The organism is Trichocoleus sp. DQ-A1, assembly GCF_039961955.1.
Classification (GTDB): domain Bacteria; phylum Cyanobacteriota; class Cyanobacteriia; order Cyanobacteriales; family FACHB-T130; genus FACHB-T130.
This window is the reverse complement of record NZ_JAMPKE010000027.1, coordinates 1-57671: the sequence shown is the minus strand read 5'-3', so window position 1 is coordinate 57671 and position 57671 is coordinate 1. Positions and strand designations below refer to the sequence as shown.

At 46.1% G+C, this 57671-nt stretch carries 57 protein-coding genes and 1 pseudogene (1 of these 58 running past the window's edge); 31 read left to right on the top strand and 27 right to left on the bottom strand.

The annotated features are described in order from the left end of the window. Positions 1-227, bottom strand: the start of a protein-coding gene (locus NDI33_RS20935; protein WP_190410902.1) for a response regulator transcription factor. 439 nt of this gene lie to the left of the window's left edge; 227 of the gene's 666 nt are visible here — the first part of the coding sequence; it begins with the start codon at positions 225-227; its stop codon lies beyond the left edge, outside the window. Positions 228-322: 95 nt separating this feature from the next. On the opposite strand from NDI33_RS20935, the gene NDI33_RS20930 reads away from it, so the two are divergent. Then, complete coding sequence (locus NDI33_RS20930) at positions 323-1084, top strand: aldolase/citrate lyase family protein (RefSeq protein WP_190410566.1); 762 nt, start codon at positions 323-325, stop codon at positions 1082-1084. A gap of 220 nt (positions 1085-1304) precedes the next feature. Next, on the top strand, positions 1305-1976 hold the full coding sequence (locus NDI33_RS20925; protein ID WP_190410567.1) for a 2OG-Fe dioxygenase family protein: 672 nt from the start codon (positions 1305-1307) through the stop codon (positions 1974-1976). Between the two features lie 305 nt (positions 1977-2281). Here NDI33_RS20925 and NDI33_RS20920 read toward each other — a convergent pair whose 3' ends face one another. The 3 genes from NDI33_RS20920 to NDI33_RS20910 all read right to left on the bottom strand — a co-directional run bounded on the left by NDI33_RS20920 (position 2282) and on the right by NDI33_RS20910 (position 4685). After that, a complete protein-coding gene (locus tag NDI33_RS20920; protein WP_190672510.1) occupies positions 2282-3868 on the bottom strand; it encodes a glucose-6-phosphate isomerase in 1587 nt (528 codons plus the stop codon). A 233-nt stretch (positions 3869-4101) separates the two neighbouring features. Next, the gene (locus NDI33_RS20915; RefSeq protein ID WP_190410569.1) at positions 4102-4359 is read right to left on the bottom strand and encodes a cytotoxic translational repressor of toxin-antitoxin stability system; all 258 of its coding nucleotides are present in this window, start codon (positions 4357-4359) and stop codon (positions 4102-4104) included. Between the two features lie 107 nt (positions 4360-4466). After that, complete coding sequence (locus NDI33_RS20910; protein ID WP_190410570.1) at positions 4467-4685, bottom strand: hypothetical protein; 219 nt, start codon at positions 4683-4685, stop codon at positions 4467-4469. Positions 4686-4801: 116 nt separating this feature from the next. Between NDI33_RS20910 and NDI33_RS20905 the strand changes: the two genes are divergently transcribed. From NDI33_RS20905 to NDI33_RS20880, 6 genes are all read left to right on the top strand, one after another. Continuing rightward, positions 4802-5695, top strand: coding sequence for a branched-chain amino acid ABC transporter permease (locus NDI33_RS20905; RefSeq protein WP_190410571.1), 894 nt, complete (start codon positions 4802-4804; stop codon positions 5693-5695). Positions 5696-5807: 112 nt separating this feature from the next. Next, positions 5808-6563: an ABC transporter ATP-binding protein gene (locus NDI33_RS20900; protein WP_347275842.1), complete on the top strand. Its 756-nt coding sequence runs from the start codon at positions 5808-5810 to the stop codon at positions 6561-6563. Between the two features lie 10 nt (positions 6564-6573). Continuing rightward, on the top strand, positions 6574-7767 hold the full coding sequence (locus tag NDI33_RS20895; RefSeq protein WP_347275841.1) for an alpha/beta hydrolase: 1194 nt from the start codon (positions 6574-6576) through the stop codon (positions 7765-7767). Positions 7768-7780: 13 nt separating this feature from the next. Then, complete coding sequence (locus NDI33_RS20890; protein WP_190672507.1) at positions 7781-8653, top strand: alpha/beta hydrolase; 873 nt, start codon at positions 7781-7783, stop codon at positions 8651-8653. A 125-nt stretch (positions 8654-8778) separates the two neighbouring features. Then, the gene (locus NDI33_RS20885) at positions 8779-9324 is read left to right on the top strand and encodes a CAP domain-containing protein (protein WP_190534922.1); all 546 of its coding nucleotides are present in this window, start codon (positions 8779-8781) and stop codon (positions 9322-9324) included. 10 nt (positions 9325-9334) lie between these two features. Next, positions 9335-9958: a ribonuclease D gene (locus NDI33_RS20880; RefSeq protein ID WP_190436724.1), complete on the top strand. Its 624-nt coding sequence runs from the start codon at positions 9335-9337 to the stop codon at positions 9956-9958. 126 nt (positions 9959-10084) lie between these two features. On the opposite strand, the gene NDI33_RS20875 is transcribed toward NDI33_RS20880, so the two are convergent. The 13 genes from NDI33_RS20875 to NDI33_RS20815 form a co-directional block, all read right to left on the bottom strand. After that, positions 10085-10462, bottom strand: a complete 378-nt coding sequence (locus NDI33_RS20875; RefSeq protein WP_190430897.1) for a rhodanese-like domain-containing protein — start codon at positions 10460-10462, stop codon at positions 10085-10087. Between the two features lie 969 nt (positions 10463-11431). Beyond that, positions 11432-11788: a DUF760 domain-containing protein gene (locus tag NDI33_RS20870; RefSeq protein WP_190410577.1), complete on the bottom strand. Its 357-nt coding sequence runs from the start codon at positions 11786-11788 to the stop codon at positions 11432-11434. A 141-nt stretch (positions 11789-11929) separates the two neighbouring features. After that, positions 11930-12418: an SMC-Scp complex subunit ScpB gene (gene scpB, locus NDI33_RS20865; RefSeq protein WP_190672548.1), complete on the bottom strand. Its 489-nt coding sequence runs from the start codon at positions 12416-12418 to the stop codon at positions 11930-11932. 93 nt (positions 12419-12511) lie between these two features. After that, on the bottom strand, positions 12512-13360 hold the full coding sequence (locus NDI33_RS20860; protein ID WP_190672504.1) for an ABC transporter ATP-binding protein: 849 nt from the start codon (positions 13358-13360) through the stop codon (positions 12512-12514). Positions 13361-13368: 8 nt separating this feature from the next. After that, on the bottom strand, positions 13369-13653 hold the full coding sequence (locus NDI33_RS20855; RefSeq protein WP_190672501.1) for a TIGR02450 family Trp-rich protein: 285 nt from the start codon (positions 13651-13653) through the stop codon (positions 13369-13371). Positions 13654-13882: 229 nt separating this feature from the next. Continuing rightward, positions 13883-14077, bottom strand: a complete 195-nt coding sequence (locus NDI33_RS20850) for a hypothetical protein (protein ID WP_190430895.1) — start codon at positions 14075-14077, stop codon at positions 13883-13885. A 29-nt stretch (positions 14078-14106) separates the two neighbouring features. After that, positions 14107-15075, bottom strand: coding sequence for a transposase (locus NDI33_RS20845; protein ID WP_190672498.1), 969 nt, complete (start codon positions 15073-15075; stop codon positions 14107-14109). Beyond that, positions 15072-17069, bottom strand: coding sequence for a S9 family peptidase (locus NDI33_RS20840; protein WP_190672496.1), 1998 nt, complete (start codon positions 17067-17069; stop codon positions 15072-15074). The genes NDI33_RS20845 and NDI33_RS20840 overlap by 4 nt, the downstream gene beginning before the upstream one ends. Before the next feature lie 370 nt (positions 17070-17439). Further along, on the bottom strand, positions 17440-18222 hold the full coding sequence (locus NDI33_RS20835; protein WP_190672494.1) for a hypothetical protein: 783 nt from the start codon (positions 18220-18222) through the stop codon (positions 17440-17442). Positions 18223-18371: 149 nt separating this feature from the next. Further along, the gene (gene truB / locus NDI33_RS20830; protein ID WP_190672491.1) at positions 18372-19283 is read right to left on the bottom strand and encodes a tRNA pseudouridine(55) synthase TruB; all 912 of its coding nucleotides are present in this window, start codon (positions 19281-19283) and stop codon (positions 18372-18374) included. A 20-nt stretch (positions 19284-19303) separates the two neighbouring features. Further along, positions 19304-20032 (bottom strand): DUF1963 domain-containing protein, encoded by a 729-nt coding sequence (locus NDI33_RS20825; RefSeq protein ID WP_348245662.1) that lies wholly within the window; start codon positions 20030-20032, stop codon positions 19304-19306. Positions 20033-20054: 22 nt separating this feature from the next. Beyond that, on the bottom strand, positions 20055-21914 hold the full coding sequence (locus tag NDI33_RS20820) for an alpha/beta hydrolase (RefSeq protein WP_242032994.1): 1860 nt from the start codon (positions 21912-21914) through the stop codon (positions 20055-20057). A 40-nt stretch (positions 21915-21954) separates the two neighbouring features. Further along, the gene (locus tag NDI33_RS20815; protein WP_190672485.1) at positions 21955-25008 is read right to left on the bottom strand and encodes a response regulator; all 3054 of its coding nucleotides are present in this window, start codon (positions 25006-25008) and stop codon (positions 21955-21957) included. Positions 25009-25645: 637 nt separating this feature from the next. Here NDI33_RS20815 and argF point away from each other — a divergent pair. The 5 genes from argF (at position 25646) to NDI33_RS20790 (ending at position 29686) form a co-directional block, all read left to right on the top strand. Continuing rightward, positions 25646-26566, top strand: coding sequence for an ornithine carbamoyltransferase (gene argF / locus NDI33_RS20810; RefSeq protein WP_190672482.1), 921 nt, complete (start codon positions 25646-25648; stop codon positions 26564-26566). 136 nt (positions 26567-26702) lie between these two features. Beyond that, positions 26703-27341, top strand: a complete 639-nt coding sequence (gene lexA / locus NDI33_RS20805; RefSeq protein WP_190672480.1) for a transcriptional repressor LexA — start codon at positions 26703-26705, stop codon at positions 27339-27341. A 262-nt stretch (positions 27342-27603) separates the two neighbouring features. Then, the gene (locus tag NDI33_RS20800) at positions 27604-28863 is read left to right on the top strand and encodes an AmpG family muropeptide MFS transporter (RefSeq protein ID WP_190410905.1); all 1260 of its coding nucleotides are present in this window, start codon (positions 27604-27606) and stop codon (positions 28861-28863) included. 57 nt (positions 28864-28920) lie between these two features. Continuing rightward, positions 28921-29145 (top strand): hypothetical protein, encoded by a 225-nt coding sequence (locus NDI33_RS20795; RefSeq protein WP_190672559.1) that lies wholly within the window; start codon positions 28921-28923, stop codon positions 29143-29145. 1 nt (position 29146) lies between these two features. Then, positions 29147-29686 (top strand): GNAT family N-acetyltransferase, encoded by a 540-nt coding sequence (locus tag NDI33_RS20790; RefSeq protein ID WP_190429519.1) that lies wholly within the window; start codon positions 29147-29149, stop codon positions 29684-29686. A gap of 180 nt (positions 29687-29866) precedes the next feature. On the opposite strand, the pseudogene NDI33_RS20785 reads toward NDI33_RS20790, so the two are convergent. Continuing rightward, a pseudogene (locus tag NDI33_RS20785) lies at positions 29867-29965 on the bottom strand (IS1 family transposase); the annotation flags it as partial. A gap of 1344 nt (positions 29966-31309) precedes the next feature. Between NDI33_RS20785 and NDI33_RS20780 the strand changes: the two are divergent. After that, a complete protein-coding gene (locus NDI33_RS20780) occupies positions 31310-32074 on the top strand; it encodes a HEAT repeat domain-containing protein (RefSeq protein WP_190410906.1) in 765 nt (254 codons plus the stop codon). A gap of 10 nt (positions 32075-32084) precedes the next feature. On the opposite strand, the gene NDI33_RS20775 is transcribed toward NDI33_RS20780, so the two are convergent. Further along, positions 32085-32792, bottom strand: a complete 708-nt coding sequence (locus NDI33_RS20775; protein WP_190534893.1) for a uracil-DNA glycosylase — start codon at positions 32790-32792, stop codon at positions 32085-32087. A gap of 262 nt (positions 32793-33054) precedes the next feature. Between NDI33_RS20775 and NDI33_RS20770 the strand changes: the two genes are divergently transcribed. Both NDI33_RS20770 and NDI33_RS20765 read left to right on the top strand, forming a co-directional pair. Next, positions 33055-33771: a phosphoribosyltransferase family protein gene (locus NDI33_RS20770; RefSeq protein WP_190534890.1), complete on the top strand. Its 717-nt coding sequence runs from the start codon at positions 33055-33057 to the stop codon at positions 33769-33771. A 112-nt stretch (positions 33772-33883) separates the two neighbouring features. Further along, complete coding sequence (locus tag NDI33_RS20765) at positions 33884-34183, top strand: hypothetical protein (RefSeq protein WP_190410594.1); 300 nt, start codon at positions 33884-33886, stop codon at positions 34181-34183. 114 nt (positions 34184-34297) lie between these two features. Here the strand turns inward: NDI33_RS20765 and NDI33_RS20760 are convergent, their stop codons facing one another. Further along, positions 34298-34675, bottom strand: coding sequence for a VOC family protein (locus NDI33_RS20760; protein ID WP_190672475.1), 378 nt, complete (start codon positions 34673-34675; stop codon positions 34298-34300). Between the two features lie 147 nt (positions 34676-34822). On the opposite strand from NDI33_RS20760, the gene NDI33_RS20755 reads away from it, so the two are divergent. The 4 genes from NDI33_RS20755 to NDI33_RS20740 all read left to right on the top strand — a co-directional run bounded on the left by NDI33_RS20755 (position 34823) and on the right by NDI33_RS20740 (position 39333). Then, positions 34823-35941 carry an aldo/keto reductase gene (locus tag NDI33_RS20755; protein WP_190534885.1) on the top strand — a complete coding sequence of 373 codons (1119 nt, stop codon included), beginning with the start codon at positions 34823-34825 and terminating at the stop codon, positions 35939-35941. Between the two features lie 205 nt (positions 35942-36146). Next, positions 36147-37229, top strand: coding sequence for a class I fructose-bisphosphate aldolase (locus NDI33_RS20750; RefSeq protein ID WP_190672472.1), 1083 nt, complete (start codon positions 36147-36149; stop codon positions 37227-37229). A gap of 317 nt (positions 37230-37546) precedes the next feature. Next, positions 37547-38713, top strand: a complete 1167-nt coding sequence (locus tag NDI33_RS20745) for a pyridoxal phosphate-dependent aminotransferase (RefSeq protein ID WP_190672469.1) — start codon at positions 37547-37549, stop codon at positions 38711-38713. Between the two features lie 362 nt (positions 38714-39075). Continuing rightward, positions 39076-39333 (top strand): hypothetical protein, encoded by a 258-nt coding sequence (locus NDI33_RS20740; protein WP_190534874.1) that lies wholly within the window; start codon positions 39076-39078, stop codon positions 39331-39333. A 94-nt stretch (positions 39334-39427) separates the two neighbouring features. On the opposite strand, the gene NDI33_RS20735 is transcribed toward NDI33_RS20740, so the two are convergent. After that, complete coding sequence (locus NDI33_RS20735; RefSeq protein WP_190672466.1) at positions 39428-40474, bottom strand: 3-deoxy-7-phosphoheptulonate synthase; 1047 nt, start codon at positions 40472-40474, stop codon at positions 39428-39430. 600 nt (positions 40475-41074) lie between these two features. Here NDI33_RS20735 and ggt point away from each other — a divergent pair. Further along, positions 41075-42631 (top strand): gamma-glutamyltransferase, encoded by a 1557-nt coding sequence (ggt, locus tag NDI33_RS20730; protein WP_190672462.1) that lies wholly within the window; start codon positions 41075-41077, stop codon positions 42629-42631. 8 nt (positions 42632-42639) lie between these two features. On the opposite strand, the gene NDI33_RS20725 is transcribed toward ggt, so the two are convergent. Both NDI33_RS20725 and NDI33_RS20720 read right to left on the bottom strand, forming a co-directional pair. Further along, positions 42640-42936, bottom strand: coding sequence for an acylphosphatase (locus tag NDI33_RS20725; protein ID WP_190439289.1), 297 nt, complete (start codon positions 42934-42936; stop codon positions 42640-42642). A gap of 141 nt (positions 42937-43077) precedes the next feature. Beyond that, positions 43078-43485 carry a hypothetical protein gene (locus NDI33_RS20720; protein WP_242032993.1) on the bottom strand — a complete coding sequence of 136 codons (408 nt, stop codon included), beginning with the start codon at positions 43483-43485 and terminating at the stop codon, positions 43078-43080. A 406-nt stretch (positions 43486-43891) separates the two neighbouring features. Here NDI33_RS20720 and NDI33_RS20715 point away from each other — a divergent pair, with 406 nt between their 5' ends. Both NDI33_RS20715 and NDI33_RS20710 read left to right on the top strand, forming a co-directional pair. Beyond that, the gene (locus tag NDI33_RS20715) at positions 43892-44497 is read left to right on the top strand and encodes a CPBP family glutamic-type intramembrane protease (RefSeq protein ID WP_190672456.1); all 606 of its coding nucleotides are present in this window, start codon (positions 43892-43894) and stop codon (positions 44495-44497) included. Between the two features lie 513 nt (positions 44498-45010). Further along, the gene (locus NDI33_RS20710; RefSeq protein ID WP_190410605.1) at positions 45011-46516 is read left to right on the top strand and encodes an adenylate/guanylate cyclase domain-containing protein; all 1506 of its coding nucleotides are present in this window, start codon (positions 45011-45013) and stop codon (positions 46514-46516) included. On the opposite strand, the gene NDI33_RS20705 is transcribed toward NDI33_RS20710, so the two are convergent. Next, positions 46509-46802: a DUF3593 domain-containing protein gene (locus NDI33_RS20705; protein ID WP_190410606.1), complete on the bottom strand. Its 294-nt coding sequence runs from the start codon at positions 46800-46802 to the stop codon at positions 46509-46511. The genes NDI33_RS20710 and NDI33_RS20705 overlap by 8 nt on opposite strands. Further along, entirely contained in the window at positions 46802-47143 is a 342-nt protein-coding gene (locus NDI33_RS20700; RefSeq protein ID WP_190672454.1) for a DUF2499 domain-containing protein, read from the bottom strand. The genes NDI33_RS20705 and NDI33_RS20700 overlap by 1 nt, the downstream gene beginning before the upstream one ends. A gap of 144 nt (positions 47144-47287) precedes the next feature. Between NDI33_RS20700 and csaB the strand changes: the two genes are divergently transcribed. After that, positions 47288-48337 (top strand): polysaccharide pyruvyl transferase CsaB, encoded by a 1050-nt coding sequence (csaB, locus tag NDI33_RS20695; RefSeq protein ID WP_190672450.1) that lies wholly within the window; start codon positions 47288-47290, stop codon positions 48335-48337. Positions 48338-48380: 43 nt separating this feature from the next. Here csaB and NDI33_RS20690 read toward each other — a convergent pair whose 3' ends face one another. Then, positions 48381-48935 (bottom strand): GNAT family N-acetyltransferase, encoded by a 555-nt coding sequence (locus NDI33_RS20690; protein WP_190672545.1) that lies wholly within the window; start codon positions 48933-48935, stop codon positions 48381-48383. A gap of 135 nt (positions 48936-49070) precedes the next feature. On the opposite strand from NDI33_RS20690, the gene NDI33_RS20685 reads away from it, so the two are divergent. Beyond that, the gene (locus NDI33_RS20685) at positions 49071-50630 is read left to right on the top strand and encodes a hypothetical protein (protein ID WP_190672447.1); all 1560 of its coding nucleotides are present in this window, start codon (positions 49071-49073) and stop codon (positions 50628-50630) included. Between the two features lie 169 nt (positions 50631-50799). Here the strand turns inward: NDI33_RS20685 and NDI33_RS20680 are convergent, their stop codons facing one another. Continuing rightward, positions 50800-53043: a flavin-dependent dehydrogenase gene (locus tag NDI33_RS20680; RefSeq protein WP_190672542.1), complete on the bottom strand. Its 2244-nt coding sequence runs from the start codon at positions 53041-53043 to the stop codon at positions 50800-50802. A 229-nt stretch (positions 53044-53272) separates the two neighbouring features. Here NDI33_RS20680 and NDI33_RS20675 point away from each other — a divergent pair, with 229 nt between their 5' ends. The 6 genes from NDI33_RS20675 (at position 53273) to NDI33_RS20650 (ending at position 57480) form a co-directional block, all read left to right on the top strand. Next, on the top strand, positions 53273-53503 hold the full coding sequence (locus NDI33_RS20675) for a hypothetical protein (protein ID WP_190429539.1): 231 nt from the start codon (positions 53273-53275) through the stop codon (positions 53501-53503). Positions 53504-53523: 20 nt separating this feature from the next. Next, positions 53524-54279 (top strand): phosphatase PAP2 family protein, encoded by a 756-nt coding sequence (locus NDI33_RS20670; protein WP_190672445.1) that lies wholly within the window; start codon positions 53524-53526, stop codon positions 54277-54279. 41 nt (positions 54280-54320) lie between these two features. Beyond that, positions 54321-54806: a glutathione peroxidase gene (locus tag NDI33_RS20665; RefSeq protein ID WP_190672442.1), complete on the top strand. Its 486-nt coding sequence runs from the start codon at positions 54321-54323 to the stop codon at positions 54804-54806. Positions 54807-54818: 12 nt separating this feature from the next. Then, a complete protein-coding gene (locus tag NDI33_RS20660) occupies positions 54819-55247 on the top strand; it encodes a DUF1824 family protein (RefSeq protein WP_190672440.1) in 429 nt (142 codons plus the stop codon). After that, positions 55244-56065 carry an SDR family oxidoreductase gene (locus NDI33_RS20655; protein WP_190672438.1) on the top strand — a complete coding sequence of 274 codons (822 nt, stop codon included), beginning with the start codon at positions 55244-55246 and terminating at the stop codon, positions 56063-56065. Before NDI33_RS20660 ends, NDI33_RS20655 begins: the two co-directional genes overlap by 4 nt. A gap of 245 nt (positions 56066-56310) precedes the next feature. Beyond that, positions 56311-57480 carry a pyridoxal phosphate-dependent aminotransferase gene (locus NDI33_RS20650; RefSeq protein ID WP_190672435.1) on the top strand — a complete coding sequence of 390 codons (1170 nt, stop codon included), beginning with the start codon at positions 56311-56313 and terminating at the stop codon, positions 57478-57480. Positions 57481-57671 lie beyond the last annotated feature (191 nt).

Below are 57671 nucleotides of genomic sequence, written 5' to 3'. Positions count from 1 at the left end.
AGACGAAACGCTGGGCGTTGACGGAGACGCCGCACCAGTTCATAGCCATCCATCCGGGGCATCATAATGTCTGTTACCAGCAAATGAGGATGATATGACTCAACTAAACTGAGAGCTGCTTGACCATCCTCAGCTGTAATAACTGAGTAGCCAGACATTTCCAGATAATCGCATATAGAAAGCCGAATTCCTGGATCGTCATCGGCAACCACGATGAGCAAAGGCATGGGCACAGAGGAAGAGCGTACATAACCCCTAGAATAGGTCAAGTCCATCCTAAAAGTGGGAACACTGTTCTGCCTCTTAAGGTGAAAACTGACCAATGCGTGAAAATCAACTGAAACGGAAACTCAAGCGAGGTGAGGTTGTCCTCGGCCCGTTCATCAACTGCGCCTATCCGGCTTTTATAGAAATCTGCGGACACGCAGGATTTGACTTTGCCGTGATTGACATGGAACACGGTGCCCTCAACACACTGGTTGCCGAAGACCTGTGCCGTGCAGCCGACTGCGTGGGATTGGCACCGATTGTACGCATCCGCAAGAACGACGCACCGCAAATTCAACGGGCACTGGACATCGGCAGTGCCGGTGTTCAAGTGCCTCAGATAGAAACTCAGTCCGACGCAGCGGATGTTGTGCGTGGTGCCAAATATAGCCCTCTTGGTTCGCGCGGACTTTCATTTTACACCCGTGCTGGCGTGTACGCAGCAGCAGGGACGCAAATTACAAATCAGCTCAACGAAGAATCTCTGATTGTCGTTCACGTCGAAGGGATTCGCGGCGTCGAAAATATTGAAGAAATTGTCAGCGTGCCCCACATTGATGTCATTTTCCTCGGCCCTTATGACTTGTCGCAGTCTTTGGGCATTCCGGGGCAAGTGCAAGACTCGCGGGTAATTGAGCTGATGCAAAAATGCGTTACCACGATTCGCAAGGCTGGGAAATCTGCGGGCACATTTGCCGATAATCCTGAAACAGCGAAGCAGTGGATTGATGCCGGAGTTCAGTACATAACTCTCGGTGTGGATGTCGGTATTTTCCTGCGAGCGTGCGAGGCTTTGGTAAAAGCAGTGCGAACTTAAGGCTGCCAGTTCAGTAAAATCCCAGAGAAGAAAGAAATATGTAAAACTATATCTAAATTTTTACATTTCACTGAGTCATTGGGAGGGAATCTTTATCAAAAATTTGTATTAATTTTGTATCATAAACAACCAAATTAAAAATTCTAAGTTTATGCTTAAAGAATAGCCTTCCTAAAGTAGGAAGGAAAACTGGGGATCGAAGCGTACTGGAGAAAAAGCGATGCAAACGCTACCGGGATCGACGGATTTGGCTTATGCCATGATGTTTACCTTACACAAAGTCCATTCCGTAAAGATAGAAGGTTTTAAGCCATTCTTTAGCGATCTTCCTGTTGACCCTTACATCAAGAATAATTATCGTTTCAGAAGATTATCTCGGTTCAAAGTATTTGGAAATGACTTAGTCAAACTACCGCATGGTTACTTGTTTCAAAGCAAGCAATACAATCCATTAGTCGGCGATATCAAGCGAGAGTATGCCGAACTAGATGATGCCATTACGAAGCTTGAAGATTTCAAAAAACTTGTTTTGGCATTTATTGATTACTGCCAACTCGACCCAGAAGCTGTTGAAATAGGAGTTCATCAAATTAGAACGACCTGTTCGCCAGATAATTATGGAAACCCTGCCCCTGAAGGGATTCATCGGGATGGGACTGATTTTGTCGGCATATTTTCTGTAGGGCGGGAAAATATTCAAGGTGGAGAAACCCATCTCTACAAATCCAAAAAGCATGACCCGGTTTTTTCTAAAGTTCTTCATCCAGGTGAACTGCTATTAGTCAACGATCGGGAATTTTTTCACTATACAACTCCCATTCAGCCACTATTTCACGGTGAAGGAACAAGGGACGTATTTGTTCTGACTTGCCCCAGCTTATTGACAAATTAAGAAGGAGAAGGATTGAATTTCTCAGTTTTAGCTGTGCTTTTTTAGTTAGTGTTTTGAGCAGCTTGAACGAGCGTCTCGGCATTGAGAGGTAGAGTCTCTAAACTTTCGTATTAGCCATAGGGGCACGGCAACGCTGTGCCCCTACTTAAACTTAAACTGAGGGGATGTAAAACTTAGCCACTCCCCTGTTTGCGGAAGCTAGCGGACAGATCTCAATTTCCTCGATTAGAGCCGTATTCAGCATCCTTTGAGTTGAAGCTTTGTCTTCGCTCTAAAATGCCAAATTTATGATAAATCAGAGCCATTTAAATGGCGGAAACCCTCAAACTGCTGGGTTTGCCCAAATTGCCTTGTAAAACAACACTCCGCTGATTAGCATCAAGATGGCGCAGAATTTTGTAAATTGCCTCAATTTGATCGGAGGCACCCGCTTTCTGAGCCAACTCAGTTAAAGAAAGGGGCGCGCCTTCCTCTTGTACTGCCTGTAAAACTCGTCTTTGCAAGTCGAGAATGGCGGCGGCAGCCTTTTTACCCGCTTCTACCCCTGGCTGGTGATAAGCATTGATATTGACCAGGAACCCATAAAGTCCGACAGCCCGGTCATACAAAGCAATTAACGCACCTACCATCCGGGGATTTACCTGAGGAATCGTCACGGTGACAGAATCCCGCTGGTTTTCATACAGAGCTTGTCGGGTTCCCTGGAGTAAACCAGAGAGATAGTCGCCGGATGTAACTTCCGGCTCGACGAAGGGGGAGTTACCCTGTCGGTCTTTTAAGACTTCAATGAAGGTCAGAAAGAAATTCGGGACACCCTCTCGCAACTGCTGCACGTAAGCGTGTTGGTCGGTTGAGCCTTTGTTGCCATAAACAGCAATCCCTTGGTAGACGATATTTCCGTCAAGGTCTTTTTCTTTGCCCAAAGATTCCATGACTAGCTGTTGCAAATAGCGGCTGAATAGCAGCAGGCTGTCTTTGTAGGGCAACACCACCATATCTTTTTCACCTTTGCCATTTCCGGCGAAGTACCAGCTCATCGCCAGTAGTGCGGCTGGATTTTTCTTGACTTGGGGCAGGCGAGTGGCAGTGTCCATTTCTTTGGCACCGGCAAGCATGGCGCGGATATCGATGCCCTGCAAGGCGGCTGGGAGCAATCCTACGGCTGACAGTTCCGAGGTACGTCCTCCCACCCAATCTTCCATTGGGAAGGTTGCCAACCAGCCTTCTGAGTTTGCCTGTCGATCTAATTTGCTGCCTTCCCCAGTGATGGCAACAGCTTGAGGGGGAAAGTTCAGATTCTGCTCAGCAAAGGCTTTTTGCACTTCTAGCATGCCATTGCGGGGTTCTGGCGTTCCCCCTGATTTGGAGATGACTAAGACGAGGGTGCTGTTCAGCCGATCTTTGAGCTGGGAGAGGATACGGTCAATGCCCGCCGGATCGGTGTTGTCAATGAAATGGATGGCGAGGGGCGGGAAGTCTGGGGCGATCGCTTGGGCGACAAATTGGGGACCGAGTGCCGATCCGCCGATACCGATGGAAACAATATCGGTAAACTTTGGAGCGTTGGGTGGATGAATTTCGCCACTGTGGATTTTTTGGGCAAACGCTTCAATCTGCTCTAAAGTTTGGACAATCTGTTGTTTGATTTCCGGAGTGGGCGCTAAATCCGGGTCGCGCAGCCAGTAGTGACCTACCATGCGGTTTTCATCAGGGTTTGCGATCGCGCCTCCCTCCAGTGCCTCCATCTCCTGAAACGCCTTCTCAAACCTCGGCTGCATCGCCTCGACAAACTCACTATCAAACCGCATCCGGCTGACATCGAGGTAAAAGTCTAACCCCTCATGGTAGTAGAGCCATTCTTGGTAACGTTGCCAAAGTGCAGCAGCATCCATAAGTAAATCTCAATAAGCGTGTTTCCAGTCAACACAAGTTTAAGGTAAGCTTCAGCATCACTTTTGACGAATTAGCCTGTCAATTCGTCAATTGGGCAATTTTCCCACCCCAAATTGAAATTGAGAATTGCTTTAGAGTGCTGTACGGCTAGATTTATCTGAAGATAGCCAGGAAAATTCCCTCGACCGTTCCATTCGGCCTTACAACGACCGAATTTCAACTCGAAAGCCTCTTAAAGACGCGGTTTGGGCAGAACCCGCAGAAATTTAACAAGATGCCCGGTCACTTCAATCGCAATCAGATAGTCATCTATCGTAAAGCGGTAGAAGATACTATCAGACCCGATTCCCCGGAGTTCCGGCAAATCGGTAATTCGCTCGATCCGCATGAACTCCTCAAAGACGAATTCATATATCCGCTCTCTAGCCGCGTATTCTAAGTTCTTCAGGTCTCGCAGAAAAGACCGGGCATAGCGCACTTCTAGTTTCACAGGGCAACTGGCTCTTACTCCAAATGGCAGATACTTTTTCTTTTTACTGCGAAATTTGGCTAAAAGAGCTTTTTACCCCTTGATTCAGCCGACGAACAGGGGAAAACTTAGGGGAAATGCAACATCCGGAGAGCTTCTTCGCGGGTTAGGGTTTCCCCCGGCTGTACGGTATGCTTCGACTCTTGGATGGCTTTGAGCATATACAGGTCATAATAAATCTGTTGTAGAACTTTCCAGGCGTCATCCAAGTTGTCATCAGCGAGTTGATCGATTAAATCGGGTAGCTGAGCAGTTAAGCGTTGTAATCGACCTCTGAGAAAATTCATAATTAAACACTAGCGAACAACGTAACATTCCCTAGAGCCTTCTTGTTAGAGGGATCTTGGACAATCTAAAGCTTAGAGCTTAGAGTTTATAGTTTATTGAGTCTCATAAGCGTGGCATGGTTGGCTATCTCATCTTTTTGACAATTTCTACGACAATTTTTGCCCTGTTTAGCTTGGGTTTAAATTTACAGTGGGGCTTCACCGGACTGATTAATTTTGGGCATATTGCCTTTATGACAGTCGGTGCATACACCACAGTGTTGTTGAGCTTGCAGGGGGTTCCCCTAATTTTCGGGGTGGCTATCGGTGCTGTTTTAGCAGCGCTGCTAGGGCTGTTAATCGGTTTATCAACTCTACGGTTGCGCGAGGATTACTTAGCAATCGTGACCATCGGCGTTTCCGAGTTGCTCCGTTTGGTTGTTAATAATCAGCCATTGCCAATGGGCAAAGAATTCCGGCAAGGATCGTTTGGGGTATATGGATATGCCTTGCCGCCGGGAGATAAGCTTGGTTTGATGGTGTTGTCGCTGCTGGTATTGGGGCTGACATTTTGGCTGCTGGAGACGTTGGTGCGATCGCCTTGGGGTCGAGTACTAAAAGCGATTCGAGAAGATGAGCAAATTCCTAAAGCATTAGGAAAAAATGTCTTTTGGTACAAATTACAATCTTTCATGCTGGGAGGCGCGATCGCCGGAGTCGCTGGGGCTTTTTTGGCATGGCAGACGACAACGGTTTACCCGAATAACTTTGAGCCACTGACGACTTTCTATGCTTGGACGATTGTTGTCTTGGGCGGTGCGGGTAACAACGTGGGCACAATCCTGGGAGCGGTGATTTTCTGGGGTTACGATAGTTTGACTCGCTTTTACTTACCTCAGTTGGTGCAACTGGATGCCTCGCGGGAAGGGGCATTTAGAATCATGGTGATTGGTTTAATCCTGATGGTGCTGATGGTTTGGCGTCCACAAGGTATCTTAGGGAAAAAAGAGGAACTGACCCTTGGCAAATAACTCGCACATTCCGCCCAATCGGTTGTCTGAGGGGTCTTTAAACGGGGGCGGCAAGCATCTCGAAGAAAGCCCCGATTTAGTCGAAGCAGACCCAAAACCCCCACTCTCAGAAATCGCTTTACTCGCTGCCAGCGGACTCTGTAAAAGCTTCGGCGGAGTTCGGGCTGTCGATAATGTCGAGATTACGGTACCGCAAGGCAGTATCACGGGACTGATTGGCCCGAATGGTGCTGGCAAAACGACGCTATTTAATCTCCTATCAAACTTCATTCATCCAGACAAAGGGCGGGTGATTTTTGACGGCGAACCGATTCATTCGTTGCAGCCCTATCAAATCGCTCAGATGGGAATGGTCCGCACATTTCAGGTCGCGCGGGTGCTATCGCGGCTTTCGGTGATGGAAAATATGCTGCTGGCAGCTCAAAAACAGACTGGGGAAAACTTTTGGAAAGTTTGCTTTCAACCCCATCTGGTGGCTAAGGAAGAACGGCAGCAGCGAGAAAGAGCCACGATTCTGCTGGAATCAGTAGGGTTGGCCGCGAAGGCGCAGGATTACGCCGGGGCGCTCTCTGGAGGGCAACGCAAGCTGCTGGAAATGGCACGGGCGCTGATGACGCAGCCAAAGCTAATTTTATTGGATGAACCGGCGGCTGGGGTGAATCCGACGCTGATTAGACAAATTTGCGACTACATCACCCAATGGAATCAGGAGGGCATGACCTTTTTGATTATTGAACACAATATGGATGTAATCATGTCCTTGTGCGACAAGGTCTGGGTTGTCGCTGAAGGTCGCAATCTTGCTGTGGGTACGCCCATTGAAATTCAGCGCAATCCACAAGTCTTAGAAGCTTACCTGGGGCAATAGAGCAGCGATCGTGTCCCATTGGTTAGCAGTAATTACCCAGACGTTAGTTTTGCTCTTGAGTGGCGCGGCACTTTTCTTGAGTTCCTGGATTGTGGTTCCAGCGCCCACGATGTCCCTACTGCCCTTAGGAGTAGGGGCACCGGAAGTCAGTCCTTGGTTGGTGGTGCTAAACGCGATCGCAAGTCTGTTGGTGCTGGTAACGATCCGTCGCACTCCGTGGCAATTTCTGGCTTTGGCTGCTAGTTTGCTAGCACTGCTTTTGAGTGTTTTGCCACTGTTACAGATGCCAGCGACACAACAGCATCTAGCTGTGGCAATGCAAGACGGTCTCGGCAACTACAGGGGAAATTTGCCTAATCGTCAGCAAACAGGGATGCGCGAACAACCGTTCGTGCTAGCTGATGTGTTTCGAGGCATCAATCCGGGTGAAAGTCGCTATACCTCTGGCATCGTCTTTTCAAACCCAGATGGTGTCCCGTTGAGTATGGATCTCTACCGACCGCCGCAAGTCGGCAATTATCCAGCGCTAATTATCATCTACGCTGGGGCATGGCGGAGCGGCGACCCAACCCAAAACGCTGATTTCAGCCGTTATATGGCAGCGAGGGGCTATAGTGTCTTTGCCATCGATTACCGACACACGCCGCGCTACCGTTTTCCCGCGCAGCTAGATGACGTGCGTGCCGCCTTAGCCTTCATCCACCAACACGCAGCCGAGTACGAGGCTGACCCAGAACGGATTGCATTCGTTGGACGTTCCGCAGGCGGACATTTAGCAATGCTGGCGGCTTATGAGCCGCCAGCATTGCCTGTAAAAGCAGTGGTTAGCTATTATGGCCCAGTGGATCTGTCTGGAGGCTATGCCAACCCGCCACGCCCCGATCCCATCGATACGCGAGCGGTTTTAAAAACATTTATGGGTGGAACGCCTGCGACCATGCCCGATCGGTATCGTCTGGCTTCACCGATTAGCTATGTTAGGCGATCGCTACCGCCAACTTTATTGGTGCATGGAAGCCGCGATAATTTAGTGCAATTAAAATTTATCCAGCAAATGCATCAACGTCTGCGTGCAGATGGAAATATATCTGTTTTGCTGGAAATTCCTTGGGCTGAACACGCTTTTGACGCTGTCTTTCAGGGGCTTAGCAACCAGTTAGCGCTCTATCATACTGAGCGATTTTTAGATTGGGCACTACGTTAATTAAAAAATGACGATGTTCGATAATTTTGATGTGGCTGAAATTGATACCACTGAAGCAAGAATCCATTTGGTTAAGGCGGGATCTGGTCCTGCACTGCTCTTGCTACACGGCTATCCTCAAACCCACGTCATGTGGCACAAAATAGCACCTCGTCTTGCTGAGAATTTTACAGTAGTGGCACCGGATTTGAGAGGTTACGGCGACAGTTCCAAGCCGGAAGGCGAACCGGGTCATCGGAATTATTCAAAACGAGCGATCGCGCAAGATCAGGTCGAGGTGATGTCAAAATTAGGTTATGAAGAATTTTATGTAGCCGGTCATGACAGGGGCGCACGAGTCGCTCATCGCATGGCACTCGATCATCCTAACCGAGTTAAGAAACTAGCATTATTAGATATCGCGCCTACTCATAAAATGTACGCGACGACCGATCGAGATTTTGCCACGGCTTACTACCACTGGTTTTTTCTCATTCAACCCGATGGCTTACCCGAAACCTTGATTGGCGCTAATCCTGAATATTACCTCCGCACCTGTTTAGAAAGATGGAGTCAAGATTTTTCTGCCTTTGTTCCGGAAGCCTTGGCTGAGTATATTCGGTGCTTTAGCGATCGCGCTACGATTCATGCCACCTGCGAAGATTATCGCGCCGCTGCTACCATCGATTTAGAACACGATACCCTAGATATGGAGAAAAAAATTCTCTGTCCGGTGCTAGCTCTTTGGGGCGGAAAAGGAATTATTGGGCGCAAATATGATGTTTTAGAAACCTGGCGCGATCGCGCAATTGATGTACGCGGTAAGGCTATCAATTGCGGTCACTTTCTACCCGAAGAAGCGCCAGAAGAAACTTATCTTGCCCTCTATGAATTCTTGGCAACGTGAAGGCGGGGAGCCGAAGAAATAACTTATAAAAAATATAGAATTGCTATAGTGAAAATCTATATTGTCAGCCTAAAAGAATTGCCACATTATTCCCAAACATTGATTGCCAAATATATACAAAATTCATGCAAAAATTAGCTGCGGGGCTTATTTTCGGAATGCTTGTCCTTGCTGTTGGCGCTGGAGGCTGCGATTTTATCCCTAATCCGGATGGCGAAATTTCGCCATATGAAACATCACCAGGCACCCCAAGCCCCAAATCGTCCAGTTCCTCCAGTAATTTCCTAACCTTGGAAGAGTACACTCACGAACTCATCAATCAATATCGAAAGTCCCAAAATTTGCCACCTCTGACGCTAGATTCTCGAATTAGCAAAGAGGCAAGGGCACATAGTCAGGCAATGGCAAATGGTGCGGTTCCTTTCAGCCATAATGGATTTGAGCAGCGAGCGAAGGCAATTGGTAAATCAATTTCTTATGGCGGTGCATCTGAAAATGTGGCATACAATCAAGGCTTTAGCGATCCAGCCAAGCAAGCAGTAGAAGGTTGGCTAAAAAGCCCCGGTCATCTGAAAAATATTCAAGGTCAGTATGATTTAACTGGGGTAGGTGTTGCCAAGAACGCAAAGGGCGAGTATTACTTAACCCAAATATTCATTAAACGCCGATAAGGAGAGAAAATTGGAAGATTTTCAGGTATGCGATCGCGACCTTTCCGAGGAGATATTGTCTCAGTATCTGCAAGAGTCAGCGATCGCAGTGGATACGGAAACAATGGGATTGATACCCCAACGCGATCGCTTATGCTTGGTGCAACTGTGTGACGCCCAAAACCGCGTTACAGTCGTGCGAATTGCCAAAGGACAGATAGACGCTCCCAATTTAAAACAACTGATGGAAGCCCCCAATATCCTAAAACTATTTCACTTTGCCCGTTTCGATGTTGCCCAACTACGACAAAATTTAGGCATCTATGTAACTCCAATTTTTTGTACTAAAATTGCCAGCAAGCTTGCCCGTACCTATACTTCCCGCCACGGTTTAAAGGAGTTGGTGCAAGAGCTAGAGAAGGTAGAACTCGACAAAACGGCTCAAAGTTCAGACTGGGGAAATGCTGCAAACTTATCCGAAGAACAACTCCGCTATGCAGCGAATGATGTTCGTTATCTACTCAGCGTGCGACAAAAACTAATTGCAATGCTGCAACGTGAAGGGCGGTGGGAAGTTGCTCAGCAATGTTTTGAATGTTTGCCCACGATTGTGACTTTGGATTTGCTGCAATATAAGGATATTTTTGAACACTAAAAACGTGGATACAATAACTTATAAAATTCACGTCCTCTAGGGGCATGGTAATGCCATACCCCTACACAAGAAATAGCGGTTAAATCTACGTTTCTCATCTATTAGCAATTACGGGTTCACAATTTATTAACAGTTAGCAGTCAGAATCGTCTCAACTGGAAAGCCTACTGCTTTCCACGCCGCTACGCCCCCTCTGATTTCAGACACTTGTTGATAGCCAGCCGCACGCAGTTTTGTAGCACCAACTGCGGTTTCTTCATCGGTTTCACCGTAAATGTAAATATCACGGGTGAGTTCCAATTTGGTGAGGGCGCGATCTACTAATTCGTTCATTGGCATGGGGATGGCTCCCATGATGTGGCTAATATTAAATTGGCTGCGATCGCTTACATCAATAATCGTCAAAGCCGGTTCACCCCAGTCTAGCCGCGCTTTCAGGTCATAAACACGAGATTGGGCTTGCAGCGTTGGCGGTGACGGAATAATCCAAAAGAACTTATTCATCGCTGGGTATCATCTTCTATGGCGTTCCCTGAAATTTAACAATAATTTTTAACATTTGCAAATTTTTATAGATAAAGTATTTACACTTGAGGGAATTTATGCCTATTTGTATAGGTGAAATTACTTAGAAAGTATAATCATTAGCTTTGACGATAAATGCTAGAAAAAATCTAAGATTTTCTTTTCCTGTATTGGCTGATTAGTAAGTATTTTTTAAAATTTATTTTATGAGAACTTTCAATTGCATTAAACGCAAAATAACCTTTAACAAAGGCATTTTGACAAAACTATAGGAAATTTTTTTCAATAAACTGAAAATTTTAACTGCAAATCAGGCAAAAATGCTTGATAGAAAATGGCTGTAATAAGATTTAAAATATAAGGTGTTTCAGGACTGGCATTAAGTAAAAATGTTCCCTGTCAAATCCGTCTCATCATAAAGTAATCCAACCGGGCTTGGGGAGCCGGGTTAGGTTTCGGGAATTGCAGGAAGAGAATGTAATGAATTAGCTAGATTAAATTCAAATATTTAATCTAGCTAATTCATTACATTTTGAAATCATAATTCATTCTGCTTATTGCTTCTGAAGAAACGATTGCCGTGTTAGGATCGCTATCGATTAGATGAGCTTTAGTAGTGGTGCAAGAAAATGGAATTCAATGAACTGTTAACCTTAGCGCTGATGCTTAGTCCGGGTCTTTTACTGTCAATTTTGATATTGGCTGCTTTTGCGGCTGGCGGCTAAGACTATTTTTAGGTTCAGATGGGAAATTCCCTGAAATAGGAAGCCAATTGGCTAGTTGCCAACTATGCGATCGCAAGTTGGTAATAAAACGAGCAACTTTAACCGAAGCGATCGCCTAAAATGCCAAAAATAGGCGATAACTTCTCATCGAAACAATATCCTCTCTTGAGCTAGAGACAGAATTGCGATCGCAGATGACATATCGCTGAGAATTTGACTAAATTTAATCAGCGAATTTTTCGCTGTTAGAAGGTTTGTGAGACAGGGAAGAACCAGTCAACGATTCATCCAGCTGCATCCGTTGTTCAAGCTGGCGTAAGAAATAGCCAGTCATCATGGCTGATGCCAATAGACCTGCTAAATTTTCTCTGTCGGTCGTAATTTGAACGTTAAAATTCTCTGAGGGAAGCATTCCCACCAGTCCCTGAACGTTCTGCGAGACGATTTGCTTAATGTCCGGCGTGACAGATTTGGCAACTCGCGCTAAAACTTCTGGAGATTGGTGCTGAATATATTGGAGGAGCTGATTGACTTGTGCATCTTCAGGCTCGCGGTCGAACAATTCAGGGTTAAACACCATTGGAATAAAAAGATTTGAGTAGCTTTCCTTCTACTGTAAACGATTGTGTTGTTTGGCTACTCCATACTCTTGGTTATCAAATGTAAGCCGATAGAGAGATTTTTTGAAAAAGATGCTCTGTGAAACACCAAATGGCTGATTTTACGGTGCATCCTGCTGAGTCAGTTGGGGGAGTTGTTCGACTTCAAAATATTGATGAAATTTTTCCGTAACCTGTAACCAGTAGGAACGACCATCGGCTTGTCGGCGCTTGCGGATAAAACCCAGTTCGACAAGTTCCTGGACGTGCTGATAAGCTCCCGAACCGCGCAAATCGACCAACTCAGATTGGGTAATGGGGCCTTTGAGGGCGATCGCTGCCAGCGTCCTCAAGGCTCCTACCCCTAAGTCTAGCGGCACTAACGCCTCTACCAAACCTTGAAAGGGCGAGCGCAATTGTAAGGTAAAGCCTTCAGGCGTTTCCACCACTTCTAGGGCGCTATCCCGGTGGGCATAGTCAGTCATGAGTTCAATCAGGGCATCTTCGGCGTTATCGCGATCGCATTCAGCATATTCGGCAATTTCGCTAACCGAGATCGGCTTACCCTTGAGATAAAGAATGGCTTCAATTTTCGAGGCGAGGCGAGGCATCATTACTCATTCGTCATTAGTCAGTCATTGGTCATTCGTCATTAGTCAGTCATTGGTAAGAGACTCTGAACAAAAGACGAATGACTAAATGGGTTAGTCTAGCTGGCGTCCGGTGAGTTCAACGAAAATATCTTCTAGATTGGACGGGCGAACCATCATACCAGTTTTATCTGGTGCAGCGTCAAGATAAGCGTTGGCTTTTTCCAGATTGGGGAAGAATTTGTATTCCCAGCGATCTCCTTGTTGTTTCATCACCAACCCTTCGCCGTGTTTAGAGCGCAACTGTTGCAAGGTGCCAAGCTCAATCAACTGACCGGCATCCATGATACCAATGCGATCGCACAAATATTCCACCTCATCCATGTAATGCGTCGTCAGCAGCATTGTCATCCCTTGGTTATTCAAATCCCGGATAATTTCCCAAAGACGGCGGCGTGTTTGCGGATCTAATCCCACCGTTGGCTCATCCAAAAAAAGAATAGAAGGTTGATGCAATAAGGCTCTGGCAATTTGCAATCGGCGCTTCATGCCACCTGAAAGGGTTTTTACCAAGCTATCTCGCCTGTCTACCAGTTCCACGTATTCCAGCCATCGATCGATGTCCTGCTGTCGCTGGCGCTGGGGAATATGGTGCATCCGCCCATGCAGTTCCATATTTTCCCAAACCGTCAAATCGGCATCCACGCTGATTTGTTGCAATACCACCCCAATATTTTGTTTTACCTGCAAAGGTTGTCGTACCACATCATAACCAGCGACCTCAATTTGACCCTCGCTGGGTTTTGTTAACGTGGTCAACATCCGAATTGTGGTGGATTTTCCCGCACCATTCGGACCAAGGAGTCCAAACATCTCTCCAGATTTAATCGTAAAGGAGAGGTCGTTGACGACAGGGATTTTGTTGTAGAGTTTGCGGACGTTCTCAAGGGAAACAGCAGTCATAGGAATTATTAAAAATTAGAAATGATTGAACTTTCAATATTTAATTCGCTATTTTCCTTTCCCTCCATTTCTTGCAAAGATTGCCAGCCAGCTTGCCACTGGGAGGGATTTTTTAGCAGCTTGGCGTTAATCCAGAAACGCACATTTGGGTCGCAGGAAGCAACCATTTCTGCAAAAACAAACTTGCCTTGGTTTTTGCGATTAACTACCTGAAAATGTCGCCATCCCCACGTTTTTTGCTGGGCTGTCCATTTGGAACCAACTAAGTAGGGAAATTTTTGTTTTTTCTGCATTTTCTATTTAATAAAATATTTTTCAACAAAAAATACTAAATCATGTTGCTAGATTTTTGGCACTTCTGAATTAGATTTATTGCACGGCATCATCAGGACAATTTGCTCTTGATTTTACGCACGCAACAGACGAGACGAATGAAGAAGTGAAGGATGCGATAGCGAAGCGCCGACCTGTCGGTTCGCTCTTCCCATCCCTCACAAGCGCGATCGCATCCTACTACTGGCTTTACTCAAGAGGGTGTTTTGAATCACTCTCAGCCAAGTAAACATTTTCTAGAGATTCTCTAGCCGTGTCGAGATTCTCTTGTTCTTGTGTGGTTTCCGCTGGTGATTCGACTTCGCCTGCTTCAATTTGCTGCTGAAATTCTAACAGCGTCTCATACATTTCTTCGTTAATGTTGAATATGGGTTCTTCAGTCATGAATTAATCTCCGTTTAAAAATTGTGACTTTAAGCTGTTTCCGATTCTTCCTGAGAGGTAATCTGGGCGATCGCTTGTTGGAATTCTTCCAAAGAGCTAACGGTAATTGCCCGCTTCAGAAGCTGTTTCAGCACAGCCAAATCTTCGATATTATTGATACTCTCAGCAATCGAGCTGGGCACCGTTTCAAACCGTGTCTCCAAAACTTCGATGACATTCTCTCTAGAATTCTGTACGATTCCCTTGCGGATGCCTCTCCGCTCAATTGGCGTGATAAAGGGCATTCTTCTTTCCTCCTCGTAACGACTTAGTGTTTCTTCAAACCCAAACTGTAATTCCTCTGGTAACACCATCATCCATTCAATTAACCGGAACAACTCTAGGATGTTTTCTCGGCTGTAGCCTCGTTCATATAGCCCTCGAACTAGGCTCAATTTCCACTCTAACCGTCCTTCGGGATTGCGGCGCGTTGCCTGTGCTTTCAGATGAGCCATGATGATGACAGCAAAAGGATTAGTGCTTTGCTCTAAACTTTGCCACTGCGCTTCATAGTCCAATAGTTTGACAGTGGGAAACCGCAAACTAACTCTTGCGCCCCAAATTTCATAGCCATAACTCTGCGGACGCCAAGACACTTGCTCGTCTGCTAAAACTGCTAAGCTGGCAACTTGCCGCCGGTATCGGTCAAAAAGGCGGTAATTATAGACATACATCCGCTCAGCAAAATTAGCATCGACTTTGCTTTGAACTTCGATGTGAATCAGTACCCAAGTTTCTTCGCCGTTTTGTCGCCAGACTTTTACCAGTTTATCGACTCGACGCCTCCCCAGTTCTGCATCGCGGACGACTTGTTGAAGTTCGGTGTCGAGAAATTCGTAGCCCTGCGACCAGTTGATGTCAGCATAAGCTTGCGGGAAGAAGAAAGCCATGAAGTCAGTAAAATAAATCTCCAAAGCTTCCTTCCAAGGGCTATCGTAATCAGCCTGAGGGTTGGTCATGATTCAGGAAGATTCGCGATCGCAACTGGCTCCAATGGATCGGCAAGCTCAAACTGGAAGACGCGAGAATAAAAGTAAAATTCCCCATCAATGGCGCGTTTAATATTCTCTGAACGGCGAAAACCGTGCTGTTCGCCTTCAAAAGGAACATAAGCAACTGGCAACCCTTTGGCACGTAGTGCCTCTACCATCATCTCCGCTTGGTTGGGTGGGACAACTCTGTCTTCTAGCCCTTGAAAGAAAATGACCGGACAAGAGAGATTCTCCGTAAAGTAAATAGGCGATCGCTCTTGATAAATATCTTGCCGCTGTGGGTAAGGGCCAATCAGCCGATCCAGATAGCGCGATTCAAATTTGTGGGTATCTCTGACCAGCGCCTCTAAGTCGCTGACGCCGTAGTAACTCGCACCTGCCTTGAAGACATCGCGGAAAGTCAGGGCGCACAGCGTCGTGTAGCCACCCGCACTACCACCGGCGATCGCCATCCGGTTTCCATCCACCAAGCCTTGTTGGGCCAGATACCGCGCCCCATTCACGCAATCATCCACATCCACAATCCCCCACTGCCCATCCAGCCGCTGATGGTAGGCGCGTCCATAGCCGGTGCTGCCGCCATAATTGACATCTAGATAAGCAAATCCGCGACTTGTCCAGTATTGAATCCGCAAGTTCAGCTGGCTAGAGGTGGCTGCTGTCGGTCCTCCGTGGCTTTTGACGACCAAGGGCGGCAACTCACCATCGGGTGCCCTATAGTCGCGGTTTTGGGGCGGGTAGAAGAAGGCGTGAGCGGTTAATCCGTTCTCGGTAGGAAATTCAATCGGTTGCGGGGCGGACAAGTACCCGGCGTCAATTTCTAACTTACTGGAGCGCTGTAACACTTCTATCTGCTGCGTAGCCATATCCATTTGGATAATCGAGCTAAATTTGGTCGGCGAACCAGCAATAAATCCCACACGACCCGCAGATGCTTTGAGGGACGAAATTTCAGTGTAGTCCGTCTCAATTTTCTCCAGCTTTCCTGTCTCCGTGTCGAGACTCGCCAGATGCCAAATGCCTTGCTGAGTGTAGGTGCAGATAATCCGTTCTTCAGATTCAAAAGCATAGGTGGACATCCCAAAAATCCACTGTGGAAGCCCAAATTCAGCCTCCATTTCGCATCGCAGTTCAATTCCCCCGTCCTTTCCTGTCAAGGGGGGTTCAACGTCTTTCCCCCCCCTTTTTAGGGATGCCTGGGATTGCCATCTGTAGAGATTCCACCAGCCACTGCGATCGCTAACAAAGTGTAAAATACCATCCGGCGACCATTCTGGCTGAAAAATAGACTCATCAACCCCACCAGCAACCCGTTGGCTTTCACCCAAGGAACCATTCGCTTCAATCTGTGCAACCCATAATTCGGTTCCATCCCACGGCAGATTCGGATGATTCCAAGTTAACCAAGCCAGCTGAGAACCGTCAGGACTGAGGCGTGGAGATGAGTAAAAGTCGTTTCCAGACACTAACACCCGAATATCATCACCATCTTCCAAGTTGATGCTAACCAAGGTATTGATTGGTTCGCGCTCGCCTGTGGTGTGGTCTTCGCGCACAACATACAACCGCCGCTGTTTCCGGTCAATTATTCCATCCGCATAGCAGAAGCTTCCTTCTGGTGTCAGCGGTTGCGATTCTGCACCTGGAGTCTGCCGATAAAGGCGCTGATCCGCGAAATTGGAAAAATAAACGGTGCCATCAGCGACGCAGAAGGCACCACCGCCGTATTCATTGACACGGGTTCGGACGTTAAAGGGAGGTGGAGTAACATCAATCGTTTTCCCCTCTGGGGTACGTCGCACAATCACATTCCGTCCGGCTTCTGCGGGTCGCCCCTCAATCCAGTAAACATCCTCGCCATCAAAGGCAATCTGCCCCACTCCAATCGTTTCAGAAACAATTAAGTCAGAGGTGATGGGCGATTTCCAGGAACCATAAGGTGCTACTTGTGCTTGGGTCATGTTTTTACTTCTACAACCAAATATTGATGAATGTATATACTTTAGGACTAAACTACTATCTTCCGAGTATTAGATTACTGGAGTTTTGTCAGTTAGTTTTCGTTCTTTAACCCAGCAGAAGAGTTGGGTTTCAGTATCTTTGAATCCATGCTAAGGATTCAGTAATTTTGGGGCAGACAGAAACTTTTTGAAAATGCGAAATGTTGCATATTTATCGCAATTATATTTAAGTTTTGAGATTCCAGGGTTTCAGATCCCCGACTTCTTAGAGAAGTCGGGGATCTCGCCTTCACGAATTATTTAGGTCTGCTATACAAACTCTATAGCCCTAAAAAACTCTAGTAAGATTTTAGATCCAACGGCTTAACTTCTATTGAGGAGGAAACTGCTGCTCGTTGACGATGGTAAATCCTGAAGAAACTGAGCCGTAAGAACGAACTTTGTCAAAAATTTTTACTAATTCCCTTGAAGGTTTCCGGGTAGAAATCTTCTGTCGCGACCTTTTTTGGAAATTAAAGACCTCTATAGGGCCTGGTTCGCTAGGATTCTCGCAGGCAAAAACTATCTCAGAAGATGAAATAAATCCTAAATAGGAATTGCTTTCAAATCCTTCACAATTAGAAAAAGCCAATATTTTATAGCGATTAAGAGTGTCTAAAACTAAATGATTAACCCAAGAATTATTTAAGCCATCAAAAACATCTAATCTTAACACTAAATATCTATCATCCGGGGAAAAAGAGACTGGATTAGCAATAACGTAGTTATGAATATTGTTACTTAAGCCCAGAATATCTCCCAGCCTTTTTGTACTTGATAGTCCATCCTTTTCAATCACTAATTCTCCAAGAATTTTATCAGCAGTATTGGGATTACATTTTATCAACAAGTTATTGTTTGCCCGACTGTTGGCTTGACCAACTCTCCGAATATTCATATTCAGATAAATTGAATTGATCCCATTCGGTGAGGTTAGTTTCTGGGATTGATAGCGAACTTGCGTAGAACCCTGACAATTTCCATTCAGTCTGCTAATAATTTCTCGACTTAAAGTGGCGAAATCGGAATCTTGAGCCGATGATTTGTTCGCGTAGCTCGAAATAAATCCAAGAATAATTGCAATATAAATTAACGTTGATTTTAGCGATCGCATCCAAAATTCTCTCCAAAAGCAGCCAAGTCGTTCGCACACGGCTATCATGCTGCCAGTTCTAACTCTAAAACGATTATCCTGGCGACCGGCTCGCAGAGGCATCGCAGCGATCGCGCACGCGAGAAAGCGGGTGTTCCTCTAAATATGGCTCAAAGTGGCTCAAATACCATCAGAGGAACCAGTAGATAGCCAGTTTCTAAGGCAAGCAGGCAGCCTATGCCCAAAAAACGACCCTCTTCATCGTTCAGCCGCAACTTTCCCTCTTCAGCGTCCGTCAAGGCAGGAAAGGAAAGGGGGCGAAAAGGAATGCGCTGACCTTGGCACCAGGCTTTAGCGTCTGTTGCTTGTAAGGTGACAGCTGGGAGATGCCCCAAAGCTGCCGACGCTAGAATTGGATGAAACGTTCCTTGTTTGAGCTGTTCTTCCAATTCTTCAAAAGTCAGGCTATCTGATAGCTGGAAGCCGCTACTCTCAGTGCGAGTCAGGGCGGCAAGGGTGCCGCCAGTTGCACACGCCAAACCTAAATCGCGAGCGATCGCTCTAATATAAGTTCCAGGGCCACAAGCGAGCGCTACATCTAATTCTGGAAAATCTCCTTCTCTCCACTCCAATATTTCTAGCTTATAAACTTCCACCTCTCGCGCTGGAACTTCAATCATTTCACCCGCCCGTGCCCTATCGTACAGGCGTTTTCCCTCAACTTGAATGGCGCTGTAACTAGGTGGCACCTGCTGAATTTTTCCTTCAAATTGCCTTAGCGCTGCTTGCACCTTTTCTACAGTTAATTCTGGTACTGGCTGGGCACTGATAATTTCCCCTTCCAAGTCATCAGTGGTCGTCCTTACCCCCAGTCGAATCGTCCCCCGATAAGCCTTATCCTGCCGCAGATATTGCAACAGCCGCGTCGCCTTGCCCAGCGCAATTGGTAACACGCCAGTCGCAGCCGGATCTAAAGTTCCCGCGTGTCCCACGCGCTTGAGGCGCAAGAGTTTTCGCACCTTGGCGACACAATCGTGAGAAGTGAATCCAACTGGTTTGTTTAAGTTAAGAAATCCTTGCATTTAATCCTATAAGTTTTTAATTAGTGGCACTGCCACACCAAAGCAACTTGTTCCTTATGTTCTGGGCATTGTAGGAGATATGCTGCTCCCATATCACCCCAGTTATAAGGAATATTAATAGTGTCATCTCCTGAATCAATTTGAAAAATGAATTGATTCATTTCGTGGTTACAAGTTGGACAATTTGGATATTCAGGATCTTGTACCCAACTAGGCCAACCAGCCAACTTGTCTTCTCTTCGAGGGCGCTTGTAGACAATATCAAAAGCTTTATTATCTAGTGTATTGTTATCTAGCTCTATCTCTTGCCTGTCAGGGTACTCGTCCCTTTGTTCCCATCCCGTAATTAACTTAGCAGCAAATAAATCTTCTATTTCTGGTATGTCCATCTCTGATGGTGTGGTGTTTGGTTGAATAATTCTCGCAAGTTTAGTTTTTGCAAATGGTTCCCAAGCCTCACAATCAACCTCGCAAAGAGGCTCGTCGTAGCTAGTACAATAAAAAAATTGTAATAAACCGCTGCCAAACTTTCCATTCAAGCTTTCAGGCAACTTGTCAAGATTCAGTTGCAAAAATAGCTGCATTGGCTTTTGACAATTAGGACAAGTAGGCCAAGTCTCATTGGCACTCAGCCAAGGTTTTCCAGCAAACTTTGATGCAGTTAAATCTCCATCACCTTCTTGAACGATAGGTTTCCAAGCTGAACGCCTAACACTGCTTAGTTTTTGTCTTATTTGAGCTAATTTCAAATCATCCGATTGCATATTCTAGTTAAGGTGTAGGAGCAATATTTTTCGGGTAAGGCACACCTAACGCCTCTACCCTATCCCCTGGGAGAGATGGGGAAGAATTCCTCTCGTCCCCTTGCAGGGGAAGGGCTGGGGGAGAGCTTAACTGAAAAGTATTGGGTGTAGGAGATGGGATTGGCTGAGCAGTAGAAGTATTGCTGATTCCCTGCAATTGTTCCTCTGTTAAAGACTGAATCAAAACTAAAGGAATCTCATCTCGACTGATATATTGAGCGTAAGAAGCATTCAGGTAGCCTTGATATTCTGGCTCGTTAGAAACATAGGTTTTAAAAAAAGCTAGGCTTAAGGCTTTCACATATCCAAAAGCAGTCACGGGATTTGGTCCCGCAACTTGCGGCGGAATCTTGACTACGCCAGTGCCTTCAAACGCTTCTCCCAAAGTGGAAAAATGCGTTGCCTTTTTCATTAAAACCAGATATTTGTTGGGAGTTGTCAGCCAGGTGAAGGGTTTAATTTGTTCTGATAAAGCAGGTGCAGCAGTATCGTTACTGCTGGCAAATAACATTATCGGAACTTTGATGCCGCTCATCTCAGTTTTTCCGAAAATACTACTATCAACTGGATTGATCGCGATCGCTGCCTTAATTCGGTCATCCCCCAACTGATAATCAATTTGCGGCAACAGCAACGCCCGACATTGGAGCAACAGCGACAGATTCAACGAACTATTGATAGCAGTGCAATCTTTTTCCAGGTTCTCAAAATTAATTTCTGCACCCGCCAGCGCCAACGCTGTGTAGCCGCCAAACGATTGACCAAGGACGCCGACGTTTTGCATATCCAGTCGTCCTCTATAAGTAGCTGCTAGTTGATCTAGCAAATACTTCATATCCAGAGGACGGTCAACCGCTTCGCTGGGAGGAGCCGCATCGCTCGTCAGACCGCTAATTAGAGCCTGCAACTGCTGGGAATTACTACCTGGATGCTCTGGTAGAGCTACTGCAAATCCATGAGAAGCTAGGTGTCTCGCCAGGTAAGCATAGGACAAGCGATCGCTTCCCAGCCCGTGAGAAATTACAATTACGGGTGCGGCTCGTCCGCTCAACTGCGGCAGATAAACATCGACTGGGAAGGTACGGCTGCGGCTGAGGTCATTGAGCGTCAGGGTCTGCATTTCCCAGCTTAGCGGCCCTGGTTGCTGTAAATCTCGCCCTGCGGGAATATTAGACGGTGTTGCCATTTGTGATGGCTGAAAGGGCATCTGAGTGGATGACTGAGCTGAGATTTCAGCCAAAGCTGCCTGTTCAACGGCAGCGATCGCTCCTTGGGTTTTCCCGATTAGGTTGCTCAGCTCATCAATAATCTCAAAGCCCCGATCCGAATTAATCCGAATTGCGTAAGTCGGAAACTTTCGCAGTACATTCAGTGGCGTCAATCCTTGTGGATCGGCAGCAGCTTGAATTAAAGCAGCTCGAATTGCATAAAAACCCGGTTGAAACGCTTTTGTTTGAATAATTTCGCCAACCCGCCGCAGCAGAATTTCCCCCTGCGGCGTGTAGAGAAATTGAGCCACTGCCACCGGACTCACATTCGCACGAGTTTGCAAAATCCTCCGTAACTGCTCTAGCTGTTCCGGCTTAAAAAATTGAGCATAAAACCCTAAATCCTGATTGATTTTGCCTTCCCTGGCATATTCTTCCAGTGCCGAAACCGGAAGGGATAACTGTATCGGTCCATAGGAAATAAATATTTTTTCCGCAGCCAAAACCCGACTCGGCATCAAAGCCGTTACAGAAGGTAAAACCATTCCTAGACAGAGACCTGGAAGGCTTAAAAGCAAGCGTTTAATCGCAGAATTGGTAATCGGCGATGTAGGTTGCAAAGGCAACCCACTCTTTAAACATCCCTCCCTGTTGTTTTGCCTAAAAGGCTTCCTCGAAAGACTCAATTTCGTCCCATCTTTCATCGGTTCCCTGTTTTTGCAATCTCTGGCAACGTTTAACATAGAGGCTAGCCGCTTTATCTTGATTATTTTGCTCTAAGACGTTCTTGAAAATTTCTTCCGCAGAGGCATATTTTTGGCTGTAATAGAGATGAATTCCCAATTCAAAAGAGCTTCTGGTTTTGCTTTTTAGCTCTAAAGTCTCTAAGATAACACCATCAAAAACTTCAAAAATAGGCGATAAATCTTTACGACCTTTAATATGAACTTTATCCAAGAATCTATAATTATATCGAGTGGGATCTTCTAAACCCAGCAAAGTCTTTTCACTAATAATAATAGAAGCTCCGTAGGCTTTGGTCAAATCTTCCAGACGAGACGCCAGATTCACTGCATCTGAAATCACTGTTCCTTCCATACGCTGTTCATCTCCAATCGTGCCTAGCATCAAACTGCCGCTATGGATGCCAATGCCGATAGCGATAGGAGGTAAATTGCTTCTTCGGCGTTCCATATTGTACTGCGAAACTTGTTTTTGCATTTCAATCGCTGCCCGCAAAGCATCTTCAGCGCTTTCCGGGAAAAGCGCCATCACCGCATCTCCAATATATTTATCTATAAAACCATTATTATTCCGGATAACGGGACTCACCCGACTCAAGTAGGAATTAATAAAATTAAAATTCTCTTTGGGTGACATCGCCTCTGAAAGGCTCGTAAAGTTGCGAATGTCAGAAAAGAGGATTGTCATGTCTTTCTGCACTTGATCGCCTAGCTTTACATTAACAATGCTTTCTTCTCCCAGCAAACTAATAAATTGACGGGGCACAAATCGACCATAAGCAATATTTATTTTGGAAAGCTCAAGATGAGTCTCTATTCGTGCTATCAATTCGTGTCTTGAAATAGGTTTAGTTAGATAATCATTGGCTCCTGACCCAAAGGTTTCTAATAAATTAGCAACGCTATGCGCTTCTGTCACAATCACAATTGGTAATTCATTGGCAGGGAAAGTTTGGCGAATTTTTTTGCAAACTTCATAGCCTGACATTTTTGGCATCATTACATCAAGTAAAATTAAGTCAGGCTTTAGACCTTGCTCAATGGCTTCTAAAGCAGCGATTCCATTCCTCGCTTGATAAACCGTATAATTTTCCAAATAGAGATAATTGTTAAGGATCTGAAGATTAACCGGATCGTCATCTACAATTAAAATTTTAAATTTTCCTTCTTGGGGTGCAGGTTGTAGGTAATCTTGTAACCTTTCAAACTGAAAGTTTTGAATCTCAACCTCTTTTGAACTGAGTTCTTTGGAAAGCGTTTGTTGTATACTTTCCGATTTTCCTGCCAGCGGTAGCGTAAAAGTAAACCGCGAACCTTTTTTTAGAATGGATTCTACGTAAATTTTGCCGCCATGCAATTCTACCAGTTGTTTAGTAACTGCAAGGCGGATGCCCGTCCCCACGTAAGGTCTAGAAATAGATTCTTCGGTAAGTTCAAAAGCATCAAAAATGGTATTTATTCTATTGATTGGAATGCCAATTCCGGTATCTGCAACCGTAATTTTCATGTAATTATCCGCAACTGAAGAAACAACTTGTATACTACCCATATCAGTAAATTTAATCGCATTACTAACTAAATTATGCAGGATTTGTTGAGCTCTATTTTCATCAGCACATACCATTGGTACAGTAGGTTCGATTCGATTAATCAAGCGCAAACCTTTGATATCTGCGAAAGGTTTAGCAAGAGTTAAAACTACATCGGCAATTTCTTGCATTCCTACTGGTCTGAGTTTTAACCCCAGTGTTTTATGCTTAAGTTTTTCTAAATCAACAATATCGTTAACCATATTTGCTAGCCGTTGACCGCTTTGCAAAATCATTAACAAATTTTGCTTTTGAATTTCCGACAGTTGTCCAGCAGCTCCCTCTAAAAGAGAGTCAGTGATACCGATTATTTCATTTAAAGGAGTTTGTAGCTCTTGGGAAGTATTAGCTAAAAATTCATCTTTTAGTTGATTGATTTGTAATAAATCTTTATTTTTGGATTCTAGGTTTTGGGCATAGTCTCGTATTTCCGCTACCATCGAATTAAAGGCATCTGCCAACAGTCCCAACTCATCTTTGCTTTTAACATCTATAAAGATGTCAAAGTTGCGATCGCATACTTTTTGGGCACCTTCTAATAATTTTTCGATAGGGTTTCCCAACCAACGCGCCAGCAAAAATGCGACGAGCAGTGACAGGACTAAACTAATACTAATAATACTGATGCAAATATATCGTAATTTATGAATTTGATTGATTTCGTGGGTACCGTCGTACTCTAAAACTAAAACAGCAATAACATTATCTTTTTCATCTTTAATGGGAATGGCTGCTTTGAGAAAAGTGCCAATTTCATCTGTATAAAATTTCTTACCAGCTTGTGCTTCTCCCTCAAAAGCTTGCTGTAGTTCATTTTGCTCAGTTGCGTATAAATCCCCAATCAATTTTTCTTTCTGAGCTAGTGCTTTTTGAGAAGCGTCATGAGCCAGAAACTTGACAATTCGATATCTCGGAGATTCTGGAATGCTGACAATAAGATAGGTTAAGCGAATGAGTGGAATCTTGTCTTTTGCTTCCGATGTTTGCCTCAGAAATCTCACAGGAAATACTTTTCTCCGGCTGCTATTTCTAATTTTTATCAAAATTTTTACAAGAGCTTGATACTCCGGGGATTTTATATATTCTTGAGCAATTTTAGGTGGTAAAGAAGCCGTGATTTCTCCAGGTTCTAGGGTTCTGATTTTCTCGCTGACAGGCAGAGAATTTTTTTCAAGAGACTGACGAAGCTGCTGAATTGTTTGTTTTTCGTCTTGCTCTAACGAAGATGCTCCTTGACGACCTACATCTTTAAGCCGCTCTGACATCTGGTTTAAAACAATTTGATTTGTTTTTGAGTAGAAAAAATAAACGCTAGTGCTGGTGACTCCAACTGAAAGAAGCGAGATAGCCAGCCCTATTTTCACCGCGAAGGGAAATTTCATATTCGGGATTCTGGAAAAGTTATATTTCTGTGATATTTCTAATTATTTTTATGAATCAACGATTATCTTAGTAAATATCCTTAAATGGCTTGAGGTTATACTAAAAATTTTAAGTCTAACCCCCCTAAGCGGTATACATCAGTTTGTTAATTCTTGCAACCTATTTTCTAGGTAGGGGAAACAGGCTGAGCTTTTGCTTACTTTTTTTGCTGAAAGGATACAAAAGGAACTTTTACCATATCAATACCTTTTTTAAGGTTTATTTTGACTTTATAGTGGTTTATTTCTCAGTTGAAAAGATATTTTCGATGACTAGGGTTGAAAGAGACTGGAGAAGCCTAAATTTGGGATGAATAACTCTCTATTAAGCTGCTGGAACAGAAAAAACATTTTCCCTTCAAACCCGTTAAATTCTGCAAAAATGGGTTGCTATCCCGAAAGTTTTACCCTGGATGTACCTGGAAACACTTCTGGTTACTCATGAACTTGTCCTTACAATTCTCTGCCACAGCTAAGTTGATAAAAATCTGGTAGGGTTTTAAAACGGTATAACAAGAGCCAAGTAGAGTCAAAACGACGCGCTCCGTTAAGACTCACTCTGCGGGAACGCATTTTACTTCACTCATCGGGGATAAAAATGGAAGCATTGAAAGGACGAGATCTCCTAAGTCTGGCAGACCTCAGTGCTGAGGAAATGAAAGAACTTTTGGATTTGGCAGCTCAGCTGAAGACGCATCAGCTAAATTTGCGCTGCAATAAGGTGTTAGGGCTGTTGTTTTATAAAGCGTCTACACGGACTCGCGTCAGCTTTTCAGTGGCAATGTACCAACTAGGCGGTCAGGTAATAGACCTGAATCCTAATGTTACCCAGGTGAGCCGGGGAGAACCGTTAGCCGATACAGCACGAGTGTTGGATCGCTATCTAGACATCTTAGCGATTCGGACATTTGAGCAGGAGGATCTGCAAACTTTTGCGAACTATGCCAAGATTCCGATTATCAATGCGCTGTCGGATTTAGAACATCCCTGTCAGGTTTTAGCTGATTTATTAACTGTTCAAGAATGCTTTGGAACGCTAGATGGGCTAACTTTGACTTATCTGGGAGATGGTAATAATATGGCAAACTCCCTGCTTTTGGGCTGCGCGTTGATGGGGATGAATGTGAGAATTGCTACACCTACGGAGTATCAACCCGATGCGGCAATTGTCGAGCAAGCGAAAAAGATTGCACAGACTAACTCTGAGGTAACAATTACTAACGACCCTGAAGCTGCCACCAAAGGTGCCCATGTGCTTTATACCGACGTTTGGGCAAGTATGGGTCAAGAGGAACAAGCAGATGCCAGAATTCCAATTTTTCAACCTTACCAAGTGAATGAGCAGCTGTTGAGTATTGCCGATCCTGATGCAATTGTGCTGCATTGTTTACCTGCTCATCGAGAGGAAGAAATTACCGATGCTGTTATCGAAGGTTCTCAGTCGCGGGTTTGGGATCAGGCAGAAAACCGAATGCACGCGCAGAAGGCTTTGTTGGTGAGTCTTTTGGGAGCAGATTGATAATTTGCTAATCCCTAATCGCGAATGGCAAATGGCTAATTGTTTAAAAAACATTAGCCATTAACCACTGGACAGACGTGGATTTTAGTAGTACGAATGTTCTATAGGACGTAGATTAGTATTCCCCTATTGTTTTATGGAACCCCTAACTGATGCTCAGCAGCAACTTTATAATTGGCTGGTGGAATATATCAGTCAATATCAACACGCGCCTTCAATTCGGCAGATGATGCGGGCAATGGAACTGAAGTCGCCTGCGCCGGTTCAGAGCCGCCTGGAACACTTGCGTGCGAAAGGCTATATTGACTGGACGGAAGGAAAAGCCCGCACGATTAGGATTGTGCGCTCTGGTGCGAGTGGAGTGCCGGTTTTAGGAGCGATCGCTGCCGGTGGTCTTGTCGAACCTTTCACCGATACGGTCGAACAGCTGGATTTGTCTTCTCTGTTTCGTCAGCCGGATTATTATGCCCTTCGGGTGGTCGGAGACAGCATGATTGATGACCAAATTGCTGAAGGCGATATGGTCATCATGCGACCCGTACCCGAACCGGATCGCGTGAAAAATGGCACGATTGTGGCAGCACGAGTCGAAGGACACGGAACGACTTTGAAACGCTATCACCGGCAGGGAGAGCAAATTACGCTCAAACCAGCCAATACCAAATACGACCCCATTAAAGTAAAGGCGAACCAAGTGGAGGTGCAAGGTGTGTTGGTCGGCGTCTGGCGCGGCTATGAATTTGCTTCCATGAAATCGGGATCTCGAAGGCGATAGCATTCTTCGCGTTCCTCTTATCAAAGTCTCCGGGAAAAGGTTTCTCTCTATGGGATGATATCTCAAGACCAAAAGAGCCATTCTCCTGAGTCATTAGGAATTGGAGAAACGGTAATTGGTAATTGGTAATTCATACAAGGCATTACCGATTACCGATTACCCACTAGCAAGGACAGCAAACTAATGACTCAAAGTTCGTAAGGAGCCTTTGTCAGTCGTGAAAGCAACCCAATCTTTTTTTCAAGTTTTTCAAAGCCGCAAGATGGCGGCTCTTTTGTTTCTGGGCTTTGCGTCAGGTTTGCCCTTGTTCTTGACGAGTAAGACGTTGCAAGCCTGGATGACAGTCGAGAACGTGAATTTAAGCGCGATTGGGTTGTTCAGCTTGGTAGGTTTGCCCTACTCGCTCAAGTTTATTTGGTCGCCCTTACTCGACCGCTTTGTGCCGCCGTTTCTGGGGCGTCGTCGTGGCTGGCTAGTTCTAACGCAAGCGGCATTGTTGTTAGCGATCGCAGCAATGGCGCTCCAAAAGCCCTCCCAAGCTTTGCAACTGTTAGCCGTCAATGCTTTATTCATTGCCTTTTTCAGCGCGACTCAAGACATCGCCGTTGACGCCTATCGCACAGATGTCCTGGAAGAACGGGAAATGGGAGCCGGGGCAGCGATTTTTGTTTTAGGCTATCGCGTTGCCTTGCTGATTACGGGTGGTTTGGCGCTGATTTTAGCGGAAAAATTGTCTTGGCCTACAGTTTACTTGTTGATGTCGCTGTTGATGGCAATTGGGTTCGTGAGTTCAATTTGGGCACCGGAACCCATACAGCGCGATCGCCCACCCGATTCCTTATCAGAAGCGGTGTCTTTGCCATTTATTGAATTCTTTCAACGCAATGGTCAGAGCCAAGGATTTTTGATTCTAGTTTTCATTGTTCTCTACAAACTGGGTGACGCGCTCGTTAATAATATGTCCACGCCCTTTTTGTTGGAAAAGACCGGCTTAAACTTCTCTTCCGCAGAAGTTGGTGCAATTCAGGGCGGCATGGGATTATTGGCAAGCATTGTTGGCGCTCTTTCAGGCGGTGCAATTCTCAGCAAAATCGGTATTAATCGCTCACTTTGGGTATTTGGTGCTTTGCAAGCAGTGAGTAATTTTGCTTATTTTCTCCTTGCACAAGTCGGGAAAAACTATCAGTTACTTGTACTGACTATTAATATTGAAAACTTTTGTGCTGGACTCGGAAATGCCGCTTTTGTAGCCTTTTTGATGAGTCTTTGTAACCAGCGCTTCTCGGCAACCCAGTATGCTTTACTCTCCAGCTTAATGGCAGTCAGCCGCGATATTTTAGTTGCCCCAGCGGGTCGAATCGCAGAAGCCACTGGTTGGCCTTCCTTTTTCCTAATTAGCATCGCCGCTGCCTTGCCTGGATTACTGCTGCTGCCTATTTTTGCTCCCTGGAATTCGCGTTCCGTGCCAGAAATGCCTAGAGAGGTACTAGATGATGAAGACGATGACTCTCAACAGTTGTAGGATAGAAACAGAGAGCTTAACAAATCTTAAACACAATTCTTAGAAAAGTCTTTCTCTATGGCTATCTTTCGTCAGTACATTGTTCCATTGATCGTGGTGTTGATCTTTTTTGTGGCGCTGGTGGCAGTTAGCGCCCGCATCTTTTTACCCTCTGACATGGCAGCACCCGCACCTATTGAGGAAGTCAATCCTCCTGGGGAACACGCTCAGGCACCGGCATCTGATTTTGGCTTAGAAAGGATGGATTTAGGATTGACCTCCAACCTAAAATCGATAGTCTAAAATGCCTTGTCTGTTATTGCCGGGGTATCAGCTGCGCGAAGGATCGAGTCTGAATCGAGCAAGTCTCGTGAAATTCATGCAGCTGACTTACCAGGAGCTTTTTCCAGAACAAAAAGATTTTTCTCATCTAGCGGAAACGGTTGAGCAATACTTTTCTAAAAAAACGCCTTTGTGGTGGGTCGAACTAAAGGAAGAAGGAAGAAAAAAGGAAGAAACAGATTCTTCAATTCCCGGCTCATCCGTTCATCATCCTTCCCAAGTAGCTTGTCTTTGGTTGGGAAATGCCGTGGATCAGGTGACAGGCGATCGCCATGCCCACATTTTTTTACTCTATGTCTTGCCAGAACACCGCAGACGTGGTATAGGAAAAGCTTTGGTCAATCATGCCGAAGACTGGGCGCGGGCAAGAGGCGATCGCCAAATGGGTCTGCAAGTCTTTCAAACCAATCAACCCGCGTTGAATCTTTACCGCAGCCTCGGCTACCAAACCCAGTCTTTGTGGATGCTGAAACCGCTGTTTCCTGAGACACCGCAGCCATAAGGAAGACCAAGCAAGCTATTTTGTTTTGGGTCGTCCAAAACCTTTTGCCTGTTTCTTCCCTTTGCCCTTGGAAGTTTTTTCCGGTACGGCAGGAACGCTGTGCGTCTTTGGCAATGCCTGAGCTTCAGATGTTACAGCAGGCTTTGTCTGCGTTTGTGGCTCGGCTTCTTCACCAGCATCAGCGGCAACAAACTGTTTCCCACAGTCTTTACAAACATATCTTTGCTTGTTTTTATAGTGCCCATTTTTCCGAACCTCAGTAGCGCCGCATTTTGGACAGTTAATCTGAGGTGTTTCTATTGCTTGGGCTTCTGGGACGGCTGCGGGTGCTGATTCTACCGCGGGTTCGTTCTGGTCGTCTGCTTCTGGTTGCTGGTTGAAAACAGATACCACTGCCTCAAGCGCTGATGCAGCTCTATCTAATAAAGTTGGTTGAGGGGCGTCTGGTTCATCATTGGGAGCGATCGCTTTCTCCGAAGACTCAGCAGCCGTCTCCTCGTCTGGTTGAACTGACTCTGGAGCTTCGGCGGTTGGTGTTTCGGTTTCGACTTCCGATTTGCTGGGAATCTCTTCGACTGGAACGGATGTAGCCGCTGATATTTCGGCTTCGACTGGAGGTGCTGGTTCTACAGCAGGCTCTTTTTGGTCGGCATCTGGCTTGTCGAAAACAGATACCACCGCCTGAAGCGCCGCCGCCGCCCTGTCTAATAAAGAGGGTTGTTGGGTATCTTTTGGTTCCTCTATCGGCGCGATCGCCTCTGGCGACTCAGCCTCAGCAGCAGTCGTCTCCTCAGTCGGTTGAACTGACACTTCCGGTGCCGCCGTTGGAGTTTCAGATATTGCTTCTGGAAGGGCGCTGGGCGTCTCCTTGACGGGTTCGGGAATGGGTGCTGCTTCCGTCTCTGGCACTGAACTGGATGATGACTCTACTTCCGGTGCCGAGACTGGAGTTTGGGCTTCTGTCTGTTGCACTGAGCTGGATGGTGACTCAACTTCCGGTGCCGCGACATCTGAGGGAGCCGTAGAACTCGCGTCTACTGGCTGCTCCCAACCAGGTACTGGAGGGGCAGGCTTCCAGTTAGGGTCAGGCTGGGGAATTTTGAATGCTATAATTTCCGGCGGTTGCGATCGCGTTGGTTTGGCAGCAGTCAGTCGGCTGATGCGATCGCCGAGATTTTCCGCGATCGCATAGGTCACGGGAAGCACCGTCGGTTTCGAGACTGCCTCTCGCACCAAGCCGCTAACGTGTTCGGACGGATCGAGGGCAGGTTGAGGGGCAGGTTGAGGGGCAGGTTGAGGGGTAGATGGCACTGACGGTGATAAATTGACCTGCGGCAATGGCATCACCGGCTGCTGAGATTGGTGGGTAGGTCCCAAGGCGGGAACGAATCGAATGGAACGAACCATCCGGCGATATGGCTCTAGGTGGTCTGTCACATTACTCCCCCTGTTATCAAGGATCACAATAGAAGGCTCTTGGTGTCGTGTACTATACCAAATTCAACTTTTTGATCGGGTCTAGCAACTCATAATGTTAGTTTTCTTAACTTTCGTGCCTCTCTCAAGCAGGCATTGCCGGTAGAGACTAGAGGAATGGGAGCGGTAGTGGTACTTTATTCAAATATGTATGACGACGATGACGATTTGAGCTTACTCGATCCAGAGATAGAGCTAGAAAGCCCTCTGGATCAAATAGAGCCGCTTGATGCCGACGCAGAGAGCCAGCCTAAACCAGATCCAGATGCGATGCTGGCACTGTTAACGGCTCCTGGAACACAGCAACGGATGCTAGCAGCACGAGCTTTCTGCGAACTCCAGGATGAACGGGCGATTCCTCATTTAATTCACTTACTGAGTGACCCCTGCCCGTTGCTACGGGTGAGTGCTGCTTATGGGCTGGGGCGCAATCCCAGTTCTACCGCCGTAGTGCCGTTGATAACCCAGCTCAACAACGATTGGAATGGCTACGTCCGCAAAGGTGTTGTTTGGGCTTTGGGAAACTGCCGCGATCGCCGCTCGTTAGAACCTCTCACCGACGCCTTAAAAACCGATATTTCTGCCGTGCGTCTGTGGGCAGCCAGTGGGTTAGCTCAAATGGCTGAACTGGGCTACGAAGCCATTGTGGCATCAATTCCACCCCTGATTGAAGCTCTAAGGCAAGACCCGATCGCCGCCGTCCGTAGCAACTGTGCTTGGTCGTTAGGACAACTCTGCCGCGAAATGCCTTCTAATGCCGTCTACGCGGGTGCCATTGATGGATTAATTGAGGCATTTGCAGAAGATGAAGAGATGGGTGTCCGAGAAGATGCAAAAGCTGCGCTTTTGAGAGTCGGCGATCCCAGAGGTCTTCAGCTGATTGAAACCCTAGAACAGGAAGGACTCGTGTAAACCGACAACATTAGCCTGGAGAACTGCGGATTTCATCCAACTTTGCCCGCACAGCTTGAATATCCTGCCACATTAACCATTTGGGGCTGCCCGCTTCACGGGCAGGATTCCGCAGCAGGTAGGCTGGATGGAGAATCGGCATACACAGGCGTCCTTCCCACTCGATCCAAGTGCCGCGAATCTTAGTAATGCCTCTTTTATCGCCAGTCAATCCTTTCACTGCTGTAGCGCCCGTCAATAGGATAATTTTCGGGTCTACCATGCGGATCTGTTCTAATAGATACGGTTTGCAAGCAGCGATTTCATCGGGGGTGGGAACCCGATTAGCGGGGGGACGGCACTTATTAATATTGGCAATGTAGACGTCCTGTTCGGGATCTAGCTGCACCGACGCGAGTATTTTATCTAGCAACTGACCCGATTTACCGACAAATGGTTTGCCTTGTTCGTCTTCATTTTGACCGGGCGCTTCCCCCACAATCATGATGGGTGCCTGGAGATTGCCGCGTCCAACTACAGCGTTTGTGCGGGTTTCGCCCAATTGACAGCGATAGCATTGGTTGCAATGCTCAGCCATCTGAGCCATTGTTTGATAGGTGCCAGCAGGAATAGGAATTTTGGCACTTGTCGGAATCAGTTCTAGTGCTTGAGGCTGGGCTGTGGTAGATTCGCTAATCCCTGAAGTGTCAAAAAGGCTGAGTTGGTCTTCGCTTGGCATGAATTTGGCGGATAGTCTATGGTTTTTCCGAAATAATCCTAACAATATTGACACTTTGCTGACCTAAGCCGGAAGGTCGCTCTTCCGACTTAAATCAGCGTGAGGCTTACGCCCTTTGAGCTTGCGGTTACTCTTAGGCTGAAGGTGGGTTCACACTTGCCCTTTGATAGTTCATACTTTGGATGGACTCTCGATTTCTGCCTTATCTGGCGAAAATCAGCCATTATAGAGGCGAGCGCACTGCCAACTTCTGGAGGGTGCCATGTCATCAGCCCCAATTTTCCGCGATCGCATTACTGCTGGCGAGCAGCTAGCTCAGCCTATTCTGGCAGAGATTAAGCAGCTCCAGGCTCAAGGCTTGAGCGTTCAGCCGATCGTTTATGCACTGCCTCGCGGCGGCATTCCGGTAGCTGTGCCGGTAGCACGCTGTCTGGGTTGCGCGGTGGATATCGTTGTCGCTAAAAAAATTACCCGTCCTGAAAATCCAGAACTGGCGATTGGTGCCGTCACGTCAGATGGGCACGTTATCTGGTACCAGGCAAAGCGATCGCGGAAAGATCCCGAAAATAATCAGCTACGGGAAGCGGCGTTGCACCAAGCCCAAGAAAAAGCTGCGGCGCTCTACAGTCAGCTTTCTCCTAGCTGCTTATCCGTGAATCCTCGCGGTGCGATCGCTATTTTGATTGACGATGGCATTGCTACCGGCATGACAATGGCAGCCGCCGCTTACGCTTTGAAAGCCCAAGAACCTGCTGCGGTTTGGGTTTGTAGTCCGGTGGCACCGATAGGATTAGGCGATTGGCTATTATCTTGGAGCGATCGCGTGATTATTCTCCAAACACCCGATCCTTTCCTCAGTGTCAGTCGCTTCTATGAGGCATTTCCCCAAGTTGAGACACAAGAAGCGATCGCTGACTTACAACAGCACAATCAGCAGATTTTCCCTGGAACTCCTCCAGATGCACCTCTAAGCAGATAGCCAAACTGTTTAATTTTGATTATCTTAACTAGTAGTCCTAGATTGATTTTTTTATTAACGATTAACCGTTAGTTAATCGTTAATGGCTCTTTTAAAAAATAACAACCGATCGATGAGACCTATACAATTTTGGTGGCGCACTTTAGTTTTTTCTAGCCAGTACAATCCACCTTGGTTCGTTGAGTTGCTGATGACCGGGTTAGCTATCGGCTTACTGATGAGTTGGGAAATTACCAAAGACTGGCCTTATCTGCTTTTAAGTTCAAGCTATGCCATTGGAGCTGCGATGTCAATGTGGGTACGCGAAACTCTGATGCCCTCGCCCCATTTGCGCGTGATGCAGATTCTCGCCATCCTGTTACTAATCTATAGTTTTTGTAGTTTTTCTGACTTAGCCGTTTACCTCAAGTAATCCTGTTTCAAATTTAGATTTCAAAATCTAATTTCACACACTATTGGATAATTTTAAATCATGCAAATTTAAAATTATCAAGCGATACCTTTCCTTCGAAAATAAGTAAAAATTTTAACAAATAGCAAATACTTGGTGAAGAATTAACCGATTTCCTACGGGATCGTAAGCATAGATTTCTCTGCCATGAGAAGCGATAAAAATTTCTCCTGGGGGTGGGTATCCGAGGGCAGTTAGGTGAGAAATTGCCCCTTCTAAGTCAGTCACTTCTAAACACAAGCTCATTCCACTTTTAGCTGATTCAAACTCTGATAAGTGCGTTTCTTTAGGTCTGAAAATTCCTAAGCGAAATCCAGGCAACTGAAATTCAGCGTAAATATTCGGGATGTAGGGATTTGGGTTTTGGTTGAGCAGATTGGTATAGAAAAGCACTAGAACTTCAAGGTCAACGGTTGCTAAAGTGACGAGTGCGGCGGTGCATTGGAAAAGCATATTTGTTAGGAATCACCTGAAAAAAAGGTTAAGCCTTAATAAATTGGATTTTTAAGAGAAGTGAATAACCTATCTAGAGACGGGTGAAATAAACTAACAAAAATATTAATTCTAGGAAGAAATAAAAGAAATCAGCAGGGTCAGTTCATGCCAGATGCACATGATGATACCGCAGCCCAGAATCGTCGCCAAGAAATTCTGAACTGGAAGCGCAGGCAGTTTCTGCAACGACTCGGCGTTTTGGGAGCTGGAGTCGCGATCGCCGATCGGATTTTGCTACACCCACACCAACAAGTCAATGCTGAAACGAATCTATCGCCAACTTCCCAGGCGACGCCCATCAAAGCAGGCGAGATTCCCCGCCGAAAACTCGGACGCACTGGCGTAGAAGTTTCCGCGCTGACACTCGGCGGCTTTCACTTGGGAGTTCCGAACGAACCCGAAGCGATTCGGATTGTTCAAGAAGCGCTGGATGCGGGTGTCACCTTTATGGACAACGCCTGGGAATATAACGAAGGTGTCAGCGAACAACGGCTGGGGAAGGCGCTGCAAGGGCGGCGGGATAAAGCTTTTGTGATGACCAAAGTTTGTACCCACGGACGCGATCGCAAAGTCGCCATGCAGCAACTAGAGCAATCTTTGCGGCGTCTGAAGACGGATTATATCGACTTATGGCAAGTTCACGAAGTTGTTTACGACAACGACCCGGAAAGGCATTTCGCCAAAGGGGGTGTTATCGAGGCTTTAGATGAAGCCAAGCAGCAGGGTAAAGTTCGGTTTGTTGGCTTCACAGGTCACAAAGATCCGGCAATTCACCTGAAAATGCTTTCCTATGATTACCCCTTTGATACGGTGCAACTGCCACTGAATTGTTTTGACGCCAGCTTTCGCAGCTTTGAGAAACAAGTTCTCCCAGAACTCAACAAGCGCGGGATTGCCGCCATTGGCATGAAAAGTCTCGGCGGTGAGGGCGAACCGATTAAAGCAGGCGTTGTCACCGTTCAAGAAGCGTTACGCTATGCCATGAGTCTTCCCGTGGCGACGACAGTGAGTGGGATTGACTCGCTACAAGTGCTGCGCCAGAACTTGAATATTGCCAGGGGTTTCACGCCGATGACTCCAGAGGAAATGCAAGCCGTGCGATCGCGTTATGCAACCTATGCTGCTGATGGGCGCTTTGAACTTTACAAAACATCAAAGAAGTACGACGGGCCACCGGGTAGAGAACAGCACGGATTTCCACCAAAAGAGCAAGTTGAAACTTGAAGCGGTACGCTAGCTTTTAAGGATACTTCTCTCGTTGATTAAAGACGGGTGGTAATTGGAATTGGAGTGATGAGTTTTGAATAAAGCATTTTAAACTCAAAACTCAGAATTAAACACGCGCTACTCTAACAAAACTTTTGATTGATTACCCCTCTTCCCTGCATCAGTACTGCCCACCAAAACTCAAGTTTTTAGGAAAACGGCTATGACTACTACGCTATCTATGCCCAGTTTTCTAGAGTCGAATCTTGGTCAAGAAGCAGAAGACCTTCTGACTCACAAAGCGAAGATTTCTAAAGATTTACTGCATCTGCCAGGGCCTGATTTTGTAGACCGAATTTTTGCTGCTAGCGATCGCAACCCGCAAGTGCTGCGGAGTCTCCAGCAACTGTATTCAACCGGGCGTTTAGCCGATACTGGATATCTTTCCATCCTGCCAGTAGACCAAGGCATCGAACACTCAGCGGGTGCTTCTTTTGCACCCAACCCGATGTATTTCGATCCTGAGAATATCGTCAAACTCGCGATCGCTGCCGGTTGCAATGCCGTTGCTACCACGCTGGGCGTTTTGGGCATGGTTTCTCGCAAGTATGCCCACAAAATCCCCTTCATTCTCAAGATTAACCACAACGAACTGCTCACTTACCCCAATCAATTCGACCAGATAATGTTTGCCTCTATCGAGCAAGCATGGAATTTGGGGGCAACTGCGGTCGGGGCAACGATTTACTTTGGTTCAGATCAATCTACCCGCCAAATTCAGGAAGTCAGCCAAGCTTTTGAACTCGCCCACGAATATGGGATGGCAACCATCCTTTGGTGCTATCTCCGGAATAACGCTTTTAAGCAAGACAAAGACTATCACCTGGCAGGGGATCTCACGGCTCAGGCAAATCACTTGGGCGTGACCATTCAAGCAGACATCATTAAACAAAAGCTGCCTGAATGCAACAACGGATATGCTGCGGTTGCCAAAGCCACAGGTCAAAGTTACGGCAAAACCCACGATCGAGTTTACACCGACCTGACGACCGACCACCCGATCGATCTCACCCGCTACCAGGTGCTAAATTGCTACTCTGGTCGCGCTGGATTGATTAATTCCGGAGGTGCGTCGGGTAAAAACGACTTTGCCGAAGCAATCCGCACCGCCGTCATTAACAAACGGGCTGGGGGTACTGGATTGATTTCCGGTCGTAAAACCTTCCAGCGTCCGTTTGAGGAAGGAGTGAAGCTATTTAACGCCATCCAAGATGTTTATCTCTCACCAGATGTAACCATTGCTTGAGCGCGGGGTCTGTTTATCCAGATCCATAAGCGCCAAAGCGTGTTTTCAAAGAACCTCTAAGGTACAACGACACTAAAATGGAAAACTTTGTGTTTCCTGAGTGTCTTTGTGCCTTAGTGGTTAATTGTCAGGATGCAGGTAAAAACAAGGAATTCGTTTAAAAAGTAAAAAAAATGCCAACCTGGAGCCTGATTGCAGGCTACTCTGAAAGACTAGAGAGTTACCAAGAGCGAACTGGCAAGTCAGCGCAACGCGATCGCACAAGCTAAGTTACTTTGGCAACGGCTCTCTAAGTTAGTCTCAAGAGTGGGGTAAGGATGAAGCTGGCAGCACGAGTGGAGCAAGTACAGCCTTCTTTAACATTGGCGATCGCAGCTAAAGCCAAGGCGATGAAGGCAGAAGGAATGGATGTTTGTAGTTTGAGTGCTGGGGAACCGGATTTCGATACCCCGACGCATATCAAAGTCGCTGCCCAAAAAGCGCTAGACGAGGGCAAGACCAAGTACGGGCCAGCGGCGGGGGAACCGAAGTTAAGGCAAGCGATCGCTCACAAGCTACAAACTGATAATGGACTCAGCTACATGGCTGAAAATGTCATCGTTACCAACGGTGGCAAACATTCCCTCTATAACCTGCACATGGCGCTGATTGAGGCGGGGGATGAGGTGATTATCCCCGCTCCCTACTGGCTCAGTTATCCGGATATGGTGGTTCTAGCGGGTGGGACTCCGGTGATTGTGCAGACAGATGCCTCCACCGGCTATAAAATTACGCCGGAGCAACTCCGCTCATCTTGTACCGAACGGACGAAGCTCTTTGTCCTCAATTCCCCTTCTAATCCCACCGGCATCGTCTATACGCCAGCAGAGTTGGCAGCATTGGCAGAGGTGGTGGTAGAGAAAGATATTCTGGTTGTCTCCGATGAGATTTACGAAAAGATTATCTATGATGGAGTGCAACAGATTAGTATTGGTTCCCTGGGACAAGAGATTTTTGAGCGCACCCTCATTAGCAATGGGTTTGCAAAAGCCTACTCAATGACGGGTTGGCGAATTGGTTATCTCGCGGGTCCCGTAAAATTGATTAAAACAATGAGTACCATCCAAGGGCACAGCACCTCGAATGTGTGTACTTTTGCACAATTTGGCGCGATCGCTGCCTTGGAAAGTTCTCAAGAGTGCGTGGAACAAATGCGCCTCGCCTTTGCCGAACGGCGACAGGTAATGTTAGAGCGTCTCAACGCCATTTCTGGACTCAGTTGTGCCAAGCCTGACGGTGCTTTCTATTTGTTCATTAATATCGGCAAGACGGGTTTAACTTCTCTAGAATTCTGTGATGCTTTACTAGAATCTCAGCAAGTTGCTGCCATTCCAGGGATTGCTTTTGGTGCCGATGACCACATCCGTTTATCTTACGCGACGGATATGACCTCGATTGAGAAAGGCATGGACAGATTAGATAAGTTTGTGCGATCGCTAGTTTAGTCCAGAGCTGGGGAAAACGATCTCGTCACTCACTAACTGAACAAAATTGGTAAAGTAGCACCCGCGATTCTTAGGGTTTCTGGGATGCTACTTTGCGATCGCTTTGTCTAAAATTTGCCACGAGCAAAATACAAAGGAGCTGCTTCTTGTGATTTGCATCACATAAGCGGAAGATAGCGATCGCATTTATTGAGATTGCTGTCACTCAATTGAGTGCGACTTTAACTTTTATTAATTAGTTTCATCACTCATAAGGTTGATATGCGTCACTTTTTTTGTAGACAGCTATCACTTATCCCGACAGAGATTGCAGTGCATAGTAAGAATTAAGATACAGAATTTCACAAGCGGAGATAAATAAAATGTTAGTAACTTCCAATTTTATATATTCTCACAGCCGTTACTATGGCGATGTAAAACCAGAAAATTTAGTTTTTAATGCAAATCTACAAGAATTTGCTCAAAAAGCAACTTATATCAGTTGTCTGGCAAGCAATGGCAAAATTCCTCTAGAGAAAGCTTTCCAAGACCTTGAAATGCTTTGGAAACAGTTAGAAGATTCAAAAAAGCAGCTAGGTGTAGGCGAACATCCATTCCAAGTAGAAGGAGAAAACACTTAGTTTAGTATCGGTGAAACTACCTTCACCGATACTACAAGCACAGGCGAGAACGTTGCGCTGACTTGTCAGTTCTCACTTTTAAAAAACTGCTTTTTTACTTTAGCTTCTCGTAGGCAGCTAAAATAATCCTTTCTGTTTCCTCCCAATTAATACATTTATCTGTTACCGAAACACCGTATTTTAATTCTTCTAATTGGCTAGGAATGGGTTGATTGCCTTCGTACAAATTTGATTCCAGCATCATGCCAACAATAGATGAATTTCCTTCTACTATTTGTTGAATAACATTTTCAAAAACTGCCGACTGTTTTTTATAGTCTTTATTTGAATTTCCGTGACTACAGTCAATGACAATTTTTGGAGGTAAATTAGCCGCTTTTAATTTCTCCTCCGCAATTTTTACGTTCGCAGCATCAAAGTTAGGCTGTTTGGCACCGCCCCGTAGAATAATATGACCGTAAGCATTTCCTTTCGTTTTAAAAATGCTCACCTGTCCCGTTGCATTAATCCCTAGAAAATGGTGAGGTTTTCTAGCTGACTCCAGAGCATTTAAAGCGACTTGAACGCTACCATCAGTACCATTTTTAAAACCTACTGGCATTGAAAGTCCGCTTGCCATTTCGCGGTGAGTTTGCGATTCGGTTGTGCGTGCCCCAATTGCAGACCATGCAATCAATTCGCCAATATATTGTGGGACTATAGGATCGAGAGCTTCTGTAGCAGCAGGTAATCCCAATTCAGTTATTTTGATTAATAAACTCCGTGCAGTTAATAAACCCTTTTCTATGTGAAAAGAATCATCCATATCCGGATCGTTAATTAATCCTTTCCATCCCACAGTAGTCCTTGGTTTTTCAAAATACACTCTCATGATCAGCAGCAGCTTATCGTTCACTCGATCGGAGAGATTTTTTAGCCTATAAGCATATTCTTCAGCAGATTTTACATCATGAATAGAACAAGGGCCAACTACAATAAATTTTCGACTATCTTTCCCATCTAGGATATCCTCTATTTCATTCCTAAAGTTTAAAACGGTTTTTTCTGCCTCATCTGTTAAAGGTAATTTTGATTTAACTTCATTTGGAGTTAAGAGAATATGCGAATCTTCAATATGAGTGTTGAATAATTGAGTTTCCATCGGGTATAATTCCTGGTTTTTGTATGCGTTAGGGATTGAAGTCCAAATGTAATGTTATAGACAGGGTGAAAAAATTCATCTAACTTAGATAAAAAAATTAATAAAAACGCTGAACCCTAGCTGCAAGGATTCCCCGAAGCACATCTTAGGGAAGCGATCGCTATCTGGATACACCCTCACCCAAGCTGAAAGCGATCGCTTCCCTGAATCTCTCCGGGTTGCTAAACCATCTATTTCAGCAACGGCAACTCCTCATCGATTTCCGCGATTTCTGCTGAGATGCTTGGAGTGCTAGCCCTCTCAGGTAGTTTTTCATGTGTTTTAAATCAACGAGTTTATCTTGTGTAGATTTCCTGTTTTGCCCTTACCAAGGGATACCTTTCAGCAACCACTGTTGTTTTTCGAGGCATAAGGCACAGATAGAATCCTCGATCTCTAGTAAAGTCGGTAATATCATTTCGTTTGTCCTGCCAATTTTATTATATTCAATCGCGATCCGATACTCATGACACTCTCATCATGCAAATATAAGAAAGCGCGATCGCCCTACATACTGATAACCTAGCTTCTATTCCCTCTAGTTTTTCGTACTCAATATTTATGTATAAAAAAACTCACGGTGTTATTGCTGCTGGACATCAAAAAACAGCCGAAGCTGGAATTGAGATGCTCCAATTAGGGGGGAACGCATTTGATGCGGCGGCGGCTGCAATCCTAGCCTCTTGCGTTACCGAAACTGCGCTGACATCTGCGGGGGGTGGTGGGTTTCTTTTAGCCCATACTCAGGATAATCAAAATATTTTGTTTGACTTCTTTTCTCAAACGCCACGTCAGAAAAAAAGTCAGGAAAATCTTAACTTTTATCCAGTTGCAATTAATTTTGGCGATGCAGTCCAAGAGTTCCATATTGGGCTTGGTTCAATGGCTGTCCCAGGAAACCTCAAGGGGGTTTTCCACGTTCATCAAAAATTAGGTAGATTACCTTTTAAGGTGGTTGCTGAACCGGCAATCCGTTATGCAAAGACGGGTGTTGAACTAAACGATTTTACCTATTATTGTTTGACAATCCTCAGCCCCATGCTGCTTGGCTCTAAAGAGATGCAGCAGGTTTTTGCCCCAGAGGGGAAACTCGTCCAGCCTGGAGGAACAGTTTTGATGAGTGATTTTGCTGATACGTTAACTTATTTATCTGAAAGTGGAATTAGAGAATTTTACGAGGGTGAAATTGCCCAACGCTTAGTCAACGATTGCCAAGATTATGGAGGTTACTTAACCTTAGAAGACCTTAAGAATTATCGAGTAATTGAGAGAAAGCCGCTGGTGATGAATTACCGGGGAAACACCTTCTTAACAAATCCTCCACCCAGTTCTGGAGGTATTCTGATTGCTTTTGCTTTAGAACTGCTTTCAAAAGTTGATTTAACTAATATAGAGTTTGGCAGTTCTCGCCATTTAGAAATATTAGCTCATGTGATGCGCCTAACCAATGAAGCCAGAACGGATAGATATGACGCTTATACTCATACAGAAGATATTGCCCAAACTTTTTTATCATCTGAACATTTGGCTATTTATGAAGGTCAATTAACTGAAGTTGCCAATAAATGGGGAAGCACTACTCATATCAGTGTGGTTGATAGCGAAGGCAATGCGGCGAGTGTTACCACTTCCAACGGAGAAGGGTCTTCTTATGTGATTCCGGGAACTGGGATTATGCTGAATAATATGCTAGGAGAAGCTGATTTAAATCCGCATGGATTTCATAACTGGGAAGAAAATACGCGGATTTCTTCAATGATGGCTCCGACTATTGTACTTAAGAATAATCAACCAGAGATTGTTTTAGGTTCTGGTGGCTCGAATCGAATTAGAACTGCAATTTTACAAGTTATTTCTAATATTATTGATTTTAAAATGGACGTTGATGCAGCAGTAAACCATCCTCGCGTTCATTGGGAAAGTGATATTTTTAATCTTGAACCCGGCTTTAGCGAAGAAGAACTTAAAAATCTGATGCTTCCAGGTAGTAATGAATTGATTTTTTGGAAACAAAAGAATATGTTTTTTGGTGGCGTTCATAGTGTCATGGAAAATTCGGAAGGATTAATAACCGGCGCTGGCGATCGCCGTAGAAGTGGAGTCATCGCGACCTGCTAAAATTGCCTCTATCGCCACATTTCAAATCCGCGCAATCCTTCTGGCGTTTCGTACTCAACCGCCACCGCTTTCACCACAGCAGCAGGTGGCCCTTTGTGACACCATTGAATTACCTCTTCAACATCTGCCTTGCTTCCTTCAAAAACAGCTTCTACACGCCCATCGGGGAGATTTTGCACCCAGCCGCTGACGCCTAGCTGGATCGCTTCATCCAACGTTGAGAACCGAAAACCAACTCCCTGAACGGTTCCTGAAACGATTACGTGGGCGCGGATTTGCCCCGTCGAGGCTGATGAATTCTGCATTTATTTTTTCCTGTCTACGACAGATTTTAAGCTTAAAAGTATTGCCTGGGTTCATTTTAAGCAGGAATGGCGTCAGCTATTGAGCTAACGCCATTTAATTCTTTGGCAGATTGTGTGGATGGTTAATCCAACCCGACCATTTTAGTCGTCGTCATCATCGTCATGGTGTTTGCGGCGATGGCTGTGCTTATGTTCGTCATCATCGTCGTCATCATCATCGCGATGTTCACTACGATATCTATCTTTGCGATCGTCATCATCGTCATCATCATTTCCGTCACGATACCTATCGCGATCGCGGTATTCCCGATCTTCATTGCGATCATTGCGATCGCGGTACTCTCGATCTTCATTGCGATCGCGGTACTCCCGATTTTCATTGCGATCGCTATACTCCCGATTTTGATCGCGGTACTCCCGATCTTCATTGCGATCGCGGTATTCTCGATCTTCATTGCGATCGCGGTACTCCCGATCTTCATTGCGATCGCTATACTCCCGATCTCGATCGCCTCCTTCCCTATTCAAACCGGGTATGTTTCTGAACATATCGCCGATTCCCATAATGTCCCTCCAAGTTAAAGTTGAGAATTTTTATTATTAAAGCCGTACTAATTCTTCAAGTTTGTTACACAAATTTGACCATTATCTCTTCCGACAGGTAGAGATTCTCATTAAGAGAAAGCTTCGCAAACTTGCTTAACAGTATGTTTTTCAACATTAAGGGTGAAATGGTTTACTCAGAGGTACGCAGAGTTTAAACTTACCCGTATGTACCTCTTAGTCTACCCTTTTTACACAGATAACTTTGTTTATACTATTACCGATTTTTTTTTCCGAGGGATATTCATTAAGCCTATAGTATAGGATACTGGCAGATTACTTCACTTAACGAAAAAGGCTATTGATAACAGAATTTTATTTTGAGGAAACACCTATTAAAGGAAGTATTTTAATGGTTGATGCGTATATTAGTAATGTACCAGCGATCGCAGCCACGTTTGAGCTTTCGCTAGATGCGATCGCGCTTTCACCAAAGCTGGGAATCGTTCATCGCTTAGTTACAGCCGCCTCTACAATTCCTGATGCCAAAGCGTGGCTATATTCTGCTGCTTTGGTACTGATATATGCCTTGATTTCATTACCTATTGGATTCAAATTTGGTTTTTTAAAACTCGATGTAGAAACATCCTGGGAAATTATTATCGGTGTAATGGCGCGTTGTCTGTTGTCTCCCGCCATATCTGAAGAGTTATTTTTTCGGATTTTACTACTCCCTCACCCTACAGAAAAAGCTACCCCTACTACTCTGTGGCTTTGGGGAGGTATTAGTTTAGCAATGTTTATTATCTATCATCCGCTAAATGCCGTAACTTTCTACCCCGATGGACTCCGAAGTTTTTTTGACCCAGTTTTTCTATTCTTGGCAGCACTTCTAGGTGTTATTTGTACTCTTGCCTATTTTCAAAGTGGCTCTCTATGGATGCCCGTGGCAATTCATTGGCTAATTGTGGTGGTTTGGCTACTTCTATTGGGAGGATATAAAGCCTTGAACTCGTAACGTTTTTGTCTTGAACATTTATCGAAATTCTTCAAGCAGTATGTAGATTTGATGGGCGATTGTTTATAATAATGCTCGTTAATATTGGCTAATTTATCCGAAATTTTAAAATTGTTTATTCCTGGCAATCTTTAAATTATTATTGCTAGTATCTAGATTGTAATAAAGTTTTTGTGGCATAATAAAACTGATAGGGAAGAACTGGTTATTAATAATAGTATTGAAAATTTATATTATTTAAGTCAATTCAAAGCGTGCCAACGTTTAGTCAGTAAAATCTAATCCTAATTTAGATAAAAGATAGATAAAAAAATGGGTGTAAAACCTTGACATAAGGCATTTTTTCAGCGTGGCGCTAGAACAAGCCTCAAACTTTTGCTCTTTTGCAAAGTCTCCGGAAATTTAGCCTGACTGCGGTAGTCTAGTTAGGCTTGTCGTAGCTTAAAACAGAAGCTAAAGGGTGTTCTGCTTGGAATATAAGGTATCGCTATATGAAACAGTAGGAGAGATTCGATGACGCTGCAAGGCTCCCGTGTAGATAGGCGTACAATTCGCCAGTCAATTGCGAAAAGTCTAGCAAAAATCATTCAACTGCTAAATAAACAGACAATTCTGGTCTTGACACTCCTATTGTGTGCTGGAGTAGCGGGAGCTTTGTGGAATATGTCCCATCTCTCGTCAAACCTAATTCAATCACAAGCACTTCAGAATGCAGCCTTGTATGCCCAAGCGATAGAGGAAGCACGCACTCTCTACAGCTCCGAGATCCTGAAGCGGATAGAAGCAGTTCCTGAAATCACCATTACCGACAACTACACTGCTCTAGAAAAGGCAATTCCCGTACCAGCGACATTCTTGATAGAACTCAGTCACCGCCTCGTTCAAAAAAACCCTGGGATGTCAGTCCGACTTTATAGTGAGTATCCCTTTCGCCAGCGGCAAGCGACAGGTGGCCCCAAAGACAATTTTGAGTGGGAAGCGCTTCGCGCCTTGAGGCAACATCCCGATCGACCCTTTGTTCGCTTGGAGAAGTTTCAAGGGCGTTTGTCATTGCGATATGCACAAGCCGATCTCATGAAGGCTAGCTGCGTTGCTTGCCACAATACTCACCCGGATAGCCCTAAAAAAGACTGGAAAGTAGGGGATGTTCGAGGGATTTTGGAAATCTCCAGTCCTCTGGATGAGTTCATGGCAAAAACTCATGCAGGACTGCGAGGAACTTTCGTAATGTTAGCGCTCCTATCTCTATTGGGGCTGTTAGGAATTGCTCTGGTGATCGGCAGGCTGCGCCAAACTTCCAAGGAGCTAGAGTTGCGCGTCATCGAACGCACGGCGCAATTGCGGGAGTCAAATCAGCAACTGACGGTAGAACAGGAGAAGTCTGACAACTTGTTACTTAATATCTTGCCAGAGCCGATTGCCAGACAACTCAAAGACGGGCAAAGTAACATTGCCGATGGATTTGCTGAAGTGACGATTTTATTTGCCGATCTGGTTAACTTTACTCAGCTTTCAGAAAAGATATCACCGAAAGAACTTGTCTGGTTGCTGAACGAAATTTTCTCCGGGTTCGATCGCCTCACTGAACGGCATAACTTGGAGAAAATCAAGACAATTGGCGATGCCTACATGGTGGTAGGAGGTCTTCCCGAACCCCGACCCGATCATGCAGAAGCGATCGCCCAAATGGCAATCGATATGCAAAAAGAAATTGACCAATTCAACGCCAAACATCATCAAACACTCAGTATCCGCATTGGCATTAATACTGGCCCGGTAGTTGCTGGAGTTATCGGCACTAAAAAGTTCATCTATGACCTTTGGGGGGATACCGTGAACATCGCCAGCCGGATGGAATCCCACGGATTGCCAGGTGAAATTCAAGTAACGGCTACAACTTACGAATACTTACAGAATCGATATGCGTTGGAGCAGAGAGGCTCGATTCAGGTCAAAGGCAAAGGAGAAATGGAAACTTACCTTCTAAAAGGGAGAAAGCGTGAGGTTTCCCTTACTTAATGACTTGGCGTTTTTGAATCACTGCCTGCCGAAATCCCAAGACAATCAGAATATTAGAAAGCGTCAGAAAAACCTCTGCGCCACCGTGCAGCCAATCGACATTTGCTAAGGATTCCCCATAGGCAACTTGGGCATAAATTCCAGCCGGAATTGTGACGCCCACAAAAACCAAGGTCATGTAGAAACCAATTAAAGCCAAACGCGGCATCTGCCCGCTTCGCGTCAGAAACCAGAGAAAGCCTAAATAGGGGAATAGAGAGAGTGCAAAAAGGGTTTCTTTAGACATTACCGTGCTTTTGGAGAGATAATTGGCGCATCGTCTTTTTGATTAGCCACGGGTGATGAACGCCAAATCCACCAAGCAGCCACCAAAAGGGTGAAGTTACCCAGCAAAGTCATCGCCGCCTGAAGCGTAACCAGCCATTCTAAGGATTCTGGGTTGTCAAAATAGTGCCAAGTGCAAGCACACATGGCGCTGACTAATGCCGGTAGCATGGCGAAGGATAACGCCCACCAAGCCCGATTGCGAGTCACTTCGCCGTAGATCCAGATCAACCAAATGGCGGCAATCCACTCGATGACGCTGGAAACGTGAATAATCCAGGTAGGAATTGAGAGTGCGTGCATAAAGAAGTTTTTGAGGGTTGAGGTTGAAGTTTTGAATTAGAAGTCTTAACTCAACCCGTGCTAAGCACCGCTTCGCCAACATCATTCAAAACTCATCACTCTTTTTCTTATAGTACCGCTCAGTTTTGCTGGTAAAGTTTGAGCATGGGAATTCGAGCGGTTTTGTGCGGATATTATGGGCAGGGCAATGCAGGCGATGAGGCATTGCTGGCATCGCTGCTGCAAATGTTACCGCCTTATGTGACGCCGATTGTGCTTTCTGCGAACCCTAAAAAGACGCGCGATCGCTATGGCGTAGAAAGTTGCTCGCGCAAAGCTTTTTTCCCAGTGCAGCAAGCACTCCGTAAATCGGATGTTTTCATCTGGGGCGGTGGGAGTCTGATGCAAGACGCCACCAGTGCCCTAAGTCCCCTCTACTACGCGGGATTAATGGGATTAGCCCAGAAGCGGGGCTTAAAAACCATTGCTTGGGCGCAGGGAATTGGCCCTTTGAACCGCAATTCGACTCGCTGGATAACGCGAAAAGCGATCGCGGGTTGCCATGCCGTCAGCGTGCGCGATCGCGCCTCTGCTGCCCTGCTGATGGATTGGAAAATCCCCTATATCCAAGCCCCAGACCCGGTTTGGGCGTTAGACGCGAAGCCAGTGAAGGGACTGTGGGATTTACCAGCACCCAGAGTCGCCGTCACCTTGCGATCGCATCCCCAACTGACTCCCGCCCGACTTGATAACTTAACTCGCGCCTTGATTGACTTTCAAAAAGCTACTCAGACCTGCATTTTACTGGTGCCATTTCAAGCAAGTCAGGATCTAGCGATCGCTCAGTCAATTCAACCGCAATTAACGGGTGCCAGCCATATTTTTTCTCTTCAAGACCCTAGAGAATTGAAAGGATTATTTCAGGGTGTCGAGATGGCAATCGGGATGCGCTACCACAGCTTAATTATGGCGGCAGCACAAGAATGCCGTTGTTTCGCCCTCAGCTACGACCCCAAAGTTAGCTTGCTGATGGAAGAACTCAATATGCCAGGGTGGGACTTAACCCAATTGCCTGACGACCCCAACTTGATTAGTCAAACTTGGTTAGAACACTACGTCAACGGCGACCCCCTGTCACCCCATCAAATACAATCTTTAGTCGATCGGGCACTGATGCATCGGGATTTGTTGAGTGATGCTTTAGGGGCAAAATAGTCCTGTCGGAGCGCAACGCCTTCTGCCCTAAGTTTGAAAAGTATTATTGTGGGGCTAACCTTTGCCAATCGCGTGCCAACATCCCGTAAACAACCAAATCTACAAAATGGTCGTATAACCAACAAGCTTGGCGAAGCGTTCCTTCATTGGTAAATCCTAGTTTCTCTGGAATCGCTCGACTTTTAGAGTTCTCCACGGCAGCGCGAATTTCAACTCGGTTCAGCTTCAACTCAACCAGAGTATGATTTACCAAAGTGCGACACGATTTAATCATTATCCCGCGTCCTTGGAAATTCTCGCCCAGCCAATACCCAATGCTAGTGGCTCGATTTTCCCAATCAATTTCGTGACATCCAATTGCTCCTGCCATTTTGCCCTGATACCAAATGCCAGCATGAAATCCATTATTGGCGGCAAATTGTTTCAATGCAGCCTCAATGAAAAACTTGGTATCTTCAGGACTTTTCGAGCCATCAACCCAGGGAAGCCATTCCCGTAGGGAGGTGCGACAAGAATCAACCAAAGCATAAACTTCTTGTGCGTGTCGCACCTCAAGCAATTTGAGTTCGATTTCCTCGTCGATGCGAAATTTGAAAATGGTAGAGTGACTCCGAGAGCGTCGTGGAATAATCTTATTAGAATTATTGCAATCTAGGCGCAACTAAAGCTGTGAATTGATAAAGCTACAGCCAGTCCATTCCAAGCACCCATGACCTTCTCTTAAATCAGAGCAATGAGTGAAGCTGACACCCCCCAAGAAGCTAACCAGTCCCAGTCCTTCCCCCAATCAACCGATTCTCCAATGGACGATCCTGTGGAAGATCCGGTGAAGGATGAAACAGATCCTAACCTTGATCCTGTACAGGAGACAGCACCGGCACAGGACGAGACTCTCGTGGAAGTAATAGAAGTCGTCAGCTTAGTGCATCGTTCACCCGCGCTAGTAGACGATGAGGCGAATGCCGCAAAGACAACTGATGATGGGGATGGGGTGCATCGGGAAAAGTCTGAGCCGCAGTCATTGCCAGCAGAGGCGGGAAATTTGTTTCCACTGTTGGCGGAGATGCGTCAGCGCAATCGGGACTTAGTCAGCCGAGTGAATCACCTAGAGAAGGCACTGGGGGATTGTCAGGAGGCGTTGCAATTGCAAAGACAGCGATCGCAAGCTCAAGAAAATATCCTCACCTCTACAACCCAGGAACTCAACGGGACGCAAGAACAAGTCACCCGGATGTTCCGAGAACTAGAATCGTCTCATCAAGCTGCCCAGCGCCAACAAATCTTAATTGAAACCGTAACAGAACAGCTGGAAAACAGCCAAGAACGCATCGCCCAGCTTGAACGGGAATGTGCCTTCACCCAGCAACGCTATAACGAACAATCTCACGCGCTGTTGCAAAGCGAAAATACAATCCGCGAACTCCGTACCCGTTTGCAACGCCAGCAGCGCCAAACCCTGCAATTCAAGTCGGCGCTAGAAAAGTGTCTGGAAATGCCTCCCCCCACCCAAATCGAACCAGATACCAGACCTTCTCCCACTTGGGCGCATCGCCATCTTAAAAACGCCCACGATTCTCAATCTCTCCTCCCCAAAGCGCCGCCGATTCAACCTTGGTCAGCGCAACCGGCATTTCAGGAAGACCCCGCCCAGAATGAGGAAGATTGGGAGATTTCAGTACCATCTCCGGCTTATGCACCGATTACAGAGCCAACTGCCTTCGTTTCGAGGGAATGGGAGCCGTTAGAAGAAATACCCGCCTCTGAGAGCCTCGAAGCCACCGATGAAGAGGAGATATGGCAATGGGGAATGCTAGACTCAGACTCCGATCCGCTCATGGATGATTTTCTCATGCCCCCTGAGCTGGAAATCTCTGGTAACGACGATTTCAGCGATGAATTAGCGATCGCTTCTACCCAGGAAAGTATCGCGATTGAGAACGAACTGGAAGACCTGCTGCTGGCTGTCAGTTTCGAGCCAGATGAGAACGATGAAGCTGGAACGATCTATGCCCTAGAAAATGCCGAATCAGCTTCTCCTGCCTCGTACATCTTTGAGCCTTCTGAACCAGAGGCAATCTGGTCAGAAGATGCGAGTGGAGACAATGCTGAGCAAGAAGAGGAGGTAATATCCCGCAGAGAATTTCCGGCTGCTGTGCCCACCCAGCGCCCTGATGCCATCCCCTCCCAACCAAACTGGCCTTCCCCTCTGCTTTATCCGGCGCGTCCCCCGAAAGGGCGGAAATCCTTGGCGTCGATAGAATTGCCAACGTTTCCCAGAAAAACTGGCGCGTAGAAATTAAAAATCAGGACTTACGCATTGAAAGCTTGAAATCTAGATCCCCCTAGCCCCCTTAAAAAAGGGGGCTTTTCCGGTTCCCCCTTTTTAAGGGAGATGCAAGGGGGATCTCGGCGTAAGTCCTAAAAATACAAAATTAAACATTGTTCTTTTTAATTTTGCATTTTTAATTTTTAATCGCGACTCGCTCGGAAGACGTTTGCCTCTGCTCTTTCCGCGTAGAAAGCTGATGGTTCTTTTGAGGACGCCCCATCCCAGCAGTGAGGGCATAGCTCTGAGCCAGCAGCCATAACCACAAAGCAGGATAGTGTTCTTCTAGTGAAGGTTGTAGACGCCGGAGGGCACCCGGAAACCAACCCCCCAGCAACCAAACAACTAGGGCATGAAGTGTAAAGCTGAAATAGCTGCCCAGCCAGCGGAAGATATCTTTAGCACCGGCAAGTTGCCAAATCCATAACAGCAAAGCTGGATTGATCCAAGCGGCTTTTAGCGCCAGTCGATTGAAGGTTAGCCAATTCACTCGGTCTTTAATAAACGTGTCTGCCACCTCTGGGGGTTCTGTCGCCAAAAGCCCGAAAAAGGTATTCAGCATCGAGTTAATTCGCTGCGGCGGTAAGTAGGTGCCGGTGGGAACCATCATGCCTTTAGAAAATAACCAGGTAACGGAGACGTTGCTTTGATAAGCGCGAATCTGATTTAAGTGATGGGCTTGGAGCAAGTCATGTTTGAGGGCGGTATCGAGAAGGTTGGTTAAACGGGAGAGATTGCGAACCAGGGAACCAAAGCCGGTAAAAACGAGGGGAGATTGGAGAGAGGCGGCATCGCCAATGCTAATTAGCCGATCGAAAGCAACCGTGCGATCGCGACTTCCAACACTAAAGTGACCCGGAATATACCCAAATGTCGGTTTTTTCCACACCAGCTTCTCCATATCGCAGCGGCGATACTCCGGCAAAATGTTGAAAAAATCTTCATACATTTCTAATAACGAGCCGGGGTTATCGGGATGCACTTGATGATAGTGGAATAAGTAGAAGGTCACTTCTTCACCTTCAGCGGGGAATAACTCCCAAATCAGCTGCCGTCCCCGCGAAATATCGCCGTGACTGTTCAGCACATCCCCGTATTGGGCATCCCAGACCCCCGGCTCAAACCCGCTGGCAATCACAGCCCCAACGGTTGGGCAAACACTATCAAAAGTGCGACCCCCATTCAACTGCCACGCAATCGGCGAAGCAGTGCCCATCGCATCTACTAGCAGGCGTCCGCTAGCTTGGCGCTGAGCTTGGCTGGGCAGATGTTTCGCTTGCACGGTAACTTGCGATCGCTCAATATCAGCCCGGATAAACTCCGTCTCATCCCAAATTTCCCCACCGGCTTTGGTGAGTTTTTCCCCACACAGACGCAGCAGTTTCTCGGCGTCCAATCCCACATTCAGCACGGTTGGGGTATGCAATACCTGTGCTTTGAGCTTGGGCGGATTATTGGCATCGAAGAATTTGTGAAACCCGTCTACATACTCCGCGGCAATAATGCTTTCAAATTCCGCCGGGGTAAATAAGCCTAAATCAATCAAGCTTTGAAATTCATCGCGGGAAATGTTCCACTCCCGGTTCATGCGCCCGAAAGGGAGCCGTTCCAGCAATAGCACCCGGTAGCCGAGTTGAGCCATGACAGCAGCGTGGATGACGCCCAAGGCACCACCTACATAGATCAGGTCGTAGGAAGAGGACTGAGGGGGGAGGACTGAGGACTGAGGACTGAGGGCTGAGGGCTGAGGGCTGAGGGCTGAGGGCGCTTTGCCTTCCCGAAGGATGGACTCAGAGGGGAGGGCGGAGGAGTCAGTGAAGGCTTCATCTCCCTTTTGATTCCTGATTTCCCTGTCTCTTCGGAAGATAACCTGCGCTGGCTGTTTCGGATTGCGAACGCTCTCGCGCCAACGTTTCTCCCACCAATAGACGCGATTCAGGTCATATTCCCCGTTCGGCATTTTTTGAAAGAAGCGGACGGTTTCCGGGTAATCGTGAGCCAAAGCTTCAAAGATAGATTGCTTTGACAAATCAATCGCCGGTGGTTCTGGATATTGTTGGGGAAACCGGCTTCTCAGATTCGAGGTAAGTTGTTTCAGGATCTCTCTTTCACCGGGGATAGCCTGCTGTGCCCAACGGAAGACCTTCAGATACGTGGTTCGCTGCACCGACCAAATAAAAATTGAGAGTTCGGGTTGCGGAATCGCGGGATTTTGGGTTGTATCCGTTTTTTTAAGACTCTCAGGATTGGGAAATTGCAGTCTGATACCGTCAGGCGTGAACATTTTCTCCCCTGCTCCTGGATCGTACTCTTGTTGCAACCAGGCGCGGACGGCGGCTATATCCGGGGTAGGAACTTCTAAGTAAAGTATTTCTCTCATATTGGCGATCTGCATTAGGGAACCTATTCCTGAGAAAGACAGAGTGAACCGGGGTCAAAGTGCGCTAAACTTCCGGATACGAATTGCTTAGAATCGATTAAAAAACTTTACACAATTCTCATTTTCTTAATGTACAGGGGTGCAACTGTTGGACGGGCGGGGAACCGCTCACGACGAAAGCCCTGAGCGATGAATCCTTTAAACCCGCCCATAGACTATGACCTACGCCATGAATTATCCCATCCCAGCCAGTCCTCAAGAAATTGTCGCCTTACGGCAAAAGCCCGTTGATGAAGAATTAGTGGCAGCAGCGATCGCTGGAGTCGTTCAAATTGCCCGTCAAGAGGGGCAGTCTTTAGACGAATTAACCGCTCAAGTGCTAGAAGAAGATAGTCTGCTGGATCAGGCACAAAGACACTGGCTTAGCGACATCGTTGCCCAAGCTTGGGCTAGCCTCTAGCAAATTAGAACCGCCAGATCATGCGCGAAATTGCCAAGCGAGTTATCTCCGCGTTGCCGCAGTGGTGGCGATCGCACATATTGCCCTTGTTATTTACGATTCCAGCAGCGGGTCTATTCGTTGCTGCCCTAGGGCTGTGGGGATTTGCCCAAATTGCTGACGAAGTTTTAGACAAAGAAACCCAAGCCATTGATACGGCAATTCTAGTGGTTATCAGAAGCCTGCACGCGCCGCTGCTCGATCGGCTAATGCTGGGATTCACATTTGTGGGAGAACCCACGGTGTTGCTGGTCATTTGCTTGGGCTTCGGGATTTGGCTGTACCGAGACGGTCGGCGAGGGCAAGCCATAACACTTGCGATCGCTGGAGTGGGTGCGGTTGGCTTAAACTATTTACTCAAAGTGGTATTTGGTCGCGCCCGTCCGGCGCTTTGGGATCGGGTCATTGATGTGGGTCAATACAGCTTTCCTAGCGGTCATGCGATGATTTCAATGGTTGTTTACGGCGCACTTGGCTATTTACTGGTCAAGCAGTTGAGTAAATGGCATATAGCGATCGCTAGCGGGACACTGCTATTGGTTACGGGTATTGGTCTGAGTCGGCTTTATCTTGGCGTCCATTGGCCTACGGATGTCGTCGCTGGCTATGCAGCAGGGATTGTGTGGTTGATGACCTGTATCCTCAGCCTAGAAATTTGGCAAGAATATTACAAGCCAGCCCCTCAAAAAACGCCCATCCCTAACGAAGAAGAATCCAATATCGCTAACCGCAGATAAGGGAAAACACAGCTCAATCAGGGTGTATAGGAATGAAATTAATGAGCAGTACAGTCTCTGATATCGCAGTAAAAACTATCAACGGTGAAGATAAGCAACTTTCCGAGTACGGCGGAAAGGTACTTTTAATCGTGAATGTCGCTTCCCAGTGCGGCTACACGCCTCAGTACAAAGGATTAGAGCAGTTAAACCAAAAGTATCAGGATAAGGGATTGCGCGTTCTAGGATTTCCCTGCAACGACTTTGGAGCGCAAGAACCCGGTAGCAATGAAGAGATTATGAATTTCTGCACGACCAACTACGGCATCAGCTTTGAGATGTTTGACAAAGTTCATGCCAAAGGTCAAGAACAGCATCCGCTGTATGCTCGGCTTACCAGTGCAGTACAGCCTACGGGAAATGTTTCTTGGAACTTTGAGAAATTCTTAGTCAGTAAGCAAGGTGAAGTCGTGGCTCGATTTAATAGCAGCGTGAAGCCAGATTCACCAGAATTGATTGCAGCGATTGAGCGGGAATTAGCCCAGTAAGTCAAGGAATTTATGTCTGTCCAAAATTTGTCAAACTTAACCGTTCAAGAAGCACATAAAATCCTCAAAGTTTTCGACTGCTTGAAGATAAATTCCAGTGAAGATGCACCGGATAAAGATTCAATTCGCCGAGCGCTACTTTTGGTAACTGAGCTTTCTGATAACCAAATACTAGGGGTTTGTGCTGATACAACAGAGCAAGGGATTAAAGCTTTAAAAACCTATGCAACGGCTTTAGGTTATGAAGTTAATAAAAATTTAGCGCCGATTGATGGCTCTGTTTATATTAAATTTAACCCCAAGACTAACTTGTGTTATCTGAATCCGTACATAGGAGAACATCGCGGAGTTTTGGTGTCCTGCCAGTCTGCGAATGAAGACGGAATTAACGAGATGTACGGTCATTTACCTTTAGATTTATTTACATCGGAATCTTCATGAACGTTGCAATCATTGGCTGTGGTTATGTGGGTAAGACAGTTGCCCAATATTGGCGTCAGGAGTTAGGATTTACTGTCACCGCAACCACAACTTCTTCCGAACGAATTTCAGAATTAGAAGCAGTTGCTCAACAAGTCGTCCTTGTAAAAGGCAAGGATTTAGCAGGTCTACAATCGGTGCTGGAAGATCGGGATACTGTACTGCTCAGTATTGGAGCAAAAAATGCCGATGTTTACGAAGAAACTTATTTAAAAACTGCCCATAGCTTAGTCTCAGCCTTGAAACAAACTCCTTCGGTGCGACAGCTAATTTACACCGGAAGTTATGCGGTTTACGGGGATAAAAATGGGGAATGGGTGGATGAAGAATCACCCGTTACACCTGCTAACCAAAATGGTCGAGTTCTCTGTGATACTGAGCAAATATTGCTCTCAGCTTCCACTGAAAAGTTAGGCGTTTGTATCCTTCGTCTAGGGGGAATTCATGGGCCAGGTCGTGAATTATCCAAAATATTTAGTCGAGTTGTTGGTACAACTCGCCCAGGAAACGGCGAAGACACAACAAATTGGATTCACCTAAAGGACATTGTTGCTGCTATCGAGTTTGCCCGCAAGCATCAATTGCAAGGTATTTACAATTTGGTGGATGATGCACATTTGACCTATCGAGAACTTCTTGAGCGAGTGTGCAACCAACATAATCTACCCAAAGTTTCTTGGGATGAATCCCAGAAAAGTGTTCGACCTTACAATGCGCGAGTGTCAACTCAGAAGCTAAAAGCCGCTGGGTTTCAATTAAGCCATCCAGAAACAATATAGCAATCTTATTGGAGTTGTGAGATGCCATCGGTTCAGATTCCCGACTTCTTAGAGAAGTCGGGAATCTCGGCTTCACTGTATGCAAATTTCCAGCTTTCCCGTTTAAAGTGGGCTAGGGGATTTAAGCTTGTAAAATCCACCCTTTGATTCCTGACCTCCTTTAAAAAGGAGAACAAGAAAAAGGTAATTGTTAAATTTTAAATATTATGAAGTATGCACAATAAACCCTGAACGATGAGTTTTGTATGCTTACTGAATCTTCTCGAATGCAGGCGGTGCAGTCACCAATTATTCCCGTTGTTGGGGAATTAATTCGTAGCTGTCCGGGAACGATTTCCTTGGGACAAGGCGTTGCTTATTATAGTCCGCCGCCTGAAGCGATCGCGCAACTGTCCCATTTCCTGGCAGATCCAGAGAATCACAAGTACAAACCCGTACAAGGTATCTCGCCGTTGCTGGAGGCGATCGCTCAAAAATTAAAATTTGAGAACGCGATTGACATGAATGCTGAGAACTGCATTGTAGTCACGGCTGGCAGTAACATGGCGTTCGTGAATGTGGTGTTAGCGATCGCGAATCCTGGCGATGAGATTATTCTTCAAACGCCTTATTACTTCAACCAAGAGATGGCAATTACAATGGCGGGTTGTCGTCCGGTTCTGGTCACGACGGATGAGAATTATCAACTCCGTCCGGAGGCGATTCGGCAAGCAATTACGGAAAAAACGCGAGCAGTTGTGACAATTTCACCTAATAATCCCACGGGAGCTGTGTATTTGGAAGCCTCATTGCGGGAAGTGAATCAAATTTGTCGCGATCGCGGCATCTATCACATCAGCGATGAAGCCTATGAATACTTTACTTACAACGGCGTGCAGCATTTTTCTCCAGCAGCGATTCCAGACAGCCACCTCCATACAATTTCCCTCTTCTCGCTGTCTAAAGCTTACGGTTTCGCGTCCTGGCGCATCGGGTATATGGTGATGCCAAAACACCTCCTCATCGCCGTCAAGAAGATTCAGGATACGATTTTGATTTGTCCCCCAGTGATTTCCCAGTATGCCGCATTCGGAGCATTGCAAGCGGGAGTAGGCTACTGCAAGGAAAAGCTAGAAGCGATCGCCTCTGTGCGAGAAATTGTCCTCAACGAATGCGATCGCATCCAACATTTATGCACCATTCCCCCAGCAGATGGAGCTTTTTATTTTCTGCTGAGAGTCCATACAAAATTACCTGCAATGGACTTGGTAGAAAGACTGATCCGCGAACATGGTGTCGCGGTTATTCCAGGTACAACCTTTGGCATGGAAGACGGGTGTTATCTGCGCGTTGCCTATGGTGCCCTGCAAAAAGAAACCGCAGCCGAGGGGATTGGGCGATTCGTGAGGGGTTTGTCAGCGATTTTAAGCGCATAATCGTCAAGGGGGCATTTAGCGAAGAATTACACCTTTTTGCCATGAATTGCAAGGAATATTGACGGAAAGCATGAATAGCGGTGCTTAAACGAAAAACAAGACTCTAAAAAGGTATAATACAGGCATGGCAACCATTTCACGTTATGGTTTGATAAATGAAAGAGACAACTCCCGCCGCCATGCCCCCTTGC

Bases quoted from the DNA above. Each gene is read 5' to 3' on its own strand.
- NDI33_RS20705 (WP_190410606.1), bottom strand. From the start codon at position 46,802: ATGTCTAAAGAAACCCTTTTTGCACTCTCTCTATTCCCCTATTTAGGC.
- lexA (WP_190672480.1), top strand. From the start codon at position 26,703: ATGGAACCCCTAACTGATGCTCAGCAGCAACTTTATAATTGGCTGGTG.
- NDI33_RS20800 (WP_190410905.1), top strand. From the start codon at position 27,604: ATGGCGGCTCTTTTGTTTCTGGGCTTTGCGTCAGGTTTGCCCTTGTTC.
- NDI33_RS20665 (WP_190672442.1), top strand. From the start codon at position 54,321: ATGAGCAGTACAGTCTCTGATATCGCAGTAAAAACTATCAACGGTGAA.
- NDI33_RS20735 (WP_190672466.1), bottom strand. From the start codon at position 40,474: ATGGAAACTCAATTATTCAACACTCATATTGAAGATTCGCATATTCTC.
- NDI33_RS20835 (WP_190672494.1), bottom strand. From the start codon at position 18,222: ATGCGATCGCTAAAATCAACGTTAATTTATATTGCAATTATTCTTGGA.
- NDI33_RS20675 (WP_190429539.1), top strand. From the start codon at position 53,273: ATGAATTATCCCATCCCAGCCAGTCCTCAAGAAATTGTCGCCTTACGG.
- NDI33_RS20775 (WP_190534893.1), bottom strand. From the start codon at position 32,792: ATGCCAAGCGAAGACCAACTCAGCCTTTTTGACACTTCAGGGATTAGC.
- NDI33_RS20905 (WP_190410571.1), top strand. From the start codon at position 4,802: ATGGTTGGCTATCTCATCTTTTTGACAATTTCTACGACAATTTTTGCC.
- NDI33_RS20740 (WP_190534874.1), top strand. From the start codon at position 39,076: ATGTTAGTAACTTCCAATTTTATATATTCTCACAGCCGTTACTATGGC.
- NDI33_RS20870 (WP_190410577.1), bottom strand. From the start codon at position 11,788: ATGGTGTTTAACCCTGAATTGTTCGACCGCGAGCCTGAAGATGCACAA.
- NDI33_RS20765 (WP_190410594.1), top strand. From the start codon at position 33,884: ATGAGACCTATACAATTTTGGTGGCGCACTTTAGTTTTTTCTAGCCAG.
- NDI33_RS20815 (WP_190672485.1), bottom strand. From the start codon at position 25,008: ATGAAATTTCCCTTCGCGGTGAAAATAGGGCTGGCTATCTCGCTTCTT.
- NDI33_RS20885 (WP_190534922.1), top strand. From the start codon at position 8,779: ATGCAAAAATTAGCTGCGGGGCTTATTTTCGGAATGCTTGTCCTTGCT.
- NDI33_RS20770 (WP_190534890.1), top strand. From the start codon at position 33,055: ATGTCATCAGCCCCAATTTTCCGCGATCGCATTACTGCTGGCGAGCAG.
- NDI33_RS20720 (WP_242032993.1), bottom strand. From the start codon at position 43,485: ATGTTCAGAAACATACCCGGTTTGAATAGGGAAGGAGGCGATCGAGAT.
- NDI33_RS20670 (WP_190672445.1), top strand. From the start codon at position 53,524: ATGCGCGAAATTGCCAAGCGAGTTATCTCCGCGTTGCCGCAGTGGTGG.
- NDI33_RS20650 (WP_190672435.1), top strand. From the start codon at position 56,311: ATGCTTACTGAATCTTCTCGAATGCAGGCGGTGCAGTCACCAATTATT.
- NDI33_RS20790 (WP_190429519.1), top strand. From the start codon at position 29,147: ATGCCTTGTCTGTTATTGCCGGGGTATCAGCTGCGCGAAGGATCGAGT.
- argF (WP_190672482.1), top strand. From the start codon at position 25,646: ATGGAAGCATTGAAAGGACGAGATCTCCTAAGTCTGGCAGACCTCAGT.
- NDI33_RS20845 (WP_190672498.1), bottom strand. From the start codon at position 15,075: ATGACCAACCCTCAGGCTGATTACGATAGCCCTTGGAAGGAAGCTTTG.
- NDI33_RS20725 (WP_190439289.1), bottom strand. From the start codon at position 42,936: ATGCAGAATTCATCAGCCTCGACGGGGCAAATCCGCGCCCACGTAATC.
- NDI33_RS20855 (WP_190672501.1), bottom strand. From the start codon at position 13,653: ATGCAGAAAAAACAAAAATTTCCCTACTTAGTTGGTTCCAAATGGACA.
- NDI33_RS20655 (WP_190672438.1), top strand. From the start codon at position 55,244: ATGAACGTTGCAATCATTGGCTGTGGTTATGTGGGTAAGACAGTTGCC.
- NDI33_RS20685 (WP_190672447.1), top strand. From the start codon at position 49,071: ATGAGTGAAGCTGACACCCCCCAAGAAGCTAACCAGTCCCAGTCCTTC.
- NDI33_RS20700 (WP_190672454.1), bottom strand. From the start codon at position 47,143: ATGCACGCACTCTCAATTCCTACCTGGATTATTCACGTTTCCAGCGTC.
- NDI33_RS20795 (WP_190672559.1), top strand. From the start codon at position 28,921: ATGGCTATCTTTCGTCAGTACATTGTTCCATTGATCGTGGTGTTGATC.
- NDI33_RS20750 (WP_190672472.1), top strand. From the start codon at position 36,147: ATGACTACTACGCTATCTATGCCCAGTTTTCTAGAGTCGAATCTTGGT.
- NDI33_RS20780 (WP_190410906.1), top strand. From the start codon at position 31,310: ATGTATGACGACGATGACGATTTGAGCTTACTCGATCCAGAGATAGAG.
- NDI33_RS20710 (WP_190410605.1), top strand. From the start codon at position 45,011: ATGACGCTGCAAGGCTCCCGTGTAGATAGGCGTACAATTCGCCAGTCA.
- ggt (WP_190672462.1), top strand. From the start codon at position 41,075: ATGTATAAAAAAACTCACGGTGTTATTGCTGCTGGACATCAAAAAACA.
- NDI33_RS20850 (WP_190430895.1), bottom strand. From the start codon at position 14,077: ATGACTGAAGAACCCATATTCAACATTAACGAAGAAATGTATGAGACG.
- NDI33_RS20680 (WP_190672542.1), bottom strand. From the start codon at position 53,043: ATGAGAGAAATACTTTACTTAGAAGTTCCTACCCCGGATATAGCCGCC.
- NDI33_RS20910 (WP_190410570.1), bottom strand. From the start codon at position 4,685: ATGAATTTTCTCAGAGGTCGATTACAACGCTTAACTGCTCAGCTACCC.
- NDI33_RS20860 (WP_190672504.1), bottom strand. From the start codon at position 13,360: ATGACTGCTGTTTCCCTTGAGAACGTCCGCAAACTCTACAACAAAATC.
- truB (WP_190672491.1), bottom strand. From the start codon at position 19,283: ATGCAAGGATTTCTTAACTTAAACAAACCAGTTGGATTCACTTCTCAC.
- NDI33_RS20925 (WP_190410567.1), top strand. From the start codon at position 1,305: ATGCAAACGCTACCGGGATCGACGGATTTGGCTTATGCCATGATGTTT.
- NDI33_RS20760 (WP_190672475.1), bottom strand. From the start codon at position 34,675: ATGCTTTTCCAATGCACCGCCGCACTCGTCACTTTAGCAACCGTTGAC.
- NDI33_RS20890 (WP_190672507.1), top strand. From the start codon at position 7,781: ATGTTCGATAATTTTGATGTGGCTGAAATTGATACCACTGAAGCAAGA.
- NDI33_RS20660 (WP_190672440.1), top strand. From the start codon at position 54,819: ATGTCTGTCCAAAATTTGTCAAACTTAACCGTTCAAGAAGCACATAAA.
- NDI33_RS20875 (WP_190430897.1), bottom strand. From the start codon at position 10,462: ATGAATAAGTTCTTTTGGATTATTCCGTCACCGCCAACGCTGCAAGCC.
- NDI33_RS20755 (WP_190534885.1), top strand. From the start codon at position 34,823: ATGCCAGATGCACATGATGATACCGCAGCCCAGAATCGTCGCCAAGAA.
- scpB (WP_190672548.1), bottom strand. From the start codon at position 12,418: ATGCCTCGCCTCGCCTCGAAAATTGAAGCCATTCTTTATCTCAAGGGT.
- NDI33_RS20745 (WP_190672469.1), top strand. From the start codon at position 37,547: ATGAAGCTGGCAGCACGAGTGGAGCAAGTACAGCCTTCTTTAACATTG.
- NDI33_RS20930 (WP_190410566.1), top strand. From the start codon at position 323: ATGCGTGAAAATCAACTGAAACGGAAACTCAAGCGAGGTGAGGTTGTC.
- NDI33_RS20715 (WP_190672456.1), top strand. From the start codon at position 43,892: ATGGTTGATGCGTATATTAGTAATGTACCAGCGATCGCAGCCACGTTT.
- csaB (WP_190672450.1), top strand. From the start codon at position 47,288: ATGGGAATTCGAGCGGTTTTGTGCGGATATTATGGGCAGGGCAATGCA.
- NDI33_RS20840 (WP_190672496.1), bottom strand. From the start codon at position 17,069: ATGACCCAAGCACAAGTAGCACCTTATGGTTCCTGGAAATCGCCCATC.
- NDI33_RS20920 (WP_190672510.1), bottom strand. From the start codon at position 3,868: ATGGATGCTGCTGCACTTTGGCAACGTTACCAAGAATGGCTCTACTAC.